This window comes from Arthrobacter sp. Soil_C_60 (genome assembly GCF_057656375.1).
This window is the reverse complement of record NZ_JBDGKM010000001.1, coordinates 224,645-280,350: the sequence shown is the minus strand read 5'-3', so window position 1 is coordinate 280,350 and position 55,706 is coordinate 224,645. Positions and strand designations below refer to the sequence as shown.

The window sequence follows — 55,706 nt, the reverse complement described above, 5'->3', positions numbered from 1 at the left end:
GCGCCCGGCCCACCCGGTTCACCGTGTCCGGAAGGTACGGATTGGTGAAGCGGGAGAGGATCTTCTGCACATAGGCCTCCTGCTCGGCCTCGACGAAATCATGCTTGGCCACCAGCAGTTGCTTGGTCTCGTCCAGCACCGCGCCCACCTTCGCCGCCACGGCTGGGTCCGCCATAGCGTCGGAAATCTTCTCGATTCCCGCCCCGTAGCCGAAGTAGGCGGCGGAGGCATGGCCGGTGTTGACGGTGAACAGCTTCCGCTCGATATACGGTCCCAGTTCGTCCACGAACGTCGCGCCCGGGATTTCCGGAGCGGCCGTGCCGAAGGGCTCACGCTCGATGACCCACTCGAAGAACGTCTCGACCGTCACGTCCAGGCCCTGCCCCTCGGCCTGGTTGGGCACAATCCGGTCCACCGCGGTGTTGGCGAACACCGCCACGGCGGACAACTCCCCCGCCGAGGCGTCCCAGACGGACTCGATCTCCCGGCGCAGAATATCCGTGGCGTTGATCGCGTTCTCGCAGGCCATGACCTGCAGCGGCGGCAGTTCCGGTCCGCGTCCCACCAGTCCGCGCGCAATGACCGGCGCCACGAATTTGAGGATGTGCGGACCGACAGCGGTGGTGACCACGTCCGCCGTCGTTATTTCCGCGACGACGTCCGTTTCCTGTTTGCCGGAGTTCAGCGCACGGAAGTTGTCCACGGTCTTGACCGAAGGGTTCTCCCCCACCTGGTGGACGTCGTAGGAGGACGCTGCGGAGAGCTGGTCGATCAGGGCGTCCGCCACGTCGGCGAACACCACTTCATATCCGGCTTCGTGGAGCAGCAGCCCCACGAAGCCGCGGCCGATATTGCCGGCTCCAAAGTGCACTGCCTTCACTATGCGTTCACCTTTCCGAAGAGTTCCATGACTTCCTCCACCGTGGTGGCCTGCTCGAGCTGTGCCACCTGCGCCTTGTTGGTGAAGATCTTGGCGATGGAGGCCAGGATCTGGAGGTGCTCGTTGTTGACGCCGGCGATGCCGACCACGAACTTGACCTGTTTGCCGTTCCAGTCGATGCCCTCGGGGTAGCGGACCAGCGATACCGCGGAGTGCATGATGTGGTCCTTGGCGGCGTTGGTGCCGTGCGGGATGGCCAGGAAGCTGCCCATGTAGGTGGAGACGGATTCCTCGCGCTCATGCATCGAGTGCACGTAGCTCATATCGACGGCGCCGCGGTCCAGCAGGAGTTGGCCTGCCTCGTCGATCGCCGAGTCGCGGTCCGTGGCGGTTCCGGTTAGAACAATGCTCTCCTCCAACAGGACTCCCCTGCCTACGGCCGGTTCCGCGGCATGTGCCCCCGAACCAACCTCGGCGGCGGGAGCTGCGGCTACAGCGGCAGGGTCGGATCCGGCCGCGGCAACGCCATCTGCGGTCAGTTCTTCGGCTGCAGCTTCGGCCGCGGGCACTCCACTGGTGCCTTCGGCGCTGTCCTTGACCAGTTCCACGATTTCGTCGTACCGCGGGCTGTTCATGAAGTTGTCCACGGAGACGTGCACTGCGCTCGAGGTGACCGGACGGGCACGCTCGGTCAGGTCCTGGTGGGTAACGACGACGTCGTACGTGTCGCTCAGGTTGGCGATGGCCGAGTTGGTAACCTTCACGTCCGGGAAGCCGGCCGCCTTGATCTTGTTGCGGAGCACCGACGCGCCCATTGCACTGGAGCCCATGCCGGCGTCGCAGGCGAACACAATGTTCCGGATGGGTCCGGCCAGGACAGCCGTACCGCCGGCCCCACCGAGGGCGGAAGCAACGGAGCTCTTCTTGCCCTTGAGCCCTTCCATCTTGGCGGTCGCCTCGCCGAGGCCGTCCACGTCCGTGGTCTTGCTGGCCTTGAGGATGACGGAGGCGATCAGGAAGGAAACAGCCGCCGCGAGCACTACGGACAGCGTCACGCCGAAGTAGCTGTCGCTCGCCGTGGCCGCGTAGACCGCGAGGATGCTGCCGGGAGCTGCGGGCGAACGCAGACCGGCACCGGTGAGCACAAGGGTGAAGATGCCCGTCATGCCGCCAGCGATCGCAGCGAGAATGATGATCGGCTTCATCAGGACGTACGGGAAGTAGATCTCGTGGATACCGCCGACAAACTGGATCAGCGCGGCGCCGGGTGCTGACGCGCGGGCCAGCCCCTTGCCGAAGACCATGTACGCGAGCAGGATGCCCACGCCCGGGCCGGGGTTGGCCTCAAGCAGGAAGAGGATGGACTTGCCTTCGGCGAGCGCCTGTTCGGTGGCGAGCGGGGTCAAGATGCCATGGTTGATGGCGTTGTTGAGGAACAGCACTTTGGCGGGCTCGATGAGGATGCTGGTCAGCGGCAGGAGGCCGTTATTGACCAGGAATTCGACGACGGCGGCAGCAGCGTTGCTGAAAACCGTCACCACCGGGCCTATCACCAGCATGCCGACAATGGCCATGATGGAGGCGAGAATGCCGGCGGAGAAGTTGTCGATCAGCATCTCGAAGCCGGGCTTGACCCGGCCTTCCCAGACCTTGTCCAGCTTCTTCATGATCCAGGCCGTCAGCGGCCCCATGATCATGGCGCCGATGAACATCGGAATATCGGTTCCCACGATGACACCCATGGTGGCTGCAGCACCCACCACGCCGCCGCGGACGCCATGGATCATGCGGCCGCCGGTGTAGCCGATGAGCAGCGGCAGCAGGAAGGAGATCATCGGCCCCACCAGTGCGGCCAGGGTCTCGTTGGGCAGGAACCCGTCGGGTATGAAGAGGGCCGTGATGATGCCCCAGGCGATGAAGGCCCCGATGTTGGGCATGATCATGCCGGAGAGGAAGGTGCCGAACTTTTGGACACCCACGCGCAAGCTTGTTTTGGGCTTCGCAGCGGTCTCTGTTGCCATGTGAATTCCTAACGTGAGTCCCGCAGCGATGCGGGATCAACCGATACCTGTCGAAGGAGTGAGCTCATGACGAGCTGCTCGATATTCTGTGGAGCCATTCGAGGAAGAGCCTCAATTCCGAGCCGGATAGTTGGTCCGAATGCGAGGCCTGGAGGGCCGCATTCAGGGCGATAGCTGCAACGACGACGGATGACTTGCCCGAGTCTTCCGCTGCAGCCGCTTTGGCCTGATCTGAGGAGATAGCGGAGATCATGGAGTCCCGGGTCATCGTGGACAGCTCCAAATTCCGTTCCTCGGCGGGCTCCGAAATGAGCATGAGGGTCACGCCCACGTTGGCAGCGAGGATGCTCCTTGCTGCCTCCCGGGGCGGCACATTGAGCTTCCCCGCGATCGCAGCCTTGTTGAGCATCTCCTCCATCAATGCTTCGGCATCGGCCACGAGGGCCGGCCGGCTCTCGGGGCGGATATTGCCGAACATCACCAGGTAGAGGTGCGGCTGGCTCAGGCCGAACTGGACGTGGTTGTCCCACATCCTCTTGATGTCCTCCAGGGAATCCCCTGTCGGCGCAAATTTTCGCTCCCGCGCCACGTACTCCTCGAAACCGCCGGCAACGACGGCGTCGAAAAGGCCTTCCTTGGTGCCGAAGTGGTGATAGAGCGTAGGCGCCGTAACGCCGGCCAGCTTGGTGATCTGGCGGGTAGAGACCGCCGAGCCCTGCGAACTCGCCAAAAGCTCGGCAGCCGCCCGAAGCAACCGGGTTTTAGCCGGCAGCGGGTCATCGACACTCATAGCCGCTACCCTAGCACCTATAGCACCGCTATATGAAGTGAATCACAACGATTTTTTGCCTCCAGTGGTTGGGTGTCACCCCGGCCGCATCATCGACACTGTCTGCCAGATGCCCATGCCAGTCAGCGACCCGCCTTCCGGCGACACCTCGTCGCCTCGTCGCCTCGACTTGAGCGGACGACGCCATCGCCGGACGCAAAGCCGCCGCCACGTCCGTGCACGACGAGCTCAGGGCCCGCGCAGACAAGCCAGCGGAGACGGTAAAGCCGTTCTGGAAGCCACGGCTCTGATGGCCAAGGACACCATGCTGCTGAAATCGGCCGCCAACATCAAGGTGGGCGCCTCGACGGAGCGCGCCATTGGGAAGCCGGTGCCGCCGTCGCCGAAATGCAGCACAATCTGGGCGGCTACAGGGCTGAGCGCATGACTCATGTCCTGGACGCCCACGCCCGGATCGTTGCCACTGCGCGGCATCCCGGCTCGAGGGATTCCGGTATAGGACACGCCCTTTATCCTGGTGGGCCGAAGAACTGGCGCCTGCCGACACGGCAACCTTGGACCCCGACGTCGTCCTCGCCCTGGTGACCTCGGGCGGAGGACCGCAGTCCCACACGGCCATCATTGCCCGTTCACTCGGGCTGCCCGCCGTGGTCGCCGCCCCCGGCGTGGAGCAGCTGACTGATGGTACGGAGGTCTTTGTGGATGGCGCGGCCGGAAACATCACCGTTGACCCGTCGGACGAGCAGCGCGCCGCCGCCAGGGCCTGGGCCGACACTGCGGCCACCCTTGCTGTCTTTGACGGCAACGGCACGACGGCGGACGGCCACCTGGTCCCGCTCCTCGCCAACGTGGGCGGAGCCAAGGACGAAGTAGCTGCCGCGGAGCTGGGAGCCCAGGGCGTGGGACTCTTCCCCACGGAATTCTGCTTCCTGGAACGCGACACCGAACCGAGCGTCGAGGAACAGGCCGCCGCTTACCAGGGTGTCTTCGACGCCTTCCCGGGCAAGAAGGTGGTGCTCCGAACGCTCGATGCCGGCGCAGACAAGCCCCTGCCCTACCTCACGGACGCCACGGAACCCAATCCCGCCCTCGGCGTCCGCGGCTACCGCACCGACTTCACCAACCCCGGCGTGCTCGAGCGTCAACTGGAAGCAATCGCCCTAGCCGCGGCCGCTTCCTCGGCAGACGTTTGGGTCATGGCCCCCATGATTTCGACGGCGGATGAGGCTGCACGGTTCGCCTCGCTGTGCACTAACGCCCGCATCCAGACGCCCGGGGTCAGTCATGATGGAAGTCCCGTCCGCGGCACTGACCGCAACCTCGGTGCTTAACCCCGTGGGCTTTGCATCCATCGGCACCAACGACCTGACCCAGTACGCTATGGCCGCAGACGGGCGGCTTGGCCCTCTGGCCCAGCTCAATTCCCCCTTGGCAGCCGGCTGTGCTGCGGCTCATTCAGCTGGCGGCGGCGGGGGCGGGGGCGGCGGAGGAAGGTAACGGCAAGCCCGCTGGTGTCTGCGGTGAGGCCGCCGCACAGCCGGCCCTCGCCGTCGTGCTTGTTGGTCTGGGCGTTTCGACGCTCTCCATGACCTCGCGGTCCCTGGCCGCCGTCGGGACCGTACTGAAGTCGGTCACGCTGGATCAGGCGCAGGAGCTTGTCCGCCTGGCACTCACCGCACCCGACTCACTCCACGCGAAGCCCTGGATCCGGACCAAACTGCCCATCCTCTAAGAACTCGGCCTCTAAAGTCCCTCACCTCAGGAGAAATTCAATGGACGATCACACCGCCACCATGCCAGCCGCCCGACTTCCACGCCGACTCAGTACCTGCTTTGGCGCCAAAAAGTGACGACATTTTGATAACGGTTTCATAACGGCTTTGAAATTGACTGGTGAAACCTTCTACTTACCCCTTACGATATTCTCGGTTGGGGGCAATCAAACAACTCCTTTCGAGACTTCCCTCTCGAAATAGTTGGGGGCAATTTATGCAAAACCTCCTGCCATTGGTATATCCACCCAATGGCCTTTATGGTCATCTGCTTTTCAGGAGTTGAATCTCATGCTCGGTCTCTACTTGAACGCCCGCAATTCCATTACCACCCGCCTTTCCCGAGAAGAAAAGGGAGCAACGGCCGTTGAATACGGAATCATGGTCGCCCTCATCGCTGTCGTCATCATTGTTGCAGTGACTGCCATGAGTGGTCAGTTGAGCACCTTGTTTTACGAAGCCAAGTGCGCGCTCGACGGCAAAGTGCTTGATACGGCGGCTACTACGGCCGGAACCTGCAAAGCCGCATAGCCGTCCATGTGTGGGTGGTTGGCGTCTTAGTACGCCGCCACCCACAGCCGGAAAGAACGGTGGGGAGGGAAAAGGTTGAGGAAATCATCCGAACGTGGAGCCGTGGCCGTAGAATTTGCCCTCCTGTTGCCGGTTCTCTTATTGGTTATTTTGGGAATAGTTGAATTTGGCCGTGCATGGAATACTCAACTGACCCTTACTCAATCCGCTCGCGAAGGAGTTCGAGTCATGGCACTGAGTGCAGATGCAGCAAAGGCTGAGGCTGCAACTCTCGATGCTGCGGGTTCGATACATCCTGCGCCGACGTCGATTGGCATTGACGCTTTTTCTCAGGATCCCAATGACGCTGCTTCGCCGCGGTCTTCGATCTGTCCGCCCGAATATCAAGCTGTCGTAAACATCGAATACGACCTAAAGTCCATCACGGGATTTCTTGCTCCCTTGAATTTAAGGGCCACAGGAGTCATGAGATGCGGGGGTTAGGGGAGCATCGTGATCATGAGCAGGGTGCTACAGCTGTCCTCATTGCTTTACTTCTCACCATCTTTCTAGGATTTGCAGCAATAGTTTGGGACCTCGGCCGGGTTTACTCCGAAAAGTCTCAGCTTCAAAACGGAGCAGATGCAGCCGCGATAGCCATAGCGCAGGTATGCGCCGATGACCATTCTGATCCTTTGTGTTCCAACAACTCTTCTTTGGCCACCGAATATGCAAGTGCCAATGCCACAGATGGCATTTCACACGTAACTACGCCCCTAGATCTCGATTCGACCGCCGGAACAGTAGAAGTGACTACAGGCGCTCAGGAGAATGGTGGCGACCCGAACACGCTTTCGTTAGGTTTGGCAGGAATACTCGGGATCGACGGACTTAATGTCCGTGCATCGTCTACCGCTGTATGGGGATCGCCTTCCAAAGCCAAAGTCCTTCTCCCTCTGGCCATCGCTGAATGCAAGTTCAATCTGGATCCAGCTAATGGTTATGGCTCCATCCAGCTCCTTGACTTGGATACCGGCGGTTGCGGCGAGATACCAGGGGGCTTCAGCTGGATCGAAAAGAGCGGCTTCACAACTGAATGCAGTATCACTCTTGCCGCTGGTGAAGCGGACGATTCAGGGGTTTGGTTTGATAGCAAGACGGGAGCAAGTATTCCCAGCGCATGCAGTTCTTCAGATCTAGAACTGTTGCGCGGCGAGAGGGCGCTATTGCCCATATTCGACAAAGCAACGGGCACAGGCAGCAACGGAATGTACTACATCAAGGGATTTGCAGCCTTTAAAGTCACCGGATACAAATTTCCTGCACAAACCTGGTGGTCGAATACTGACGGTCTCCATTGTAATAACAAGTGCATCAAAGGGTACTTCGAAGAGTACGTTTCTATTAGCGAGGCGGTCGAAGTCACCAATGAGCACAGTTATGGAGTGTCAGGTGTACGTCTCATCCTATAGAAAGATATCAACGTGAAGTCTCGTCCAATCGCTGGACTTGCAGCTGTCATTTTGGCACTGATAGGCGGTGTCCTGATCTTTGCATACGCAGGGAGGGCTGATGCTAGGGCGATGGCTAATATGACGCCAGAGGATGTTCTAGTTGTTGCAACAGCAGTTCCAGCTGGAACGGCCGCTGAGTCTCTCGGAGAGTTTGTCACGGAAAAGTCCCTCCCTCGTAATGCGGTGGCGTCGACCGCGCTACAAGACCTAGCTGGCACGGAAGGGAAAGTCGTCGCAGTCGACCTTGTACCTGGAGAGCAGTTATTGTCCGAGCGCTTAGTACTGCCCGAACATGTCCAGGCCGGCGGTTCTGTTGCCGTCCCAAAGGGATTGCAGGAGGTGTCGTTTCAACTTGAGCCGCAGCGAGTAGTTGGAGGAAGGATTAGGGCTGGAGACCATGTGGGTGTGTTCATTTCCATGGCTGAGGGCGCACTAGAGGACGATTTGACAAAACAAACAACCCAATTGGTCGTCCACAAAGCTTTGGTCACGAGCGTCCAGCGCGCGCCGGAACCTGTGGTCGAGGATCCAGAACAGGCCGCCCAGGCCCTGCCTCAAGGGTCGCTCCTGATGACTGTCGCTGTCGGCGACCTAGATGCACAAAAAATCGTCTTCGCGGCCGAATTTGCCACGATGTGGTTGAGCAAAGAGTCGGTGGATGCAAAGGAAAGCAAACCCGAAGTTGTGCAAAAGACAGAGGTCTACCGATGAGCCGCTTCATTCTCATTGGGGAGGACTCGGCCTTCGAGCAGAAACTGCTTTTGGCGCTCGCGGGCGGGCTTCCAGGCGAGGTTACAACAGTCGGACCCGAAATTCTAGCCATGCAGCCTCAGGCGATCTTATCGCTGGTGCTGGATAACAAACCGGAGGTACTGCTCCTCGGTCCGGGCCTACCTTCTGATGACGCCATGCGGCTCGCCACTGTACTTGACGTCCAGTTTCCCACGCTGAGCGTCGTGCTGGTGGCGGAATCCACCCCAGAGCTCATTCTCCAGGCAATGCGCGCAGGCGTCCGAGATGTAGTAAGCCCCCTGGCGGACATCCCGTCTATTCGAATCTTGCTGGAACGCGCGTGCCAAGTATTTGCGAGTCGCTTCCGAAGTGATCAGTCCGGGGCCATCGCCCCGCCCGAGCACGGAATGGTGATCGGCGTCTTTTCCCCTAAGGGCGGGGTGGGCAAAACGACAATCGCTACAAACGTGGCCGTTGGTCTGGGCAAAATCGCTCCAATGAACGTGGTCATTGTGGATCTGGACCTGCAATTTGGTGATGTCGCGTCAAATCTTTACCTAAGTCCTGAGCATACGATGACGGATGCCGTCTCAAACTCGGCCAGTCAGGATTCAATGGTCCTCAAAGCATTCCTGACTTTGCATACGGCAAACGTCTATGCAGTATGCTCTCCCCCAGATCCGGTGGCCGCGGATCTCATCACCGCGGATCAAGTGACCCATTTGCTGCAGCAACTGACGTCACAGTTCAAATATGTAGTCGTGGATACTGGCCCCGGATTGACTGAACACAGCCTTGCTGCCTTGGAACAATGTACTGACGCAATCTGGGTCTCCGGCATGGACGTTTCCAGCGTCAGAAGCTTGCGCACCGGTATGGACGTCCTCCGACGGTTGGATCTCATCCCGGAAACGCGGCATGTTGTACTCAATTTCGCCGACACGAAGTCGGGTTTAAGTGTTCAGGACATTGAAGCGAGTTTGGGAGCACCGATCGATATTGCACTCCCTCGGTCAAAAGCGCTCTCCTACGCGACGAATAGAGGAGTTCCAGTGCTCCAAGAGGACGTTCGAGACCCTGCTACAAAGGGCTTAAGGGCACTCGTAGATCGATTTGATCCCGAACTACGGGGCAAGCGACGTAAGCTTCATCGAAGGGCAGTTGTCCAGTGAAACTTTCCGAACGTCTGAACGCCCGTTCGCTGCCACAGGCACCAGAATTACCGACTGCGCATCTTCCAGCCGCTTTGGCCGAAGAAACAACACTTGCGCAGCCCCTCCCTCTACGTCCGACGGCCAAGCCAATCCAGGAAACGACGGCCTTACCCGTTGACGCCCTGGCCAGCCTTAAACAACGCGCTGCGACCGCTCTGTTCGACCGGATGGGCGCGCGCTTCAACGACTCAACTCAGAGCGAAGAGGATCTGCGCGCTGCTGCCCGCGATGAACTTGGTCTGATAATCGATGACGAACAGGTACCGCTCTCGGCCGAAGAGCGGCGCCGGTTGATCCGTGATGTAGCGGACGATGTTATGGGTTACGGCCCTCTACAACGTTTCCTCGACGATTCCACGGTCACCGAGATCATGGTCAACCGCATGGATCAGATCTATGTGGAACGGCAAGGGCGCGTAGTGCTTACGGATTCGCGTTTCAGCTCCGAGGAGCACCTTCGGCGTGTGATCGAGCGCATCGTGTCGAAGGTGGGGCGCCGGATCGATGAGTCCTCCCCCTTGGTTGACGCCCGGCTCGAAGACGGTTCCCGCGTCAACGCGATCATCCCCCCGCTGGCCGTCAACGGCTCCTCATTGACGATCCGTAAATTCAGCAAAGTCCCCCTGACCGTTCAGAACCTCATCGACTTCGGCACAATGACCCCCGAGATGGCCGAACTACTCGACGCCTGCGTCAAAGCCAAACTGAACATCATCGTTTCTGGCGGCACCGGCACCGGCAAGACCACCCTGCTCAACGTGCTCTCCTCCTTCCTGCCCGAAACCGACCGCATCGTCACCATCGAAGACGCCGTTGAACTCCAAATCCAGCAGCAACACGTCGTCCGGCTCGAAAGCCGCCCGCCGAACACCGAAGGCAAAGGCGCCGTCACCATCCGCGAACTGCTGCGCAATTCCCTGCGAATGCGCCCCGACCGCATCGTCGTCGGCGAGGTCCGAGGCGGCGAATCCCTCGACATGCTCCAAGCCATGAACACCGGCCATGACGGCTCACTCTCCACCGTTCACTCCAACTCACCTCGCGACGCCGTCGCCCGCCTCGAAACCCTGGTCCTAATGGCCGGTATGGACCTACCCCTGCGCGCCATCCGCGAACAGATCGCCTCCGCCGTGAACCTCATCATCCAAATCGCCCGCCTCCGCGACGGCAGCCGCCGGATTACCCATGTCACCGAAGTCCAAGGCATGGAAGGCGACGTCGTCACCCTCCAGGACGCCTTCGTCTTCGACTATTCGGCCGGCGTCGACCCCTCCGGCCGCTTCCTCGGCAAACCCATCCCCACCGGCATCCGACCCCGCTTCATCGAACGCTTTGAGGACATGGGCATCACTGTCTCCCCCGCAGTCTTCGGACGACCCCTGAGCATCTCCGGTGGGCACTAATAATGTCCTCATTCTTATTTCTCGGAATTCTGCTCCTGCTCAGCGCTGTCCTGTTAGCGTTCTTTGCAGTTCAGCCCGATAGCGCAAGCATCCCGAGAGAGCGGCGCCGTCCGTTCGAAGAAGAATCGACGTCGCAACTGACACGCTTTGCTGGATCCGCGGTCCGAATTGTGGAAGCACAACTGGCACGTCGTCCAATCCGCATTTATCGTAGGGAACTCTTGGAGCTGGCTGGTCTAAAACTTAGTCAGGCTGACGTCATCATTCTGGTCGTGTCAGGTGCCGTTGTCGCAGGTGTCCTCGGGTTGCTTCTCGGCGGATTTGGTCTCGGCCTGCTCTTTGCGCTGCTGACACCGTTCATTGGCCAACTCGTACTCGCCCGGATGATCAGCCAACGGCGGACGAAGTTCGACGCGCAGTTGGGCGACACACTCCAACTGCTCACTGGCGGCCTTCGTGCCGGTCACAGTATTCTCCGGGCGATCGATGCAGCAGCAACGGAAGCCGATAGTCCGACCGCTGAGGAAATGCGCCGGATCATAACCGAGACCAGCCTGGGCAAGGACCTGCTCCAGTCGCTGAATGATACGTCGACGCGCATGGCAAGTGAAGACTTCATGTGGATCTCCCAAGCCATCCAGATCAACCGCGAGGTCGGCGGTGACTTGGCAGAGGTCCTCGATCAAGTCAGCGGGACGATTAGAGAGCGGACCGAGATCAAGGGACAGATAAAAGCTCTCGCCGCGGAGGGAAAGTTTTCCGCTTACATCCTCATGGCGCTGCCGATCGGCATAGTGCTCATGCTCAGCGTCGTCAATCCGGAATACATCAGCGTACTCTTCACCGAACCATTGGGTTGGCTCATGATCGGGGTGTCCTTGGTCCTGATGGTCATTGGCGGCCTATGGCTCCGCAAGATCATCGACCTCAAGTTCTGATGGTGGCGGCAGCATGAACTTCCTCGTACTTGGCGGCGCGTTATTGGTCTGCGGCTCGACAGGTTTCATAGCTTGGGTTCTTCTTGCGCATGACAGGAAGGGTTTGAAGGCCGTCCGGGCCAATCTGTTGCGTGGATTCGAGGAGTCAGACACCGAGCACCGCCGGGATTTTAGTGCGCTATATCAGGTGGGCCAAAAGCTCACACCTTCCGTTTACGCCAAGAAGCTCGACCGCCTGCTGGCCTTAGCGGGCCGGCCTGCGACGATGCCGCTGCCCAGATTGCTGGCGGCGAAGCCCGGGCTTGGACTCGCTGCAGTACTTGTCGCGATCGTAATCGTCCGCTCCAATCCGACATCGACCATGGTCCTGCTCAGCGTGTTCCTTACGGTCCTCAGTTATTTCATCCCTGACCTGCTCCTCTACAGCAAGGGGCAGGAACGTCAGCAGGCGATGCAGTTGGAGTTGGCGAACACGCTTGACCAGATGCTGATCTCCGTCGAAGCGGGACTGGGGTTTGAAGCGGCGATGGCGCGGGCCGGTGCGAACGGCAAGGGGCCGTTGGCGGAGGAGTTGGTGCGGACCCTGCAAGACATGCAGGTGGGCCGTAGTAGGCGGGAAGCGTATTTGGCTCTTGCTGACCGGACAAATGTGCCGGAACTGAGGAGCTTCGTGAAAGCCATTGTGCAGGCCGACGCTTATGGAATTGCGCTCAGCGGGGTGTTGCGGACACAGGCGAAGGTGATGCGGGTTAAGCGGCGGCAACGCGCAGAGGAAAAGGCCATGAAGTTGCCAGTGAAGGTGCTTTTCCCGCTGTTGTTCTTCATCTTCCCGGTGCTATTCATCGCGATCCTCGGTCCTGCTGTGATCAATGCTATTGCCACATTCAGCGGCCAATGACCACTCGAATTAGGCTCGAATGGTGAATCTCCTCCTTCTTGCCTCCTGCGCCGCCGCTGGACTCGCGGCTAGCTGGCTGGTGTTCCCTCTGGCACAGCGCGAGGGGCGCACCTCACTGCCAGATGACTGGCGTCTGCCGCTAGCAGTACTGGCTGGGTTACTGTGCGGGCTGCTGGCACGGATTTTCGGCGCCGATTCCGTCCTGCCTGCGTTATTGTACCTTGCGGTGATGGGAGTGCTGCTCGGTGTGATCGATGCTCGGCACAAGCTGCTGCCGAACCGGCTGGTGTTGCCATTCCTACTCGGCGCGTTCGGCTTGCTCGGACTCGCCAGCTTGGTCAGCGGCGCATGGCTGGACCTGATTGGCGGCGTAGTTGGCGGGGCCGGCATGTTTGCCGTCTACCTGACCATGGCGCTGATCAGACCGGGTGGCATAGGCATGGGCGACGTGAAGCTCGCCGCCGTTGTCGGGCTTTATGCGGGTTACCTTGGGCTGAACGCTTGGCTACTGGTACTGGTTGGAGCTTTCGTCCTGAACGCACTGGCCATAGTGGTCCTCATGCTGGGACGTGTCCTAAACAGGAAGTCCGAGATTCCCTTCGGCCCTTCGATGATTGCGGCTACGCTGCTGGTACCGCTGGTTTTAGGGGTCGGGTGAACGACGGACTTCGATCCCACCGTCAGTGGCGCGCGCTTCGTAGACGGGCTGCGGATTGCTCGCGGGGCCGCGGACAATGCCGCCGTCAGACAGGCGGAAGGTGCTGCCGTGCCAGGGACAGGTGACGCAGCCGTCGCTGACAGTTCCTTCTTCCAGCGGCCCGCCCATGTGGCTGCACACGCTGTCCAACGCCTGGATCTGCCCGCCGTCGCGGTAGAGCACCACGGACACCCCGTCCAGATCCACCTTTCGCAGACTGCCCTCACCCAGCTCAGCCTCCGCAAGCACGGCTTGCCATTCGGTTGGTCCTTCGCGCCAGGCGGTGCGGTTGACGTTAACTCCCTTGGAGTAGGCCAGATGGCCGCCAAGATAGCCGCCTGCCATCAGGACGCCGAAGCCGGCCAGTCCGAGAACCTTGCCTGCTCGGCGATTGCCCTTCTTGCGGGCGATAAGTGATGCCGTATAAAGGCTCACCGCCGTCGAGTTCGACAGTGCGTGCACCAGTCCGATCCGGCGCTCCCTGCCCTGAGTATCGGACCAGTCGTTAGAACCAGATGCAGCAGTCGGAACCGCTGTGATAATCCCAGCCATAACCAACAGATCAGCTGCCGGTTCGGAAGACTCGCCGCCGACGCCATCGAGGAGGGTGGCCATACTCCACGCGCCGATGGGCAGGTCGGTTAGCAGCGGATGCAACGCGTGCCCCACGTAGGTGCCGCTGAGCACATTGCGCAGGATTTGCGGCTTCAATACCCGGTGAACGACGGCAGCATACGGTTCGGCAATCTTGTCAAGGAATTCGAGGCGTTCCACGCTGTCCACTACCTGATGCAGTATCTTCATTGCAGTCTCCTGGTGCCGTTACCTGGTGCGCGGGTTGGAACGACGCCGCCACGACAGGCATCATCCCCGGTTCACCAGAGTCTGCCATCGCGGTCGAGGGCTTGCAAGGGATAGCAAACGTTTGGCAGGTCGGCGGAGCTTCGGGGAAGGGAAGACTCATGAAAGGTTGGCGCGGTCCTGGCAGGGCTGGGAGCTCAGTCCTCAGCGGTGCGCAGGGCCCGCGTCTGCTCGGCGCGGCCGAACAGTGCGGAGTTGTCCGGGTATTTCACTTCTTCGAGGACCAGCGGATGCGGCGGGGCGAGTATCGTCTTGGAGTCCCGCACCTTGGCGACCAGCCGTTCATGCAGCCAGTCCGGGTGCTCCTCCCCCGCCCCGACTGTCAGCGAAGCGCCGATCAGGGCCCGGACCATGTTGTGGCAGAAGGCGTCGGCGCGCACAGTGGCGACCACGACGCCGTCGTTATTGCGGGTGAAGCTGAAGTCCTGGAGTTCGCGGATGGTGGTGGAGAACTGGCGCGGCTTGCAGAAGGACAGGAAGTCGTTCACGCCGAGGATACGATCCGCTGCGGAGTTCAGGGCGTCAACGTCAAGGGCGTGCTTGTGCCAGAGGGTGATGTTGCGCGTCAACGGATCCCATGACTCGGCGCGGTCAGCAATGCGGTAGCTGTAGCGGCGCCAGAGGGCGGAGAAACGGGCGTCGAACCCGATCGGGGCGAGCTCGGCGGTGTGGACTTCGATGGCGCCGGCGAGATCGCGGTAGGGCACGGGTGCGCCGACCCGACCGCCGAGCACCTTGGTAATGACGCCGCGTAACCGGCGCAGCAGGGAGGCGGAAGGATCGATCATCCTGCCGCGGGCCAGCGATTCCCACTCCCCCGGTTCCAGGTCGAAGTGCACCACCTGGCCGCGGGCGTGGACACCGGCGTCGGTGCGGCCCGCCACGGTCAGCCGGATGGGCCGGCGCAGCAGCGTGGCCAGCGCTTCTTCCAGCACCCCCTGGACGGTCAGCAATCCCGGTTGGATCGCCCACCCACTGAACGGACCGCCGTCGTACGCTAAATTCATCCGGACACGCAGAAGCCCGCTGTCCGGTTGTGGGACAGCGGGCTTCTGGGAATGCATGCTCTAAATGCTAGCCGGATTCAGACGGGAAGAATTACTTCTTCTCGTCAGCTTCCGGAGCCTCAGCAGCTTCTTCGGCGGAAGGAGCCGAGGGAGCGGAAGCCGGTGAGTCAGCGGACTCAGCGGATTCTGCGGATGCAGACGAAGCGGATTCAGCCGAAACGGCCTCTTCCTCAACCGGAGCGGGAGCGGACTTGGCGGCAGCCTTCTCAGCTTCGGCCACAACGGCCTGCTTCGGGGAAACCGGATCCAGGACCAGTTCGATGACAGCCATGGGAGCGTTGTCGCCCTTGCGGTTGCCGATCTTGGTGATGCGGGTGTAGCCACCATCACGGTTCTCGACGGCGGTAGCGATGTCGGTGAACAGCTCGTGGACGATGCCCTTGTTGCTGATCAGGGACAGCACGCGACGGCGCGAGGCCAGGTCTCCGCGCTTGGCGAAGGTGACCAGGCGCTCGGCGTAAGGACGCAGACGCTTTGCCTTGGTAACGGTGGTGGTGATGCGCTTGTGCTCGAACAGAGCAGCGGCCAGGTTGGCGAGCATCAGTCGCTCGTGCGCCGGACCGCCTCCGAGGCGCGGACCCTTAGGGGGGGTAGGCATTATGTTTTCTCCTCAAATGGTGCCGCTCTTGGCGCTACAGAGCACCATGACGGCAGAATTCTTGCGATTTAGAGTTCGTCCTCGCCGAAGGCTTCTTCGTCCTCTTCGATGGCTGCGGCACGTGCGGCAAGGTCGAATCCTGGAGGGGAATCCTTCAGGGACAGACCAAGCTCAACAAGCTTTGCCTTGACCTCATCGATGGACTTCGCACCGAAGTTGCGGATGTCCATGAGGTCAGCCTCGGAGCGGGCAACGAGCTCACCCACGGTGTGGATGCCCTCACGCTTGAGGCAGTTGTAGGACCGCACGGTCAGCTCAAGGTCCTCGATCGGCAGAGCCATGTCAGCTGCCAGCGCGGCATCTGTGGGGCTCGGGCCGATTTCGATACCTTCAGCCTGGGTGTTCAGCTCGCGTGCCAGGCCGAACAGCTCAACCAGGGTGGTTCCGGCAGAGGCGACGGCGTCGCGCGGTGCAATGGAATCCTTGGTTTCGACGTCGACGATCAGGCGGTCGAAGTCGGTGCGCTGCTCAACACGGGTTGCCTCAACCTTGAAGGTAACCTTCAGGACCGGCGAGTAGATGGAGTCAACCGGGATGCGGCCGATCTCCGAGTCGCCGGACTTGTTCTGGCTCGCCGAAACGTAGCCACGGCCGCGTTCGATGGTCAGTTCGAGCTCGAACTTGCCCTTCTCGTTCAGCGTGGCGATGTGCAGATCCGGGTTGTGGAATTCCACGCCGGCCGGCGGTGCAATATCCGCAGCGGTGACAACACCGGGTCCCTGCTTGCGCAGGTAGGCGACCACGGGTTCGTCATGCTCGGAGGAGACAGCCAGGTTCTTGATGTTCAGGATGATCTCGGTGACATCTTCCTTCACACCCTGAACGGTGGTGAACTCATGCAGCACACCGTCGATCCGGATGCTGGTTACAGCAGCACCGGGGATCGAGGACAGCAGGGTGCGGCGAAGAGAGTTTCCCAGGGTGTAGCCAAAGCCCGGCTCAAGCGGTTCGATAACGAACCGTGAGCGGTTGTCGGCCACTACTTCTTCGGTAAGGGTGGGGCGCTGTGCAATGAGCACTTAGATTTCCTTTCAGCGAGCGTCCGCTATATGACGCAGCACGAATTGGTGGAAAAGAACGGCTAGACAGCCGGGAGCGGAACCTTCAGCCGCCGTCGTAATTCCCATTTACATGGGGACCGACGGCGGCCGAAGGAACCAAAGGCGGCTGGTTAGACGCGGCGGCGCTTCGGGGGACGGCAACCGTTGTGGGCGCTGGGGGTGACATCCGAGATGGAGCCAACCTCGAGGCCAGCGGCCTGCAGCGAACGGATTGCAGTCTCGCGTCCGGAACCCGGACCCTTCACGAAAACGTCAACCTTCTTCAGGCCATGCTCCTGGGCACGCTTTGCAGCGGACTCAGCAGCCATCTGCGCTGCGAACGGGGTGGACTTACGCGAACCCTTGAAGCCAACCTCGCCGGCCGAAGCCCACGAGATGACAGCACCGTTCGGGTCCGTGATGGACACGATGGTGTTGTTGAAGGTGCTCTTGATGTGCGCCTGTCCGAGCGCGATATTCTTTTTGTCCTTGCGACGCGGCTTACGTACCGCTCCACGAGTCTTGGGGGGCATATATTTCTCCTACAAAGTTGGTTGGTAGCTAGACCGGCTGTTTAGCGGGTCTTCTTCTTACCGGCGACGGTGCGCTTCGGGCCCTTACGGGTGCGAGCGTTGGTCTTGGTGCGCTGACCGCGAACGGGCAGGCCACGACGGTGGCGAATACCTTCGTAGCTACCGATCTCAACCTTGCGGCGGATGTCTGCGGCAACCTCACGGCGGAGGTCACCTTCCACCTTGTAGTTGCCCTCGATGTAATCACGCAGCTGCACGAGCTCTGCATCGGTGAGGTCCTTGACGCGGGTGTCCGGGCTGATGCCGGTCTCCGCGACGATCTGCTCTGCACGGGTCTTACCCACGCCGTAGATGTAAGTCAGGGCGATGATTACCCGCTTTTCGCGGGGAATATCTACGCCAGCGAGACGAGCCATATGGCGGTTCTCCTTGTTGTATCCGGAGGTCTGAAGCAATGCATCCCTGTTACCAGGTCCCCGGCCTCCGAGCCCGGGGGTGTGCAGGAAATCCTGCTGCACTGCCTATTGAATTACTACGCGTGGGTAGTTCCTGCTTCGAAGCAGGAAGCTTAGCCCTGGCGCTGCTTGTGGCGCGGGTTCTCGCAGATCACAATGACGTTGCCCTTGCGACGAATCACCTGGCACTTATCACAGATCCGCTTGACGCTCGGCTGGACCTTCATGGTTATCCTTTGCGTTTGCAGTTGTCGCTTGCGTAACTACCTATTACCGCGGTGGCCCGCGGAGCTAAGTCTTTACTTGTAGCGGTAGACGATACGGCCCCGCGAGAGGTCGTACGGGCTGAGTTCCACTACAACACGATCCTCTGGGAGGATCCTGATGTAGTGCTGACGCATCTTTCCCGAGATGTGAGCAAGCACAACGTGTCCGTTAGTCAGCTCAACGCGGAACATCGCGTTGGGCAGAGCTTCCTGCACAGTGCCTTCAATCTCTATGACACCGTCTTTCTTAGCCATATCCTCCGCTAACGTCAGTAACCACCACTTGCGTGGGGCTAGTTTTTGGGTGTTGCTTGCCACTAGACTTCCGGTGGAATGCGCTCGTTGAGCGGCCCCCGGCCCGGGAACGGGCACGAAAGTAGAGACAACCAACAGATAACTGTACTCCGCGCGCCGCTTTAAGTTAAATCGGGGTGCTTTGCAAGTACGACGGCGGGAGTCTCCACAGTCTCGGCACTCGCCACCGCGTCAAGGATGGCAAGGCGGACGGCTTCCGCCGCCAAAATCTGCAGTTCCAGGACAGGGGTGACCGGGCCCTCTTGCACCAGCTGCTTCTCGCCAGTGGCCAGGCCGAAGACCACGTCCCCGTCGCCCAGCGTGTGGGACGGATTTAACGCGCGGGCCAGCCCCGCATGGGAGGCCGAGGCGGTGCGTTTGACCTGCGCGGGATCCAGCACGGCGTTGGTGGCGACGACGCAAAGCGTAGTGTTCAGCGGGGCCGGCGTGGGTGGCGGAGCCTGACCGGGAGCCTGCGTATCGGTCGATCGCTGTGTCTGGCCGGGCAGCGGCGGCAGCGCGGGGGCAGCGCGCGAAACCTGTTCGGTGCCGAGCCCAACGGGCGCGCCGGCCGCGTTGACCACCGCGATCGCACCGATGACCACTTCCGAGTTGCCTCCGCTCATCCGCAGCGAAGCACTGCCCACTCCCCCTTTATAACGCTGATAGTCCAGCGCGGCTCCGGTGCCGGCACCGGCGTTGCCCCGCTGCACCGGCGCAAAGTCTAGAGAGGCACCTGCTGCAGCGGCGGCGTCGTACCCCATCTGCTCGGTGGGGCGGGCCTTGGCATCGCCGCCGCGGCCGAGGTCGAAGATCGCTGCCGCGGGCACGATCGGCACCACCCCGGCGTCTGTCCGGAAACCCCTGTCCTGCTCCTCGAGCCAGCGCTGCGCGCCGTGGGCGGTGATCAACCCGAACGCGCTGCCGCCGGTGAGGACCACCGCGTCCACCGTGGGGACCAGGGTGGTCGGGTCGAGCGCATCGGTTTCATGGGTGGCCGGGCCTCCCCCGCCTACATGCACGGAACCGATAGTTCCCGGCGGCGGCAGCACCACCGTCACACCGGACAGCCAACCGTCGCCGATCCGCTGGACCTGGCCGACCTTTATTCCGGGAACATCGGTGATGGAGGAAGTCATGCCTTCACTCTAGAGGGCTGCCCTGATCAAATCGGCGTTGTCGCCGAGCCAGGCTTCGGCCCTGGGCATCCGGTCCTTTACGCCCTCGTTCCACCAGCGCCGGAAGACCGGGTCGGCGTCGGCGGCAGCTTTGGCGGTGAGCGAGGCGTTGCGGCCGCGTTGGATGGCGACATCAACCAGCGTGCTCCTTTGCTCGGCGTTCATGCCGTAAGCATCGGAGAACAGCCGCACCCGTGCCGGAATGTCAGCTTCCACCAAGGCCGGAGCCCGGTCTGCCGGGTGCAGGAGCGGCGCCCACCAGTAGAGCGCGTTGACGATGTCGGCGACGCGGGTGGTTGGCCTGGCCAGGTCGAAGTCGATCAGGGCCGCCGGCACGCCGTTGCGGAAGACGACATTGCCCGGGCAGTAGTCCTGGTGGGATACCAGTTCGGGTGTGGCGAACAGGGGCTTGACATCTGGCGGACGGATACCGGGAAGGCTGCCGAACACCGCACCTTCCGGCGGCGCCCATCCCTGCGCGGCGTCATGCAACCGGCGGATGAGCCGGGCCAGCGCGGTCAGTACCTCCGGGCCTGTTGCCTCTGCGGGCAGCGGCTCCACCGGAATGTCGCCCGGGACGTAGGAGAGGACTTCCCGTCCGGTGTCGTCGTAGCCGAGCGGGACCGGCGCGGCCTCGAAGCCTTGGGCGTGCAGGTGCGCCAGGTACTGCTGGACGGTGGCGGTGAACGGGCGGACCGGACGGCGGACCGTGTCCCCGATTCTGACCACCTCGGTCCAGCCGCCCTCGCCCAGCTGCTGCCCGCCGTCGTCGTTCATTGGATCCTCAGAGCTTGGTGACGTCGATGGTCCCGGGCTTCATGTCGACGGCTTCGCAGAACTGCTCAACATTCACGGGCAGCCCGTCCGGCGTGGCGAAGACGGCGTAGCGCCAGTCATCCCGGATGCAGGTCACCATGGCCGGAGGTTCGTTTCCCGGGGCCTGCTGGTCCTGTCCCTCCTGGGGCAGGGCCTCCCCCGGCGCCGCTTCCTCCGGCGAAGACTGCCCGGCTTCCAGCGGCGCCTCCCGCCAGAGTGCGCCGCAGAGTTCCTGCGGGTCGATCCGCTGCGGCACGCCGGACAGATCCACCATGACGCTGCCGTCCGGATTGGTGCCGACGATCTCGCCGCCGCTGGCAAAGCCCGCCTCCTGCTGCGGGGCGTCGGGCGTGGAGCCCATGTAGCAGATCGCGGTGAAGCGCTTCTGGTCGTCGGTGAGGTTCAGAATGGCAAAGCCCGCGGTGGCGGAACCGGCCAGCACCGGCACGGCGACCGCAGCGGTGACGACCCGCCGTCGTCGTTTGTGGCGGGAGATGTCCTGCGTAATCCGCGCATTCAACGCCGAGCGCACGCGCGCTTTACTGAGCTGGAGTTCGTCCATTCCTATTCACCTTCTTCCGCTGTGAGCACGTCCGAAAACTGGTTCTTCAGCCGGTTGCGCAGGCGCAGCACCCGGTTTTTCACGGCGGCCTTGGTCAGGCCGAGTTCCTTGGCAATGTCGCCGTGCGGGCGGCCGCCGACAAAGTGGACCAGGAAGATCCGCTGGTCTGCTTCGGGCATGGCCGACACCGCGCGGTGGACCCGGTTGAGGGTGTCCTGCGCGATGACCTTCTCTTCGGTCGAAACCTCGGCGAGGACCCGCCCGACGTCCATCCGGTCGATGTCCAGCATGTGCTGGTTGCCCTTCTTGCGCAGGTGGTTCGCCGCCAGGTATTTGGCTGTGGTGTAAAGCCACGGGAACACGGAGCCATTGACGCACTTGATCCGCTTCGCCTTCTCCCACATGAGGAAGAAGGTTTCCTGGGCAAGCTCCTCCGCTGCCCCGACATCGCCGGTGATCCTGCCCAAGTACCGCAGCACACCGTCGGCGTGGCGCTCGTAGAGCACGCCGAACGCGTCTTCGTCCCTGCGTCCGCAGCGCCGGAGCAGCGCGGACTCATCCGGCGGCCCCTTGGCCGCCGGCTCGTCATCGGCCGCCATCTAGCCGAAGAAACTGGCTGATGAAGCCCGGTCATTGAAAGCACCGATCCAGCTCGAGAACTCGTAGTCACCATAGATAGCCCCTTCGCCGTCGCGGTCCTCGTGCAGCCGCACGTTGCAGCCGTTGTAGCCGCGGAAGGACGTGACCCGGTCATTCCAGCCGACGTCGGCCAGGTTGATGAAGGCCGAGCCGCCCGCGGAGCAGCCCCCGTAGTTCAGGATCCGGTACGAGGCCCCGGAGTACCCCGCGTTCGCGTACACAATGCCCGCTGTAACCAACGACGACGGCGGCGCCTCCTCGGTCACGGGCGCCGGCTCTGCTGTTGGCTGGGCGGCTATCGCGGGCTCCGCTGTTGCCGGCGTTGCCATCGCGGGCTCTGCTGTTGCCGGCGTTGCCATAGCCGGTTCGGCGGTTCGCTGCGTGGCCACGGCCGGCTCAGCCGTCTGGGTTGTTGCGGCGGGTTCAATCGTCTGGGTGGTTGCGGCGGGTTCAGCCAACTGGTCGGTTACGGTCTGCTCAACCGTCCCCGCCAGCTGGTCCACACCCAGCTGCTCCAGTGCCGCATCCAAGGCGGCTTCAGTTCCATAGCATTCGGACGCAGTAGTAACGGCGTTGAACCAGCAATGTTCCGCGCCGGTGAACGCATTAGTCGAGGTTGTCTCCGAGGTTCCGGAGGGAGCTGGGCTGACGGCGGCGACCGCTGGAACGGCGCCTATTCCGATCAGTCCTGCCGTGATCACTGCCGCGAAGACGGCATGCTTGCGCTGTTTCAGTACTTTGCGGCCCATGTTTCCACCATATAAGAGCCCCTTCCCGGGCTCCTAAAGCCCTGTGGATTGGAAGGAAAGGTGTGGTCCGGCCTACGGAGCGGTGAGCCGTTCGCTCCCACCGCCCCGCGGCCATACCCTCGATGACCCTCTCTCCATGCAATGCATCCTGACGGGCCGAAGCCGTTCGTTCCTCAGCCGGAATCAGGTCCCTTGCGGGCCATCTACTTAGTAAATGTGCCGGGGACGCAAAAGGTCTCGCCTGGAATGAAGGTTTTTTCATCCCGGGCGAGACCCGCGGAACGCAACGTCAAAGGCCAAGCCAAGAGCCGCCGTCGTTCGCTTGAAATTAAGGGCCGGTCAGTCCAGCGGAACCGGTGTGACGCCCAGCGGCGCCAGCTTGGCAACGCCGCCATCTTCGGCGGTGAGAACCCAGATGCCCTTGTCGTGCACGGCAACCGTGTGTTCCCACTGGCACGAGCGCGAGGCGTCGGTGGTGACGACGGTCCAGTCATCGTCCAGCGTTTTGGTCTCGATGTCTCCGCGGACCAGCATGGGCTCGATGGCCAGGCACAGGCCCGGACGGATCTTCGGGCCGCGGTGGCTGGTGCGGTAGTTCAGCACGTCCGGCGCCTGATGCATGGCGGTGCCGATGCCGTGGCCCACGTAGTCCTCGAGGATGCCCAGCGGCTTGCCCTCAACGCTGCTGACATAGTCATCGATGGCGTTGCCGATGTCGCCGACGCGCGAGCCGTTGGCCAGCGCAGCGATCCCCCGCCACATGGCTTCCTCGGTCACGTCGGAGAGCCGCTGGTCTTCGGGATCGGCCGTGCCCACAATGACGCCCCGCGCGGAGTCGCCGTGCCAGCCGTCGATGCTGCAGCCGCCGTCGATGGAGAGGATGTCCCCGTCCTGGAGCACCTTGGGGCCGGGGATGCCATGGACAACTTCCTCGTTCACCGAAACGCAGACGGTGGCCGGGAAGCCGTGGTAGCCCTTGAAGTTGCTCTTGGCGCCCGCCTCGTTGAGCACGGCTTCGAAGGCAGCGTCCACGTCGCTGGTGGTGGCACCGACGACGGCGGCGGTCACCGCAGCGTCGAGGGCGCGACTGACCACCAGACCCGCTTTGCGCATTTTGCGGATCTGGTCCTTGGTCTTGTACTCGATGCTGGGCTGGCCGAATGCCATGGTTTCTGTGTTCCTTCTGTTCTGCGAAATGCCACAGGCCCTGTCCAACGATTCCGAAGGATCAGGGCCTGGGCTTAGGTTGGAGCGGCAGCTCCTGTTGCTAAGCGGTGACGCTCTTGAGCGCATCCATGATGCGGTTGGTGACGTCGTCGATGGCGCCCAGCCCGTCCACCTTGGTCACGATGCCGCGTTCCTGGTAGCGGGAGACGACTGCCTCGGTCTGCTCGTGGTACAGGTCCAGGCGGTGCCGGATGACGGTTTCGTTGTCATCGGCGCGGCCTTCCTGCTTCGCGCGGCCCAGCAGGCGCTTGACCAGTTCCTCGTCGTCGGCGGTCAGCTGCAGGACTACGTCCAGCTGATCCTCGCTCTCGGCCAGGATGCTGTCCAGCTCATCCACCTGTGCTGTGGTGCGCGGGTAGCCATCGAGCAGGAAACCCGGTTCGACGTCGTCCTTGGAAAGGCGGTCGCGCACCATGTTGTTGGTGACGCTGTCCGGTACGAAGTCCCCGTTGTCGATGTACTTCTTCGCCTCGAGGCCCAGCGGGGTCTCTTCCTTGACGTTGGCGCGGAAGATATCACCGGTGGATATGGCGACGATGCCCAGCCGTTCGGAGATACGTGAAGCCTGGGTTCCTTTGCCGGATCCGGGCGGGCCAATAATGAGCATCTTTGTCATCGCAGTAGTCCTTCATAGTGACGTTGCTGTAGCTGGGCATTAATCTGTTTCACGGTTTCCAGACCAACACCAACCATGATGAGGATCGAGACGCCGCCAAACGGGAAGTTCTGGTTCGCATTGATCAGCACCAGGGCGATCAGCGGAATCAGAGAAATCACGCCGAGGTAGAGCGCGCCCGGAAGGGTAATCCGGGACAGCACGTAGGAGAGGTATTCCTCGGTGGGGCGGCCGGCCCGGATCCCCGGGATGAAACCGCCGTACTTCTTCATGTTGTCCGCCACCTCTTCGGGGTTGAAGGTGATGGCCACATAGAAGTAGGTGAAGAAGACGATCAGGCCGAAGTACACGGCCATGTAGACCGGGTGGTCGCCGCTGACCAGGAATGTGTTGATCCAGTTGACCCATTCCGGCGGCGGAGTGGTGCCGTCCGTCGGAGTGTTGAACTGGGCTACCAGCGAGGGAAGGTAGAGCATCGACGAAGCGAAGATCACCGGGATAACACCGGCCATGTTCACCTTGATCGGAATGTAGGTGCTGGTGCCGCCGAGGGTGCGGCGGCCGATCATACGCTTGGCGTACTGGACCGGGATGCGGCGCTGGGATTGCTCCACGAAGATGACCGCGGCCACGGTGAAGAGGCCGATGATGATCACGCCGATGAAGATGTTGACGCCCTGAGCGCGCAGGATTTCACCCAGCGAGCTCGGGAAGCCCGCGGCGATGGAAACGAAGATCAGCAGGGACATGCCGTTGCCGACGCCCTTTTCCGTGACCAGTTCACCCATCCACATGATCAGGCCTGTACCGGCCGTCAGGGTCAGGATGAGCAGCACGATCACGATCAGGCTGTCGTCCGGGATGATCGGCACCGGGCAGTCGCCCAGCAGGGCACCGGAGCGGGCCAGCGAGACGAGCGTGGTGCCGTTCAGCAGGCCGAGGGCAATGGTCAGGTAGCGGGTGTACTGGGTCAGCTTCGACTGGCCCTGCGCACCTTCCTGATGCAGCTCCTGGAAGCGGGGAATGACCACCCGCAGCAACTGCACGATGATGCTCGCCGTAATGTACGGCATGATGCCGAGGGCGAAGATGGACACCTGCAGCAGGGCGCCGCCGCTGAAGAGGTTGACGAACTGGTACAGCCCGCCGCTGGTGTTGCCGAGCGCCAAGCATTGCTGCACGTTTCCGTAATCAACCCCGGGGGCAGGGATGAAGGCACCCAGGCGGTAGATGGTGATGATGCCGAGGGTGAACAACAACTTGCGCCGCAGGTCCGGCGTCCGGAAAACCCGGCCAATTGCGCTGAGCAAGCGTCCTCCTGAAAAGTCTTTTGATGCCGCCGAGCGGCGATGCACAAGAACCGAGTCTATCTGCTCGGCCGCGTCCGGAATAACTCGCGGACAAAAAGTAAACTGCCTTTAACCCAATGAAACTCTTGGTGGCCGGAATACACCGACCACCAAGAGTTTAGTCATTGGTTGTGAGAGATCACTACCGAAGCCGTTTGGCTACAGCTCCGTGATGGAACCGCCGGCGGCGGCAATCTTCTCAGCAGCACTGGCGGAGAAGGCGTGAGCCTTCACATCAACCTTGACGGTGATGTCGCCGGTGCCCAGAACCTTGACGAGCTGGTTCTTGCGAACCGCGCCCTTTTCGACCAGGTTATCCACGGTGACCTCGCCACCCTCGGGGAACAGCTCGTTGAGCTTATCCAGGTTCACAACCTGGAATTCCACCTTGTTCGGGTTCTTGAAGCCACGCAGCTTCGGCAGGCGCATGTGCAGGGGCAACTGGCCGCCCGCAAATCCTGCCTTGACCTGGTAGCGCGCCTTTGTACCCTTGGTACCACGGCCTGCAGTCTTACCCTTGGAGCCTTCACCACGACCAACACGGGTCTTGGCGGTCTTGGCGCCGGGGGCAGGACGCAGGTGGTGGACCTTCAGAGTGTTGTTCTCTTCTGCCATCTCTACTTCGCCTCCTCAACCTTTACCAGGTGAGAAACAGTGTTGAGCATGCCCACGGTCACGGCGTCCGCGTTACGGACAACGGTGTGTCCGATACGCTTCAGGCCCAATGAACGCAGCGTGTCGCGCTGATTCTGCTTGCCGCCAATGACGGACTTAATCTGGGTGATTTCCAACTGTGCATCAGACGCAACCAAGTTGTTACGAGTCGTCTGGATCATTACGCACCTGCCTTCTGCTGCTGCATTGCGCGGAGCAGGATCGGAGGAACAACCTCATCCAGCGGCAGGCCACGACGGGCTGCTACTGCCTGAGGCTCTTCGAGACGGCGCAGTGCGTCCACCGTTGCGTGCACAATGTTGATCGCGTTGGCAGAGCCGAGCGACTTCGAGAGCACATCGTGGACACCGGCGCACTCAAGTACGGCGCGGACCGGGCCACCGGCGATAACACCGGTACCGGCAGCGGCCGGACGGAGCATGACGACGCCTGCAGCGGCCTCACCCTGGACACGGTGAGGCACCGTGCCGCCGATGATCGGGACGCGGAAGAAGGACTTCTTGGCTTCTTCAACACCCTTGGCGATAGCTGCGGGAACTTCCTTCGCCTTGCCGTAACCAACGCCGACCAGGCCGTTGCCGTCGCCGACAACTACCAGAGCGGTGAAGCTGAAGCGACGACCGCCCTTGACGACCTTGGAAACACGGTTGATAGTAACGACGCGCTCGAGGTACTTGTCCTTCTCGGCATCGCGTGCGTTGTCGCGGCCACCACGGCCACCACGCTCGCCACGGCCACCGCGGTCGCCACGCTCTCCACGACGGCCGCCGCGGCGGTCATCCTGGGAAGAAGCAGCTTTATCGGCGGTACCCGCGGTTGCGGTGGTCTCAGTTGATTCAGTCACCTGAGTATCCTTTTCGTTATTCTCTGCGGTCACAGTGCCAGCCCACCTTCACGTGCGCCTTCGGCAACAGCTGCGACACGGCCGTGGTACTTGTTACCACCACGGTCGAAGACAACGGCCTCGATGCCGGCAGCCTTGGCGCGCTCGGCTACGAGCTCGCCAACGCGCTTGGACTTTGCGGTCTTGTCACCTTCGAATCCGCGCAGATCGGCTTCCATGGTGGAAGCCGAAGCCACGGTGATGCCCTTGCTGTCATCGACAACCTGAACGAATACGTGGCGTGCGGAGCGGTTGACTACCAGACGCGGACGGACCGCGCTGCCGGTGATGCGCTTACGGACGCGCAGGTGGCGGCGGCCGCGTGCAGCGGACTTGCTCTTACCCTTAATTCCGAGAGCCATGGTTACTTACCAGCCTTTCCGACCTTGCGGCGGATCTGCTCGCCTACGTAACGGATGCCCTTGCCCTTGTAGGGGTCCGGCTTCCGCAGCTTGCGGATGTTGGCAGCAACCTCGCCGACCTGCTGCTTGTTGATTCCCGATACAGAGAGCTTGGTCGGACCCTCTACTGCAAAGGTGATGCCGTCGGGGGCCTTGATGGCAACCGGGTGGCTGTAGCCCAAGGCGAACTCGAGGTCCGAGCCCTTGGCCTGTACGCGGTAACCGGTTCCAACGATCTCGAGGTTCTTCTTGTAGCCTTCGGTCACACCGATGATCATGTTGTTGATCAGGGTGCGGGTCAGGCCGTGGAGGGACCGGGATTCGCGCTCGTCGTTCGGGCGGGACACGGTCAGCGTGCTCTCGTCCAGGGCCACCTGAATCGGGGAAGCAACCGCGTGGGTCAGTTCTCCCTTGGTGCCCTTGACGGAGACAACGTTGCCGTCGACCTTAACCTCTACGCCGGCGGGAACGGTGATGGGGAGACGTCCAATACGTGACATTTTATCTCTTCCTTTCCGTTACCAGACGTAAGCGAGGACTTCGCCGCCCACGCCCTTCTTGCCGGCCTGACGATCAGTCATCAGCCCGGAAGAGGTGGACAGGATTGCGATACCCAGGCCACCCAGCACGTGCGGCAGGTTGGTGGACTTCGCGTAAACACGGAGACCGGGCTTGGAAATGCGGCGGATACCGGCGATAGAACGCTCGCGGCTCGGGCCGAACTTCAGTTCGATGGTCAGCTTCTTGCCAACCTCAGCTTCCTCTTCCTTCCAGCCGGCGATGTAGCCTTGCTCCTTCAGGATGTCGGCAACGCGTGCCTTGAGTTTGCTGTACGGCATGGACACGGATTCGTGGTAAGCCGAGTTTGCATTGCGCAGACGAGTCAGCATGTCTGCGACAGGATCTGTCATAGTCATTGTGGGCTCTTGCCCTTCCTCGTAACGGTTTCCTTGTTCCGGCAGGCTCAACCAGCGGAACGGGACCTTTTACGTAGTTGAATTAATCTTCGGTCTTGAACGGGAAGCCAAGCGCCTTGAGCAGCGCACGACCCTCGTCGTCGGTCTTTGCGGTAGTCACTACAGTGATATCCATACCGCGGACGCGATCGATCTTGTCCTGATCGATCTCGTGGAACATCGCCTGTTCGGTCAGACCGAAGGTGTAGTTACCATTGCCGTCGAACTGCTTGCCGTTGAGGCCGCGGAAGTCGCGGATACGGGGCAGAGCCAGGCTGACCAGGCGGTCAACGAATTCCCACATGCGGTCGCCACGCAGTGTTGCGTGCGCGCCGATCGGCATGCCTTCGCGCAGCTTGAACTGTGCGATGGACTTGCGGGCCTTGGTGACCTGGGGCTTCTGACCGGTGATCTGGGTCAGATCGCGCACAGCACCGTCGATGAGCTTGGAGTCCTTGGCGGCATCTCCAACACCCATGTTCACAACAACCTTGACAAGGCGGGGAACCTGGTTGACGTTGACGTAATTGAACTCGTCGCGCAGAGTCTGCTTGATCTCTTCTGCGTAACGGGTCTTCAGACGGGGGACGATCTTGGTGACGGTCTCAGTCATTAGAGATCCTTCCCGGAGCTCTTGGCAACGCGGATACGCACAGTGCGCTCACGGCCATCACGCTCGACGGTCTCGGTGCGGTAGCCAACACGGGTCGGCTTTTTGGTCTCGGGGTCAACAACGGCAACGTTGGAGATGTGCAGCGGGGCCTCTACGGTCTCGATGCCACCGGTCTTCGTGCCGCGCTGCGACTGACCGACCTTGGTGTGCTTGGTGACGGTGTTGACGCCTTCAACCAATACGCGGTTGGTCTCCGGGAAAACCTTGAGGACCTTGCCCTGCTTGCCACGGTCGCCGCCGCGTTCCTGCTTGGCACCGGTGATGACCTGAACCAGGTCACCCTTCTTGATCTTGAACTTTGCAGCCATGAACTACAGCACCTCCGGAGCAAGCGAGATGATCTTCATGAACTTCTTATCGCGAAGCTCACGGCCAACCGGGCCGAAGATACGGGTACCGCGGGGGTCACCGTCGTTCTTCAGGATCACTGCAGCGTTTTCATCGAACTTGATGTAGGAACCGTCCACACGGCGGCGTTCCTTCTTGGTACGAACGATGACAGCTTTGACGATGTCACCCTTCTTGACGTTGCCGCCGGGAATTGCATCCTTGACGGTGGCAACGATGACGTCGCCAATGCCTGCGTAGCGACGTCCAGATCCACCGAGAACGCGGATGGTCAAGATTTCCTTGGCACCCGTGTTGTCGGCGACCTTAAGCCGCGACTCCTGCTGAATCACTTATTACTCCTGTCGTCGCGCTGGTTCTCATCATGTGAGCCTTGCGGAACGGATATGGGATACCCCCACCCCGAGCTCCCCCTGCCCGCGCTCAAGCGCGGACCGAAGGCGGAAGTGGGAATTTGCCTATTCTGTCCATACGGAAAGGTGGATAGTCTTTCCAAACGGCACAGGCAAGATTACTAGTTTATTACTAAGACACCCCAGACGCGAAATTCACCGGATTTTCCCGAGAACTAAGCGGCCAGGGGCTCGTATTTTTCAAGAGGATCGCTCCCCTTCAAACCCAGTCCCGACCGGTTTGCGGCAACTGCCGGAAACCAGCTATGGGCGGGAAATCTAAGGGGTTGGGCCCGCCCGCCGAAACGGACGGGCCCAACCGTAAACCCTAGGGTCTACTTGGCCTTTTCGACGATCTCGACCAGACGCCACCGCTTGGTAGCGGACAGCGGGCGAGTCTCGGCGACGACGACCAGGTCGCCGATGCCGGCGGTGTTCTGCTCGTCATGGGCCTTGATCTTGGAATTCCGACGAAGAACCTTCCCGTAAAGGGCGTGCTTCTTGCGGTCTTCGATCTCGACGACGATGGTCTTATCCATCTTGTCCGAGACAACGTAGCCGCGGGCGGTCTTCCGGTTGCCACGAGCCTGTGCTGCTTCAGTCACAGATGCTTCCTTCTCACTCATTTGGCATCATCCTCGGCGGCCGGAGTCTCTGCTTCTTCTGCAGACTCAGCCTTCGTGGACTTCTTTGCCTTCTTCTCGGTCTTAGCTTCCTCAACGGGAGCTACGACCTCGGGGCGGATGCCCAGCTCGCGCTCACGCAGCACCGTGTAGATGCGGGCGATGTCGCGCTTGACTGCCTTGAGGCGGCCGTGGTTCTCCAGCTGACCGGTGGCGGACTGGAAACGGAGGTTGAACAGTTCCTCCTTGGCCTTGCGCAGCTCTTCTACGAGACGGTCCTTATCGAAAGTCTCGAGCTGGTCAGTTGCCAATTCTTTTGAACCAATTGCCATTTCTATTCACCACCTTCGCGACGCACAATGCGTGCCTTCAACGGGAGCTTGTGGATCGCCAGGCGCAGTGCCTCGCGAGCTACCTCTTCACTGACACCGGAGAGTTCGAACAGAACCCGGCCCGGCTTGACGTTGGCAACCCACCACTCCGGCGAACCCTTACCGGAACCCATACGGGTTTCGGCCGGCTTCTTCGTCAGGGGGCGGTCCGGATAAATGTTGATCCAGACCTTACCGCCACGCTTGATGTGGCGGGTCATAGCGATACGGGCTGCTTCGATCTGCCGGTTGGTGACGTATGCAGGCGTGAGCGCCTGAATACCCCACTCGCCGAAGCTGACCTGGGTGCCGCCCGTTGCAGCGCCGGAACGACCCGGGTGGTGCTGCTTACGGTGCTTGACTCGACGTGGGATAAGCATTTAAGCCTGTCCTCCTTCGGCAGCCGGAGCGGCAGCTGCTTCAGCAGCCGGAGCCTCGGCCTTGGGAGCTGCATCGGCCGAAGCCTGTGCAGGACGGTCATTACGACGACGGCGTTCGCCACCGCGGTCTGCCGCCGGGCCGCGGCCCGGACGGTCTCCGCCACGGCCACGGGACGGAGCTGCAGCCTGCTGCGCAGCCAGTTCCTTGGCAGTAACGTCGCCCTTGTAGATCCAGACCTTCACACCGATGCGGCCGAAGGTGGTCTTGGCTTCGAAGAAGCCGTAGTCGATGTTCGCGCGGAGGGTGTGCAGGGGCACACGGCCTTCGCGGTAGAACTCCGAACGGCTCATTTCGGCGCCACCCAGGCGGCCGGAGCACTGAACGCGGATACCCTTGGCGCCGGCCCGCTGTGCGGACTGCATGGCCTTCTTCATCGCGCGGCGGAAAGCCACGCGGGAAGTCAGCTGCTCGGCGATGCCCTGGGCAACGAGCTGTGCTTCGATCTCGGGGTTCTTGACCTCAAGGATGTTCAGCTGAACCTGCTTGCCGGTCAGCTTTTCGAGCTCGCCGCGGATGCGGTCAGCTTCTGCACCACGGCGGCCGATAACAATACCGGGCCGTGCGGTGTGGATGTCCACGCGGACACGGTCACGGGTGCGCTCGATCTCAACCTTGGCAATACCTGCCCGCTCCATGCCCGTGGACATAAGCTGGCGGATCTTGACGTCTTCGCGAACGAAGTCCTTGTAACGCTGGCCGGCCTTGTTGCTGTCAGCGAACCAGTGGGAAACGTGGTCGGTGGTGATACCGAGTCGGAATCCGTGCGGGTTTACTTTCTGTCCCACTTACTGGTCCTCCTCTTTCTCCGGGGTAGCGACAACAAGTGTGATGTGGCTGGTCCGCTTGTTGATGCGGTAAGCGCGGCCCTGGGCACGCGGCTGGAACCGCTTCATGGTCGGGCCTTCATCGACAAATGCTTCGCTGATATACAGGTCGCTCTCGTCAAAGGCGACGCCGTCACGGTCCGCGAGAACGCGGGCGTTGGCGACTGCCGATGCGAGTACCTTGCTGACCGGCTCCGAAGCTGCCTGCGGGGCAAACTTCAGAATTGCCAGAGCCTCATTCGCCTGCTTGCCACGAACAAGGTTGACGACGCGCCGGGCCTTCATAGGCGTCACGCGAATATGGCGCGCAATAGCCTTGGCTTCCATTGCTTTCCTTCTCTCGTCTTCTGCCGTACGAGCGAGCGCCTAGCGGCGCTTGCCCTTACGGTCGTCCTTCACATGGCCGCGGAAGGTCCGCGTCGGGGCGAATTCGCCGAGCTTGTGCCCGACCATCGACTCGGTGACAAACACCGGAATGTGCTTGCGTCCGTCGTGTACGGCGATCGTGTGCCCGAGCATGTCGGGGACGATCATCGAACGGCGGGACCACGTCTTAATGACGTTCTTGGTGCCCTTTTCGTTCTCTGCAGCTACCTTGACAAAGAGGTGCTGATCGACGAAGGGGCCTTTCTTCAGGCTGCGTGGCATGTCTCCAGGCTCCTATCGCTTGTTCTTGCCAGTACGACGGCGACGCACAATGAGCTTGTCGCTTTCCTTGTTGGGACGGCGGGTGCGGCCCTCAGGCTTACCGTTCGGGTTGACCGGGTGGCGTCCACCGGAGGTCTTACCTTCACCACCACCGTGCGGGTGGTCGACCGGGTTCATGGCCACACCGCGGACGGTCGGGCGAACGCCCTTCCAGCGCATGCGGCCGGCCTTGCCCCAGTTGATGTTGGACTGCTCGGCGTTGCCGACCTCACCGATGGATGCGCGGCAGCGCACGTCAACGTTGCGGATTTCGCCGGAGGGCAGACGGACCTGGCCGTACTTGCCTTCCTTGGCAACGAGCTGTACCGAGGCACCGGCGGAGCGGGCCATCTTGGCACCGCCGCCGGGACGCAGTTCAACGGCGTGGATAACAGTACCCACGGGGATGTTGCGCAGCGGCAGGTTGTTGCCGGGCTTGATGTCGGCGCTGGCGCCGGCCTCAACAACGTCGCCCTGCTTCAGCTTGGCTGGAGCAAGGATGTAACGCTTGGTGCCATCAACGTAGTGCAGCAGTGCGATACGGGCGGTGCGGTTCGGATCATATTCGATCTCGGCAACCTTGGCCGGTACGCCGTCCTTGTCGTGACGACGGAAGTCGATCAGACGGTAGGCGCGCTTGTGGCCACCACCCTTATGGCGGGTAGTGATCTTACCGGAGTTGTTACGGCCGCCCGACTTGGTCAGGGGACGAACCAACGACTTTTCCGGCGTCGATCGCGTGATTTCAGCGAAGTCGGCAACGCTAGAGCCTCGGCGGCCCGGCGTAGTCGGCTTGTGTTTACGGATTCCCATAGTTTATTTCCTCGTTAAAGTGGTCTCCGCTTAAGAAAGCGGACCGCCGAAGATGTCGATTGTGCCTTCCTTCAGGGTGACAATTGCGCGCTTGGTATTCTTGCGCTGTCCCCATCCGAAACGGGTGCGCTTGCGCTTCCCGGCACGGTTGATGGTGTTGATCGAGTCGACCTTGACGGAGAAGATTTTCTCCACGGCCAGCTTGATCTCGGTCTTGTTCGAGCGCGGGTCGACCAGGAAGGTGTACTTACCTTCGTCGATCAGGCCGTAGCTCTTCTCCGAAACGACGGGTGCAATGACGACGTCGCGGGGGTCCTTTACGGTGGTCGCGCTCACTTGGCGTCCTCCTTGTTGACGAAAGCCTCGTAGGCTGCCTTGGTGAAGACCACGTCGTCGGAAACCAGCACGTCGTAGGTGTTCAGCTGATCTACGTAGATCGTGTGAACTTCCGTGATGTTGCGCAGGCTCAGGGCCGCAACATCGTTGGCGCGCTCGATAACAACGAGCAGGTTCTTACGGTCAGAGACGGACCGCAGGGACTCGAGGGCACCCTTGGTGTTCGGCTTCTCGCCGGCAACCAGAGACTCGAGAACGTGGATGCGGCCGTTGCGTGCCCGGTCGGACAGGGCGCCGCGCAGGGCAGCAGCCTTCATCTTCTTGGGGGTGCGCTGGCTGTAATCGCGCGGGGTCGGACCGTGGACAACGCCACCGCCGGTCATGTGAGGTGCACGGATGGAACCCTGACGGGCGCGGCCGGTGCCCTTCTGCTTGAACGGCTTGCGGCCTGCACCCGAAACCTCGGCGCGGGTCTTGGTCTTATGCGTGCCCTGGCGGGCGGCAGCGAGCTGCGCGACGACAACCTGGTGCAGCAGCGGCACGTTGGTCTGTACGTCGAAGATCTCTGCAGGCAGATCGACATTTACAGTGTTAGCCATTGAACTAGGCTCCCTTCACAGCGGAACGGACGAGAACGACCGAGCCGCGGGCACCGGGAACGGCGCCCTTGATCAAGAGCAGCGACTTCTCAGTGTCCACAGCGTGAACGGTCAGGTTCAGCGTGGTGTGGCGGACGGCGCCCATGCGGCCGGCCATTTTGAGGCCCTTGAAGACGCGGCCCGGGGTGGACGCGCCACCGATGGAACCGGGCTTACGGTGGTTCTTGTGGGCACCGTGGGAGGCACCAACACCATGGAAGCCGTGACGCTTCATAACACCGGCGAAGCCCTTACCCTTGGAGGTACCGACGACGTCGACCTTCTGGCCGGCTTCGAAGGTCTCCACGGAGAGCTCCTGGCCCAGCTCGTAGGTGTCTGCATCTGAGGTGCGCAGTTCAACTACGTGGCGGCGGGGGGTGACACCGGCCTTCTCAAAGTGGCCAGCCAGCGGCTTGGACACCTTGCGGGGGTCGATCTGGCCGAAGCCGATCTGAACGGCGGTGTAACCATCAACATCTGCATTGCGCAGCTGAGTGATGACGTTGGAGTCAGCCTGGACGACAGTTACCGGCACAAGGCGGTTGTTCTCGTCCCAGACCTGGGTCATGCCGAGCTTGGTGCCCAGCAGTCCCTTTACCTGGCGTGTAGTGGTAGACATATTTATCCGCACTCCCCTACAGCTTGATTTCGATGTTCACGTCAGCAGGCAGGTCAAGACGCATGAGCGAGTCAACGGCCTTCGGCGTGGGGTCAATAATGTCGATCAGACGCTTGTGAGTACGCATTTCAAAGTGCTCACGGCTGTCCTTGTACTTGTGCGGCGAACGAATAACGCAGTACACGTTCTTCTCGGTGGGCAGCGGCACGGGGCCGACTACCGTTGCGCCTGCACGCGTGACCGTCTCAACGATCTTCCGTGCTGAAACATCAATGACCTCATGGTCATATGACTTCAGACGGATGCGGATTTTCTGTCCCGCCATGGCGTCTCCGCTCTCTTTCTCAGTGCTGCTCTGTTAATTTCCGGTCTGCGCCCCTCCGGCCGGATCAAGTCCGCACCTGGCGCTCCTCCAACAGACTGAATCCGGATATTTCCGGGTTCCTCACCCTGCCGAGGCTCCGACCCCCGCGCTCGGGCGTGTCGCGAATATTCTGCGCACGAACCCATGCAAAATTGGGGCGGGTTATATTTGGGCTTCTCCGCCTAGTGGAACCTGACCCTGGCCCCGGGCATTATCCCGGGCGGGACGCGGTTTCGCACGACGACATAAGGAAGCGCTTGAACAACTCATCTAGTGTGGCAGATATCGGCATGAAACGCCAATCTGCGCCGGGTTGCCGGGCATCTGCACCGGCCGGGTATACACTCCGGCCCGACGGGAACAACCAATGTGTTCCTTCCCAACCATAGCCATTTGGCTGCGGACGCCACAAATTGCCGTGACGCAGCCGTCGTGAAGTGAGATGCTTCTGATTATCGACGGCTCTTCCGGCCGCCGGCGGCTTGATCTAAGGACTTGATCATGGGCATGACACCGCAGAGCCTGGCAGCACTGATCCCGCCCGACTTCACGCTGGGAGTTGCCACGGCCGCCTTTCAGATTGAAGGTGCCGTGGCCGAAGACGGCCGCGGGCCCTCGGGCTGGGACGCCTTCTCCCAGCAGGAAGGCCACATCGTCAACGGTGACCGGGCCGACGTCGCCTGCGACCACTATCACCGGATGCCCCAAGACGTCGAGCTGCTGCACGCGCTCGGCGTCGACTCGTACCGTTTCTCTCTTTCCTGGCCGCGTATCCAGCCCGACGGCCGCGGTCAGGTCAACCAGGCAGGCATCGATTTCTATGACCGGCTCCTCGACCAGCTGCTCGAGCGCGGCATCTCCCCCATGTGCACGCTCTACCACTGGGACACCCCGCTGCCGCTCGAGCAGGCCGGCGGATGGCTCAACCGCGAGACCGCATATCGACTGGCTGACTTCGCCGGGCTCGCCGCGGAGGCCTTCGGTGACCGGGTCCACCGCTGGGTCACTATCAATGAACCCACCACCGTAACCCTCAACGGCTATGCCCTGGGGATCCATGCCCCGGGTTATCCGGGCCTGTTCGAAGCCTTGCCCGCGGCGCACCATATGATCCTGGCCCACGGACTGAGCGTCCAGGCACTGCGCAGCGCCAACGTCCCGGGCGAACTGGGCATTACCAATGTGTACTCACCCGTTGTCTCCGCCCGCGGCGGCTTTGCCAACGACCTGATGGTGGAACTCTTCGATATCCTGCACAACGCGATGTTCTCGGACCCAGTGCTGCTCGGCCGGTACTCGGACTTCAATCCGCTGCTGACGCCGTTCCTGCACTACCTCACGGATGTTTCCGCGGAAGACCTGGCGATCATGAGCCAGCCCTTGGACTTCTATGGCCTCAATTACTACTTCCCGACCCGAATCGCGCCCGGCCCGGGACCTAACACCGGCCCGCATGCAATCCCGGAGGGGGTTCCGGAGCATATGCTCGCAGACAGTCCGGACCTTCCCTTCCACATCACCGGTTGGCCTCAGTACGACCGCACGGCCTTCGGCTGGCCGATCGCACCGGAGTACTTGGCAGTGGCCCTGACGGAAATGGCCAACAGATATCCAGGGTTGCCCCCAGTCTTCATCACTGAGGGCGGCGCAAGCTTCCCCGATGTGGTGGTCCAGGATGCACTGACATCGGAGCCGCACGTTGCCGATGTAAACCGGATCAATTACCTCGGTGACCATCTGGCGGCTGCCTTGAATGCCACCGCACCCGGCGGGCCTGCCGAATCAATCGACCTGTGGGGCTATTACGTCTGGACGCTGATGGACAACTTCGAGTGGGCCGCCGGCTACAGCCAGCGTTTCGGGCTGGTTTACGTGGATTTCGAAACCCAGCAGCGCATTCCGAAATCCTCCTATAACTGGCTGCAGGAAATCACGTCGCTACGGGCAGCTGACACCAGCAGCCTCCGGCGCTGAGGTGCCGGCGACGGCAGCCTGCAGCCTCCAGCTCGGCACCGACCCGCGCTTTGCGTCTTGAACCCGTGCGCGCCTAACGTTCGCCGTCCTGGTTGGCGCGACGGATCCGCTTGGCCCGGTCGATTTCATGCCGAAAGTACTTGCGGCCCCACATGGCGGCGCCGGCCACGGCCACCACAATGCCGATTACGATCCAAAAGACTATCCACTCCATGGTTCGATCCTACTGCCGCTCCGTGTCCTGCTTACCGTGCCGCATCAATTTCCAGATGGCGAAGGCCAGCAGGGCCAATGCGGCGACGGCCAGCAGCAGGAAGGTAAAGCCGCGCATAAACCACAGCAGAGCCAGGGCAATACCCACCGCTCCCCACACGGTGAACAGTTTGCGCGACAGCATGACTCCCGCGACGAGCAGCCCGCCATGGCCCAGCAATGCCCAGACCTGCTTGCCGGCGTCGCTCAGAATGATCGTTCCGAAGCCGGACAGCGACAGCCCGCCGGCTGCGACGGCCAGCACAACCGTGCCGCGTTGATCCCGACCGCGGACGAACTCGTAGGCAGCCACCAGAGCGCCGGCAACCACCCACCATTGCAACGCCCAGAACGGATCGATCCAGCCCGCGGCAACCGCATAGAGACGTTGCACAGCGAGGACGAACACAAAGAAGGCCCCCTCAGCCGCCGCCTCGCGCACCCGCTCCGGAGTTTCGATCACGGCCAGAGCGGCCGCCACGATGATGGATAAGGACGCCGCAATAGCAGTGGGTCCGGGGAAAATGGCAAGCAATGAAACCAAGCCGAGCACACCAAGAGCCACACCGGTCAGGATGACAGCCCGCACCGGATCCGCATCTTCCCGTTCACGCAGCGTGAGCCGGAAGCCGTATAGCAGCACAGCCGCGAGCCAGGCTGCGGCCAGCCATTGTGCAGGCCCGCTGGCAAAGTCCAGCAATGCTGATTCCTGCAGTCGCTGCATCAATGCAAGCGCGGCTGCGAGGACTGAAACGGCACCACCAGCGTAAAGCCAAGGCAGCTGCTCGCGGTGCGAAAGTACGAAGAACAGCACCGCTGCCCCGAGCAAGGCCACCGGCGTCATCCAGGCATCTTCCACCAGCGACAACGCCAATGCCTCCAAAGTGAAAACAGCCGTGGCGGCAAGGAGTAGATAGCGCAGCCGCTGCCCCGGCCTGAACACGCGCAGAACTGCAGCAACGGTCCCGAACAGCAGTGCTGCCACCGAGCCGCCGTCCGCCGACAGCAGGGCCGGCAGCCATCCCGTTTCTGCCAGCGGAGCCGCATCGGTGACGGCGGCAACGAGCGCAGCCAGGCCGTACACGCTGACGTACCCGCTGGATCCGGCGCCCTGCCGCTGCCCGAACCGGGCGGCGGCAACGGCGATCAACAGGAGCAGCTGCAGTACGACGACGTCGCGCTGCGGCGCAGCAACTGCCGCGGCATATAGCCATGGCAGAACCGCCAGCAGGGCAAGCCCCAGCCACGCAGAAACTCTTTGCAGCCCGTACTCCCCCAGCCGCCGCCGGATGAGCAGCCGCGCGGTTTCCTGGAGTGCAGTTGTGCAGGCGACGAGGACGAAGAGCACATGGATGCTAACGTCCAGATCCTGCCCGATCAGTGCCACCAGTCCGGTCAGCGACAGCTGGGCTGCGAGCAGATACACGCCCTTACGCCCACGGTTGCGCAAGACGGCGGCCATGGCCGCGGCGTAAACCAAATCAACGCCGACCAGGATCTCGTATCCCCGGATGCCGAGGAATGATGTTCCAAGTAACGCCCCTGCGGCCAGGACGACGGGGGCCAGCGGCTCCATCAGTCCGACTGGCGCATCCAGCGTGGTCTCTGCCCGTCTTTCGGACTTGGCGGGATCGTGCCGAACCCGCGGCGTCAGCATAAAGGAAGACGCCACACCGGCGGCAGTCCAGGCCCAGAAGGCCGCGTACCCCAACTGGACGCCGCTGTCTTGAAGGCCCGGGTCTGCGGAGAGTTCCGCAGCTACGAGCCCGCAGGTGGGCCCGAAGCCTAGTGCCGCGGAGACGAGCACGGTCAGCCGGGGTGCCGCACTGCCGACGCCGCGGTCCAGCAGCACGGTGCTTGCGACCTGGTTCGTCACGAAGCCCAGCGCCAGGACGAGCAGGGCCGCTCGTCCTGTCAGATCCTGCTCCATGCCCAGCTGGGGCAGATGGGTCAGGGCCATGATCGGCAAGAGCAGCGTCGCCGCGGCACGTGCCGCAGACACGGCCCAAAGCCGTTCCTGCCCGGCCGATGCCCGGATGCGGGCCAAGAGATAGGCCAGGGCCAGACCCAGTAGCAGTTCCTGCCGCCACGGGTTATGCCACTCCAGCAGTACCACGGCTGAAAGGACAGGCAGCACTATCAACGGCTCAGTCCAGCCACGGAATTTCCACGCGATCGTGAAGGCGGAAGCGGCGAGGACCAGCAGCATGAGCACCGGCTCCGGCCCCGGCCTGCCTGCCGCGCCGATGCCATCAAGGATCTGGAGCAAGGTCAGCAGCATCTGGAGGACGACGACCGTTCCCAAATCAATACGGAAGATCGATTCGGCCGGGCCGGAACCGTCCGACGTCCGGTGCCGCACCCACGGTTGGTCCTTGAGGAACCGAAGCCAGACCGGGCCGAAAACCGCCATCGCCGCAGCCTGAAGCGCCAGCGCCGTGGCCACAGTGAACAACGCCCAGGGCCAGCTGCCGCCGGCGGCCACAACTAGATACATGGCAGCCAAAGTCACCGCGATGCGGAGCCCGTAGGTATTGGCCAGTTTGTCCTGCCCGCCGCCTGTGAACAGCATGGTCCCGTAGTATCCCGTCGCCATGGCGAGCAGCAGCGCGTAGTCTCCCGCCTGCAACTGGTCCCCCACGAAGAACGCGGCAAGCACGGCTAGAGGTGTGAGGTAACGGTGCACCTCTACCAGGGCCGCGGAATACACGCCGGGCATCCACCGGGGGCGGAAGTAGGAGACGAGGCTGGTCCCGACCGCCAGGGCAATGGAAAAGGTGAAGTACCAGACCAGCGCACCGCCCAGCACGGCCACAGCTGACCAAGCGATGGAGATAAAGAATGGCAAGCTCAGGTACGCAACCACCCGGCTTTGCATCCGCACGGCGGCGTAGGCGTAGGCCGCTGTGCCCACCAGTGCCGTAATCAGCCAGCTGCTGGCGGCATCGGCGAGGACGAAGTTGTACAGCGCCAGGCCTGCCACTGGCAGCAGTGCCAGTCCGGTACCGGTGAAGGCCATGCCGGCCGGGCGCAGCCGTGGTGCTCGCGAATAAACGCCCAAGCCGGCAGTGTAAAACAGCAGGGTCACGGCAAAAATCGTGACCGCCCGGGCACCGGCAGGCACCGCGGAGCCGATGAACAGCGCCGCCGCGGCCACGAGCAGCAGGCTCGCCGAGTAGAGGGTGATGTTGATATTGCGCAGGTCCCGTCGCTGCTTAGCCCGCACCCGCTTTCGTTCCTCCTCTTCGCGGTGACGCGCGGCCACTGCAGGATCGAGGACTGGAGTCTGCTCCGCCCTTCCGGGCGGAGCGATATCCGGCCCCAGAGCGTTCGGCACGGGGTGTTGCCCTGGCAGGGGCCCATATCCGGGCAGAGGTTGTCCCCGATGAACGCCGGGCTGCTGCCCGTCCAGAGGCACCTGCGGCATGTCCTGCGAAGGCGGGCTAAAAGCGGGACTGGGCTGCGCCGTCGTAGTCTGCGATGACGGCGCCAGTTGCGTGGGAACCGGTGGCGGCGGTGCTTCCCCAGCGGATGCAGCTGGAACGCCGGCCGGCTCCATTGCTGCCTGTGCATCAAGGAATCCCTGGCGGTAGCCCTCCTCATACACCTGGGCCGGCGGAGGCAGCTTGGCCGCCCAATTTCCCGGGGTTTCTCTGGCACCGGCATTGCGAAGGCTGATGAACCATCCCGCAACAAACGCCACGCCGGCCAGCACGATGACCGCAAATAGCTCCATATCCCCCGGACCTCTTCATTTTTTTGAGACTGTTCCGCCAGTATATGTAGCCGCTTGGCGGGGCAACGCAGCTGCATTCCATGGCTGTGGATATCCAGCAGCACGTCCGCCGGCAGGGCCGTTTCAAGCAGTCCGGTGCATGCTGAAATTTGTCGCTGTTGGGCCGGTCCGAAGAGCGCCGGAAAGACTATTCTGTAGGTGTCCGCACGCCGATTGCACGAAGGGAGTTGGACGCAGTGCTCAGCACTACCAAAATGACCGCGGTCCTGCCCGTGAAAGATCTGGACCGCGCACGCGATTTCTACGAGAAGTCCCTAGGTCTCGAACCCCAGGGCCTCATGGATGACGACACCTTCATTTTCTCCACCGACGGAGCTACCGCGCTCGAACTGCTGCGGCGGCCGGATGCCACTCCGTCGCAGAACACTGCCGTGAGTTTCGAGGTAGCCGATCTGGAAGCAGAGATGAAGGATCTTGAGGGCCGTGGCATCAAGTTCGAAGACTACGACCTGCCGGGTCTGAAGACCATCAACCACATCGCAACCAGCGACAATCTCCGCTGCGCGTGGTTTGCGGATCCGGAAGGCAACGTTCTCTGCCTCCACCAGCCCGTCTGAGAGGAGTCCTGCCAGCACGCACCACTCCGACCAGCCGGAAATATTCCGGATCAGCCGGGGCCCGCCAACGGGTGTTAAGACAGAAAACCCCCGCTGCATGAACAGCGGGGGTTTTCCTGGTCTCATTCCGGTGCAGTTGCACCGGGCCGATTATCCAAGAACCAAGTAATTACTTGATGATCTTGGTAACGCGACCGGATCCAACGGTGCGGCCACCCTCACGGATAGCGAAGCCGAGGCCCTCTTCCATAGCGATCGGCTGGATGAGCTCAACGGTCATCTCAGTGTTGTCGCCGGGCATAACCATTTCCGTGCCTTCCGGCAGGGTGATAACGCCGGTTACGTCCGTGGTACGGAAGTAGAACTGCGGGCGGTAGTTCGAGTAGAACGGGTTGTGGCGGCCGCCTTCATCCTTGGACAGGATGTAGACGTTGGCCTCGAAGTCGGTGTGCGGGGTGATGGAACCCGGCTTCACAACAACCTGGCCACGCTCTACGTCTTCGCGCTTGATACCGCGGAGCAGCAGACCACAGTTCTCGCCGGCCCATGCCTCGTCGAGCTGCTTGTGGAACATCTCGATACCGGTAACCGTGGTCTTCTGGATCGGACGGATACCGACGATCTCGACCTCGGAGTTGATGGCGAGGGTACCACGCTCGGCGCGGCCGGTAACAACGGTACCGCGGCCGGTGATGGTGAAGACGTCCTCGATCGGCATCAGGAACGGCTTGTCCTTGTCGCGGACCGGGTCCGGAACGTTTTCGTCGACGGCTTCCATCAGGTCCTCAACGGACTTGACCCACTGCGGGTCGCCTTCCAGAGCCTTCAGGCCCGAAACGCGGACTACCGGAGCGTTGTCGCCGTCGAATTCCTGCGAGCTGAGCAGTTCGCGAACTTCCATTTCGACGAGGTCGAGGAGCTCTTCGTCTTCAACCATGTCGGACTTGTTCAGCGCGACCAGCAGGTAGGGAACACCAACCTGGCGGGCCAGCAGAACGTGCTCGCGGGTCTGAGCCATCGGGCCATCGGTAGCGGCAACCACGAGGATTGCGCCGTCCATCTGAGCTGCACCAGTGATCATGTTCTTGATGTAGTCAGCGTGACCGGGGGCGTCTACGTGTGCGTAGTGGCGCTTCTCGGTCTGGTATTCGATGTGCGAGATGTTGATGGTGATACCGCGCTGGCGCTCTTCCGGGGCAGAGTCGATAGCTGCGAAGTCACGCTGCTCATTGAGATCGGGGTACTTGTCATGAAGCACCTTGGAAATAGCAGCGGTCAACGTGGTCTTACCGTGGTCAACGTGACCGATGGTGCCAATGTTGACGTGCGGCTTAGTCCGCTCGAACTTTGCCTTCGCCACGGGTTCCTCCTAGAACGTTTTGAGAAGAATTGCTCTTCGGTAACGCTTTTCGTTACCGAAACCTGAACAAGTCTACTTCGGGCTTTTGTATTTGGTGAAATTACAGATTTCTTCAGGTACCGGCAACTTGCCGTTACCCTCGGCCTGCGGTGCAGCGGGCCGTCCACCGGGGTGACCGGCCCACTGCGTTTGGTTTTGCCCCGGCGAACCGGGACGCTACCGAAATTTACTCGCCGCGCGTCTTCTGGATGATCTCGTCGGCAACTGCCTTCGGGACCTCAGAGTAGCTCTCGAACTGCATCGAGTACACAGCACGGCCCTGCGTCTTGGAACGCAGGTCGCCGATGTAGCCGAACATTTCGGACAGCGGCACGTTGGCGCGGACAACCTTCACACCCGAGGCATCTTCCATGGACTGGATCATGCCACGGCGGGAGTTCAGGTCACCGATGACGTCGCCCATGTATTCCTCAGGGGTACGTACTTCAACGGCCATCAGCGGTTCGAGCAGGACCGGGTTGGCGCGCTTGACGCCTTCCTTCAGCACCTGGGAACCGGCGATCTTGAACGCCATTTCCGAAGAGTCGACGTCGTGGTAGGCGCCGTCAAGCAGAGTGGCCTTCACGCCGACCAGCGGGTAGCCGGCCAGCACACCGAGCTGCAGGGCACTCTGGATACCTTGGTCCACCGAGGGAATGTACTCGCGGGGGATACGGCCACCAGTGACCTTGTTCTCGAATTCGTAGAAGACGCCTTCGGAAGTATCCAACGGCTCGAAGGCCACCTGGACCTTTGCGAACTGGCCGGATCCACCCGTCTGCTTCTTGTGGGTGTAGTCGACCTTGTCGACGGCCTTCTTGATCGTTTCGCGGTATGCAACCTGCGGCTTACCGACGTTGGCCTCAACCTTGAACTCGCGGCGCATGCGGTCCACCAAGATATCCAGGTGGAGCTCGCCCATGCCGCCGATTTCGGTCTGGCCGGTGTCTTCGTTCAGGCTGACGGTGAACGTCGGGTCCTCAGCGGAGAGCTTCTGGATAGCCGTGGACAGCTTCTCCTGGTCGCCCTTGGTCTTCGGCTCGATGGCCACGAAGATCACCGGCTCCGGGAAGGACATCGATTCGAGGACGATCGGGGCATCGGGAGCACACAGGGTGTCGCCGGTGGTGGTGTCCTTGAGGCCGATGACGGCGTAGATGTGGCCGGCATGCAGCTCGTCGACCGGCATTTCCTTGTTGGCGTGCATCTGGAACAGCTTGCCCAGGCGCTCCTTCTTGCCCTTGGTGGAGTTCAGCAGCTGCTGACCCGCCACGGCCTTACCGGAGTAGACGCGGATGAAGTTCAGCTGACCGAAGAACGGGTGCGCGGCGATCTTGAACGCAAGCGCGGAGAACGGCTCGTCCTCGCTCGGCTTACGCGTCAGTTCCTTTTCCTCGTTCTGCGGGTCGTGGCCGATCATCGACGCAACGTCCAGCGGGGAAGGCAGGTAATCGATGACAGCGTCCAGCATCGGCTGCACGCCGCGGTTCTTGAACGCGGAACCACAGAAGACCGGGTAGATCTCCGAGTTCACGACCATCTTGCGGATGCCGGCCTTCAGCTCTTCGATGGTGGGCTCTTCGCCCTCGAGGAACTTGTTCATCAGCTCATCGGAAGATTCTGCAACATCCTCGACCAGCTTGGCGCGGTATTCCTCGGCCTTGGCCTGCAGCTCCGCCGGAATCGGGCCGGTCTCGTAGGCAGCACCCATGGTGACGTCACCCTTGGCATCGCCGGGCCAGGTCAGGGCCTTCATGGTCAGCAGGTCCACGACACCGACGAACTCGCTCTCGGAGCCGATCGGCAGCTGCATAACCAGCGGCTTGGCACCCAGGCGGTTGATGATGGTGTCAACGGTGTAGTAGAAGTCCGCACCGAGCTTGTCCATCTTGTTGACGAAGCAGATACGCGGAACTTCGTACTTGTCGGCCTGGCGCCACACAGTCTCGGACTGCGGCTCGACGCCTTCCTTGCCGTCGAACACTGCAACGGCGCCGTCGAGGACCCGCAGGGAGCGCTCGACCTCAACCGTGAAGTCCACGTGGCCCGGAGTGTCGATGATGTTGATCTGGTTCTGGTCCCAGAAGCAGGTCACCGCGGCAGAGGTGATGGTGATGCCGCGTTCCTTTTCCTGCTCCATCCAGTCGGTCGTCGAAGCACCGTCGTGCGTTTCGCCGATCTTGTGGCTCACACCCGTGTAGAACAGGATGCGCTCCGTAGTGGTGGTCTTGCCGGCATCGATGTGGGCCATGATGCCGATATTGCGGACCTTATTAAGGTCGGTAAGCACGTCGAGTGCCACAGTTTCTCCCTTTTTAGGTGAGCCCCAACCAACGACGGCGGTGGGCAGCTGAGCCAGCCAGCCACCGTCGTCGGTAGAGGTTTTTTACCAGCGGTAGTGAGCGAAGGCCTTGTTGGACTCGGCCATCTTGTGGGTGTCTTCGCGACGCTTCACAGCGGCACCCAGACCGTTCGAGGCGTCCAGAATCTCGTTCATGAGACGCTCGGTCATGGTCTTCTCGCGGCGGGCCTTGGAGTAGCCAACCAGCCAGCGCAGGGCCAGAGCCGTGGCACGGCCCGGCTTGACCTCAACGGGAACCTGGTACGTGGCGCCACCGACACGGCGGGAGCGGACCTCGAGGGTGGGCCGGACGTTGTCCATGGCCTTCTTCAGAGCGGCAACGGGATCGCCGCCGGTCTTGGTCTGGACACCTTCAAGGGCACCGTAAACGATGCGCTCTGCGGTGGACTTCTTGCCGTCGACCAGAACCTTGTTGATCAGCTGGGTGACCAGGGGGGAACCGTGGACGGGATCTACAACTAGCGGCCGCTTGGGGGCCGGACCCTTGCGGGGCATATTACTTCTTCTCCATCTTCGCGCCGTAGCGGCTACGAGCCTGCTTGCGGTTCTTCACGCCCTGGGTATCGAGTGCACCACGGACGATCTTGTAGCGGACACCCGGCAGGTCCTTAACACGGCCGCCGCGAACGAGCACGATGGAGTGTTCCTGCAGGTTGTGGCCTACACCGGGGATGTAGGCGGTAACTTCGATGCCACCGTTGAGGCGGACACGGGCTACCTTACGAAGAGCGGAGTTCGGCTTCTTCGGGGTGGTGGTGTAAACGCGGGTGCAGACGCCGCGCTTCATGGGGCTGCCCTTAAGCGCGGGCGCCTTGGTCTTATTGACCTTGGGTGTGCGGCCCTTGCGGACCAGCTGGTTAATCGTAGGCACTTACGTGATCTCCGTTTATCTAGGCTTTGCCCCGCCACTTTTGCGAGGCCAGGCACTTTCCAGTCGTCTCCACGCCTACTGCGGATTGAAACGACCGTAGGCATGCAAAGGTGTGGCATTCACCGCGCAAGAACCCCGCGGACCGGAAACAGGCTCCATCCCAAAATTCCCAACCTGCGGAAACTTCGGAACGGCCTTCATCCACTGCCACACAAAACAATCGGGTAATAGTCTATCAGAGATTAACGAAGCATCTGACAGCAGGTTCACTGCGCCTCTTCAATGGCTGCCAGCAGCTCTTCCTCAAGCCGGGGCGCCAGCGTCTTCATGTAGGTCCTGGTGATGTGGTTCTTGTCGGCGTAGAGCAGCACGTTGCCGATCACCGCGGGGCAGGAATCCTCCCCGCAGAAGGCGTCCGAGAGATCCAGCACCCGCGCTCGGGGTGCCAGTTCCGCGGCTTCCCGCGTAAGGTCCTGGTCGTCGAACCCTTCGCTGCGCGGCTGGTTGCACTCCTGCGGTTCCTCATAGGACTGCGCGACACAGTCCGGGGCTATGGCCCCTTCGCGCGGCCGGGGAGTATCAATCAGGGGATAGACCTCGATCCCGGCGTCGGCCAGCGCGTTCCAGTTCTCGGCAAAGCCGGCAGCTCCCGGGCGGTGTCCGGTACCGGAATCCACGAAGTTCACGTTGGCATAGTAGGAGGTCACGACGGCGTCCACGTCTCCCCTGTCGATGATCCGGTCCAGGGTTTCGCGGTTCGGCTCGGTGCACTGCAGGTCCTCGTCCCGTTCGGCCACCCGCATTTCCGTGGTGAAGGGGCACGAGTTGTGCAGGTACGTCACCACCCGCCAGTCCTGTTTTTCGGCAACCGGCTCCAGCGCGGCAAACCATTGCGCGGCGTGCGAGTCCCCGACCAGCGCCACGGTCTTCGCCGCGTCCTCGTCCCCGAATTCGCATTCCTTCGTCTCCGGATCCGATGCCAGCGAGGCGCAGTCGCCGACGTCGAAATTATCTTCCTTCGCCAGACTGGGGTCCGGCACGATCACCTCGGAGTCAGCGGCGAACGCACGGTCCGCGGCCGGCGACATTGCCTCGGCGCCGAAGTCCTCCGGAGGCGCGGCCAGCAGTGCCGATGTCTGGACTGCGCGTTCCGCCAGGATCCGCTCCTGCTGGTTGCCCGGAACGAAGGCCAGCGTACCCACCAGCGCGGTGGCCGCTGCTCCCGCGGCCAGCGGGCGCCAGGCCTGGGTATTGAGCCAACCGAACCGGCGCACCGGGGTTTCCACATAGTAGTAGCTCAGCGCGGCCAGGCCGAAGGATCCCGCCAGGAGCACCAGGCTGGCCACCGGCCCGGGCTCGCCGCCGGCCACCGTCTTGTAGAAGACGATCAGCGGCCAGTGCCACAGGTAGAGGGAGTAGGAGATGTTGCCGGTCCACTGCACCGGCTTCAGGTCCACCAACCGGTGCAGCGACAGCTCTCCGCCGGTGCGTCCGGCGGCAATAATCGCCATGGTGCCCAGGACCGGGAGCAGCGCGGCTGTGCCGGGAAAGGGCGTCGAACCGTCCAGCAGGAAGGCCGCTGCCAGGATCATGGCCAGGCCCGCGGCCGCCAGGACGCTGCGCAGATGCGGCAGGCGGTCCGTGTAGGTCAGGGTGAGTGCCAGCAGCCCGCCAAGCCCGAGCTCCCAGATCCGGGTAGGCGTAATGAAGTAGGCAGCCGGGCTGCCGCCTGCGGTGTACCAGATCCCGAAGACCAGCGAGGCCGCGGTGACCATCGCGAAGAGCAGGCCCACACAGCGGGTGACCGAGTAACTCGCACGGCGCAATTGCCCGCCGGCCTGCAGTCGCGCGTTGGACTTGCGGACCAGGTAGGCCGCCAGCAGGACCAGCAGCGGCCAGAACACATAGAACTGTTCCTCCACAGCAAGCGACCAGAAGTGCTGGAGCGCGGTGGCGGATTCTGTGGCGGCCAGATAGTCCACCGAGTTGGAGGCCAAGGCCCAGTTCTGCACGTAGAAGGTGGAGGCCAGCGCCTGGATGCCGATCTGCGGCCACTGCGTCATCGGAGCGATCATCAGTGTGACCACCAGGACAACGACGACGGTGAGCAGCGCCGCGGGCAGGATGCGCCGGATGCGGGCGCCCCAGAAGTGGCGCAGCGAGACGGTACCCGTTCGGGCCACCTCGCGCAGCATGTGTCCGGTGATCAGGAAACCGGAAATGACGAAGAAAACGTCGACGCCGACAAACCCGCCCGGCAGCCACCGCGGCTCAAGGTGGTAGACCACCACCATCAGCACCGCCAGCGCCCGCAGGGCCTGGATTTCGGGCAGGAACTTGCGTACTTTTCCTTCCGCCTGTTTGGTCTCCATGAGTGCTAAGTCAGTCATGCCCAGGTAAACAAACGGTGCACTCGACATGAACGCGGCATACTTCTGCTAGTTTCACTCCGCCTTGGCGGCCTCGAGCTCCTCCCCCAGCCGGTCGACCAGGGTCAGCATGTAGGTCCGGGTGACGTGGTTGAAGTCGCGGTAGAGCATGACGTTACCGATGACCATCGGGCAGGAATCCGCGCCGCAGAACTTGTCCGAGAGGTCGACCACCCGGGCCCGTGGCGCCAGGGCGGCTGCCTCGCGGGTAATGTCCTTGCCGTCGAAGCCCTCCGCCCGCGGCTGGCTGCAGCGCTCGGGCTCGCCATAGTGCAGGTCCACGCAGTCCCGCGGGTCCGCTCCCGGCCGCGGTGCCGGCGTGTCCACGATCGGATAGACATCGATTCCGGCATCGGCCAGCGTGTTCCAGTATCCGGCCATGCCCGCAACTCCAGGCCGGTGGCCGGTAGCCGTGTCCTCGAAGACCGAGGAGGAGAAGTAGGACGTGAGGACCGCATCCACATCGCCCCGGTCGGCCAGCCGCTGAAGGGTCTGCGCGTTGGGTTCGGTGCAGACGGATTTGCCCTCGGCCTCGAGCACCCGCCGCTCCGGCGTGAACGGGCATGAGTTGTGGATGTAGGTGACCAGGTTCCAGCCACGCTCCTTAGCCAGGACGTCCAGGGCGGGCGCCCATTGCCCCGCATGGGAGTCTCCCACCAGCGCAACGGTGGGTCCGCCGTCGTTCTTGCGGTAGTCGTATTCGCACTCCGGCGTCTCGGCGTCGCGCTGCTGCGCCACGCAGTCGCCGAAGTCGAACTCGTCCTCCACCGCCTTGTTCGGATCCGGCACGATGGCTTCGTTTGCGCCGGCGAAGCTTTTATCGGCGCCGGCGTCCATCGCCTTCGCGCCGAATTGCGACGGCGGGGCCTCCAGCAACTGCTGCGTCTGCACTGCGCGCTCGGCCACCAGCTGCTCGCGCTGCTGCCCGGGGGCCAGCGCGAGCGTCCCGATCAGGCCCATGGCCACAACGCCGGCGCCGATGGGACGCCACGGATGCGCCGACAGCCAGCCAGCCTTGCGGACCGGGGTCTCGATGAAGTAGTAGCTCGCCGCCGCCAGTCCCAGTGAGGCCGCCAGCAGGAGCAGGCTCTCCCACGGGCCCGGCGGCCGGTCCGCGAGGGTGCGGTAGTACACCACCAGCGGCCAGTGCCAGAGGTAGAGGGAGTAGGAAACGTTCCCCAGCCACTGCACGGGCCTGCGGTCGATGACGGTGTGCAGCGACGCGGCGCCGGTGGTGCGGCCGGCGGCGATGACGGCCATGGTCCCGAGCACGGGCAGCAGCGCGGCAGCACCGGGGAAGGGGGTGGCGCCGCTGAAGGCCAGGCCAGCGGCAAGAATGGCGGCAGCTCCGGCCAGCGCCAGGACCTTGCGGGTGCGCAGCCAGCGGTCTGTGTAGGTCAGGGTCGCCGCGAGCAGCCCGCCGAGGGCGAGTTCCCAGATCCGGGTGGGGGTGATGAAGTACGCAGCCGGACTACCCGTGGCCGTAAACCAGATACTGAAGACCAGCGACGCCGCTGCAACCACGGCGAAGACCGGCACCACGGCACGCAGTTGTCGCCCGTGTTTTCCGCGCCAGCGCCGGCCGAGCGCCACGGCAAGCAGCATCAGCAGCGGCCAGAACAGGTAGAACTGTTCCTCCACGGCCAGCGACCAGAAGTGCTGCAGCGGCGTGGCGCTGTTGCCGGCTGCCATGTAGTCGGTGGAGTCGGCGGCGAGCACCCAGTTCTGCGTGTAGAACGTGGAGGCCAGCGCCTGCGAACCGATCCTGCCCCATTGGGTCGCCGGGCTCAGCAGGAAGGTGGCCAGGCAGACCGCTGCGATGGTCACCAGGGCCGCGGGCAGGATGCGCCGGGCCCGCGCCGCCCAGAATGCGGACAGCGAGAGTCTGCCCGTCCGCCGGACCTCGCGCAGCATGTGCCCGGTGATCAGGAACCCGGAGATGACGAAGAAGACATCGACGCCGACAAATCCGCCGGGCAGCCAGCCGGGCTGCAGGTGGTAGATCACCACGAGGAGCACGGCAAGGGCGCGCAGGGCCTGGACTTCGGGCAGGAATTTCCGCCGCTGCGGCTTGGCAGCGGGCTGCTCTCCCCCGGTTTCGGCGGCTTGTCTGGTCAATTCAGGCATAGACAGCCAATATAACAAAAAGATAACAGGCAGGAGCCGGGCGAGGTCCGGATCGCCGGCGGAACGGCATTGGATTCCGCCGGCGGCAGAAAACCGCCGGTAAAAATCCGGCGGCAGAAAGTTAGTGCTGGGCGCGCAGGGCGTCGGTGATCTTGGCGGAGACTGCCTGGAGTTTGGGCAGCGCCTCGAAGACGGCCTGGTCCAGGTCCGTGCCGTCGGCCAGCGAGGCCTGCATGGACATGTTCAGTGCGGCGACCACCGTGCCGTCCGGCTGGAGGATCGGGACGGCCACGGAACGCAGCCCGTTTTCGAGCTCCTGGTCCACCAGCGCCCAGCCCTGCGTGCGGACTTTGTCCAGTTCGGTGCGGAGCCTCCCGGGGTCGCTGATGGTCCGCGGGGTGAGTGGCTTGAGCTCTGCCCGGGACAGGTACTCGTCCAGCTGGTCGGCCGGCAGCCCGGCGAGCAGCACCCGTCCCATCGAGGTGGCGTAGGCCGGGAACCGGGTGCCCACCGTAATGCCGACCGTCATGATCCGCCTGGTATGGATGCGTGCGATGTAGACGATGTCGTCGCCGTCGAGAATCGAAGCCGAGCTGGATTCGTGCAGTTCCTCGGAGAGCTCTTCGAGCAGCGGCTGCACCAATTGGGGAAGGGACTGCCCGGCCAGGTAGGAGTATCCGAGCTGCAGCACCAGAGCCGTCAGCTCGAACACCCGCCCGTCCGTCCGCACGTACCCCAGGTCAACCAGGGTGTGCAGGAAACGGCGGGCCGTGGCGCGGGTCAGTCCCGTTCGTTTGGAGACCTCGCTGAGGGTCATGCTGATGTGATCGGCGTCGAAGGCACGGATCACGGCAAGGCCGCGGGCGAGCGACTGGACGAACTGGTCGCCCGGCAGTTTGGTCTCGGTCATCATTCCCTACTGCGCGGTGCGCAGGTCAGTTGCGGTTATTCGGCCGGAAGCAGCTTCACTTCCATCTTGGCCTGCAGTTTCTCAATGGTGGTTCCGAAGGTTTCGCGCACGCGGACGCCATCCTTCGTAATCAGGAATACAGCCTCATTAGTGTATATCCGGGTCACGCAGTTCACGCCCGTCACCGGGTACGTGCATTCCGGAACCAGCTTGGACTGGCCGTCCTTGGTGAACAGGGACATCATCACGTAGACGTCCTTGGCACCCGTGGCCAGGTCCATGGCCCCGCCCACGGCCGGAATGGCGTCCGGGGCGCCGGTGTGCCAGTTGGCCAGGTCGCCGGTGGCGGAGACCTGGAAGGCCCCGAGCACACAGACATCCAGGTGGCCGCCGCGCATGATGGCGAACGAGTCAGCGTGGTGGAAGTAGGACGCCCCGGGCAGTTCCGTGACCGGAATCTTGCCCGCGTTGATCAGGTCTTCGTCGATCTCGTCGCCCTGGGCTACCGGACCCATGCCCAGCATGCCGTTCTCGGTGTGCAGGGTGATGTCCTGCTCCGGGGTCAGGTAGTTCGAGACCAGCGTCGGCTGGCCGATGCCCAGGTTCACAAAGGATCCGGGCTTGATGTCCTTGGCTACAAGTTGGGCCAGCTCGTCGCGGCCGATTTTCTCGCTCACTTGCTTACCTTCTGTTCTGCCGCGGCGGTTGCAGGCGCCGCAATCTTGACGACGGTGTCCACGTAGATGCCCGGGGTGACAACCACCTCGGGATCCAGCTGCCCGGTTTCCACGATCTCGGAAACCTGCACAATGGACTTCTTGGCGGCGGCTGCCATGATCGGGCCGAAGTTGCGGGCGGTCTTGCGGTAGACCAGATTGCCCGTCTTGTCCGACTTCAGGGCCTTGATCAGCGCGAAGTCGGCGTGGATCGGCGTCTCGTAGACGTAGCCCCGGCCGTCGATCTCGCGGGTTTCCTTGCCCTCGGCGAGCATGGTGCCGTAGCCGGTGGGCGTGAAGAAACCGCCGATGCCGGCCCAGGCGGCACGGATGCGCTCCGCCAGGTTGCCCTGCGGCACCAGTTCCAGCTCGATTTCGCCGGCCCGGTAGGCCGCGTCGAAGTGCCAGGAATCGGACTGCCGCGGGAAGGAGCAGATGATCTTCTTGACCCGGCGTTCCTTGATCAGCAGCGCCAGGCCGGCGTCGGCCTGGCCCGCGTTGTTGTTGACCACGGTCAGGTCCTTCGCGCCGCATTCGAGCAGCGCGTCGATCAGCTCCATCGGCTGGCCGGCGTTACCGAAGCCGCCGATCAGCACGGTGGCGCCGTCATAAACGCCCGCCACCGCTTCCTGGGCTGTTTGTGCAATGTTGAGCATGCTCAAGCCTCTCTTGATTACTTACTTGGCGTTGACGTTTTCAAGCACGACGGCGAGGCCCTGGCCCACACCGATGCAGATTGCGGCCACGCCCCAGCGCTGGCCGCTGGCCTGCAGACGGCGGGCCAGGGTGCCGAGAATGCGGATGCCGGAGGCGCCCAGCGGGTGGCCGATGGCCACGGCGCCGCCCCAGGCATTGACGATCGCCGGGTCGATGTCCCAGGCGTCGATGCACGCCAGCGACTGCGCGGCGAAGGCCTCATTGAGTTCGACGGCGGCAACGTCGCCCCAGCTGATGCCGGCGCGCTTGAGGGCCTGGTTGGCGGCCTCGACCGGCGCGAACCCGAAGAACTGCGGTTCCAGTGCGGCGGCGCCGCGGCCGGCGATGCGGGCCAGCGGTTCCATGCCGAGCACCTCGGCGCCGGCTTCGCTGCCCAGCAGGGCCGCGGAGGCGCCGTCGTTAAGCGGTGAGGCGTTGCCGGCGGTCACGGTGCCGCCCTCGGGGCCGTCGCCGACCGGGCGGAACACGGTCTTCAGGCCAGCCAGGACGTCCGATGTACTGGTGGGGCGGATGCTCTCGTCCCGCGTGAGGTCGGTGCCGGGAACGGGAACCACGAGGTTCCCGTACTTGCCCTCGTTCCAGGCGGCGTCGGCCAGCTTGTGCGAGGCGGCGGCGAATTCGTCCTGGCGTTCGCGGCTGATGCCATGGCGTTCGCGCATCTGCTCGGTGGCCTCGCCCAGCGAGACAGTCCATTCCTTGGGCATGTTCTTGTTCACCAGGCGCCAGCCGAGCGTGGTGGAAGCCAGCGTCATGTCGCCGGCCGGGTAAGGCTTGGCGGTCTTGGGCAGCACCCAGGGGGCGCGGCTCATGGACTCGACGCCGCCGATGAGCGTGACGTCGGCTTCACCGGCATTGATCTGGCGGGAGGCGATGATGGCTGCGTCCAGGCTGGAGCCGCAGAGGCGGTTCACCGTGGTCCCCGGGATGGAGGTGGGCAGGCCCGCCAGCAGGGTGGCCATGCGGGCCACGTTGCGGTTTTCTTCGCCGGCACCGTTGGCGTTGCCGAAGATGACTTCGTCGATGCGCTCCGGGTCCAGGCCGGGCGCCCGCGCTACGGAGGCCTTGACTACCTCGGCGGCCAGATCGTCAGGCCTGACGCCTGCCAATCCACCGCCGAATTTACCGAAGGGGGTGCGGATAGCGTCATAGAGGTACGCCTGGTTCACTACGGGCTCCTTAGACCGCGGCCCTTCGCTCGGGGCGCGGATTCAGTCCCGGCCCCGGCCGCGCAGCCTTACTCAGGATGTGCGGCCGGGCCGGATGAAGTGCTGAAAAAGTTCTCGCCTCTGTCCGCCGGCTGGCCACCGGAACGGTGTTCGCTTCACGAACAGATGTACGTGATATGAACTATAGCTACTTCGCGTGATCCTCGTCAAGGGTGGCGAACACGCCCTGGGCCACCTTGAAGGCGACATTGGCAGCGGGAACACTGCAGTAAATGGCGGACTGGAGGATGACTTCCTTGATCTCGTCCCGGGTCATGCCGTTGGTCAGCGCCGCCCGCACATGCATGGCCAACTCCTCCCAGTAGCCGTTGGCGATCATGGCGGTCAGCGTGATGGCGCTGCGGGTGGTCCGCGGCAGCCCTTCGCGGGTCCAGATGGTCCCCCAGGCGTAGCGCGTGATCAGTTCCTGGAACTCCTGGGTGAATTCGTCGATCGAGCTGTTGGCCCGGTCCACGTGCGCATCGCCGAGCACTTCGCGGCGTACCTTCATGCCGCCGTCGTACACGTCCTGCTGGGTCTGGGCCGGATCGAATGTCGGGGTTGTTTCGCTCACCGGTGGTGCTCCTTGTTGGCTTGGTGGTGGTGGTTCTCTTCAGGTGGCTTGGCTTTGGTGCTAGCCGGCGAGGAAGAATTCGCGCAGCAGCTTG

Annotated in this window: 64 protein-coding genes and 1 pseudogene (2 of these 65 running past the window's edge); 12 read left to right on the top strand and 53 right to left on the bottom strand. The window is 62.5% G+C overall.

What is annotated here, in order from left to right:
- From AC3A4M_RS01425 to AC3A4M_RS01415, 3 genes are all read right to left on the bottom strand, one after another.
- Positions 1-880 carry the 5' portion of a mannitol-1-phosphate 5-dehydrogenase gene (locus AC3A4M_RS01425; RefSeq protein WP_498733387.1) on the bottom strand. The gene continues 269 nt to the left of window position 1, outside the view, so the window shows 880 of its 1,149 coding nt (coding positions 1-880); its start codon is at positions 878-880; its stop codon lies beyond the left edge, outside the window.
- Positions 880-2,901: a PTS mannitol transporter subunit IICBA gene (locus tag AC3A4M_RS01420; protein ID WP_498733385.1), complete on the bottom strand. Its 2,022-nt coding sequence runs from the start codon at positions 2,899-2,901 to the stop codon at positions 880-882. Before AC3A4M_RS01420 ends, AC3A4M_RS01425 begins: the two co-directional genes overlap by 1 nt.
- 64 nt (positions 2,902-2,965) lie before the next feature.
- Positions 2,966-3,691: a TetR/AcrR family transcriptional regulator gene (locus AC3A4M_RS01415; protein ID WP_498733383.1), complete on the bottom strand. Its 726-nt coding sequence runs from the start codon at positions 3,689-3,691 to the stop codon at positions 2,966-2,968.
- A 109-nt stretch (positions 3,692-3,800) separates the two neighbouring features.
- On the opposite strand from AC3A4M_RS01415, the pseudogene AC3A4M_RS01410 reads away from it, so the two are divergent.
- The 10 genes and pseudogenes from AC3A4M_RS01410 to AC3A4M_RS01365 all read left to right on the top strand — a co-directional run bounded on the left by AC3A4M_RS01410 (position 3,801) and on the right by AC3A4M_RS01365 (position 13,330).
- Positions 3,801-5,423: pseudogene (locus AC3A4M_RS01410) on the top strand (putative PEP-binding protein).
- A gap of 331 nt (positions 5,424-5,754) precedes the next feature.
- Positions 5,755-5,994: a Flp family type IVb pilin gene (locus AC3A4M_RS01405; protein ID WP_498733381.1), complete on the top strand. Its 240-nt coding sequence runs from the start codon at positions 5,755-5,757 to the stop codon at positions 5,992-5,994.
- Between the two features lie 102 nt (positions 5,995-6,096).
- Positions 6,097-6,477, top strand: a complete 381-nt coding sequence (locus tag AC3A4M_RS01400; RefSeq protein WP_498733379.1) for a TadE family protein — start codon at positions 6,097-6,099, stop codon at positions 6,475-6,477.
- On the top strand, positions 6,465-7,445 hold the full coding sequence (locus AC3A4M_RS01395; RefSeq protein ID WP_498733377.1) for a TadE/TadG family type IV pilus assembly protein: 981 nt from the start codon (positions 6,465-6,467) through the stop codon (positions 7,443-7,445). The genes AC3A4M_RS01400 and AC3A4M_RS01395 overlap by 13 nt, the downstream gene beginning before the upstream one ends.
- A gap of 12 nt (positions 7,446-7,457) precedes the next feature.
- On the top strand, positions 7,458-8,198 hold the full coding sequence (gene cpaB / locus AC3A4M_RS01390; RefSeq protein WP_498733375.1) for a Flp pilus assembly protein CpaB: 741 nt from the start codon (positions 7,458-7,460) through the stop codon (positions 8,196-8,198).
- On the top strand, positions 8,195-9,391 hold the full coding sequence (locus tag AC3A4M_RS01385) for a CpaE/TadZ family protein (RefSeq protein WP_498733373.1): 1,197 nt from the start codon (positions 8,195-8,197) through the stop codon (positions 9,389-9,391). Before cpaB ends, AC3A4M_RS01385 begins: the two co-directional genes overlap by 4 nt.
- Positions 9,392-9,522: 131 nt before the next feature.
- Positions 9,523-10,836 (top strand): TadA family conjugal transfer-associated ATPase, encoded by a 1,314-nt coding sequence (locus AC3A4M_RS01380; protein ID WP_498734074.1) that lies wholly within the window; start codon positions 9,523-9,525, stop codon positions 10,834-10,836.
- Positions 10,837-10,838: 2 nt separating this feature from the next.
- Complete coding sequence (locus AC3A4M_RS01375; RefSeq protein ID WP_498733371.1) at positions 10,839-11,774, top strand: type II secretion system F family protein; 936 nt, start codon at positions 10,839-10,841, stop codon at positions 11,772-11,774.
- Positions 11,775-11,787: 13 nt separating this feature from the next.
- On the top strand, positions 11,788-12,672 hold the full coding sequence (locus AC3A4M_RS01370; RefSeq protein ID WP_498733369.1) for a type II secretion system F family protein: 885 nt from the start codon (positions 11,788-11,790) through the stop codon (positions 12,670-12,672).
- A gap of 22 nt (positions 12,673-12,694) precedes the next feature.
- The gene (locus AC3A4M_RS01365; protein WP_498733367.1) at positions 12,695-13,330 is read left to right on the top strand and encodes a prepilin peptidase; all 636 of its coding nucleotides are present in this window, start codon (positions 12,695-12,697) and stop codon (positions 13,328-13,330) included.
- On the opposite strand, the gene AC3A4M_RS01360 is transcribed toward AC3A4M_RS01365, so the two are convergent.
- From AC3A4M_RS01360 to rpsJ, 36 genes are all read right to left on the bottom strand, one after another.
- Positions 13,316-14,173, bottom strand: a complete 858-nt coding sequence (locus AC3A4M_RS01360) for a Rieske (2Fe-2S) protein (RefSeq protein ID WP_498733365.1) — start codon at positions 14,171-14,173, stop codon at positions 13,316-13,318. The genes AC3A4M_RS01365 and AC3A4M_RS01360 overlap by 15 nt on opposite strands.
- A gap of 194 nt (positions 14,174-14,367) precedes the next feature.
- Positions 14,368-15,294, bottom strand: coding sequence for a tRNA pseudouridine synthase A (locus AC3A4M_RS01355; protein WP_498733363.1), 927 nt, complete (start codon positions 15,292-15,294; stop codon positions 14,368-14,370).
- A gap of 34 nt (positions 15,295-15,328) precedes the next feature.
- Positions 15,329-15,895 carry a 50S ribosomal protein L17 gene (gene rplQ / locus AC3A4M_RS01350; RefSeq protein ID WP_498733361.1) on the bottom strand — a complete coding sequence of 189 codons (567 nt, stop codon included), beginning with the start codon at positions 15,893-15,895 and terminating at the stop codon, positions 15,329-15,331.
- Positions 15,896-15,963: 68 nt separating this feature from the next.
- Positions 15,964-16,974 (bottom strand): DNA-directed RNA polymerase subunit alpha, encoded by a 1,011-nt coding sequence (locus AC3A4M_RS01345; RefSeq protein ID WP_074701316.1) that lies wholly within the window; start codon positions 16,972-16,974, stop codon positions 15,964-15,966.
- Positions 16,975-17,126: 152 nt separating this feature from the next.
- Positions 17,127-17,528, bottom strand: a complete 402-nt coding sequence (gene rpsK / locus AC3A4M_RS01340; RefSeq protein ID WP_074701315.1) for a 30S ribosomal protein S11 — start codon at positions 17,526-17,528, stop codon at positions 17,127-17,129.
- A 41-nt stretch (positions 17,529-17,569) separates the two neighbouring features.
- Complete coding sequence (gene rpsM / locus AC3A4M_RS01335; RefSeq protein ID WP_074701314.1) at positions 17,570-17,944, bottom strand: 30S ribosomal protein S13; 375 nt, start codon at positions 17,942-17,944, stop codon at positions 17,570-17,572.
- A gap of 152 nt (positions 17,945-18,096) precedes the next feature.
- The gene (gene rpmJ, locus AC3A4M_RS01330) at positions 18,097-18,210 is read right to left on the bottom strand and encodes a 50S ribosomal protein L36 (protein ID WP_005267758.1); all 114 of its coding nucleotides are present in this window, start codon (positions 18,208-18,210) and stop codon (positions 18,097-18,099) included.
- A 72-nt stretch (positions 18,211-18,282) separates the two neighbouring features.
- On the bottom strand, positions 18,283-18,504 hold the full coding sequence (gene infA, locus AC3A4M_RS01325; protein WP_005267757.1) for a translation initiation factor IF-1: 222 nt from the start codon (positions 18,502-18,504) through the stop codon (positions 18,283-18,285).
- Between the two features lie 161 nt (positions 18,505-18,665).
- Entirely contained in the window at positions 18,666-19,682 is a 1,017-nt protein-coding gene (locus AC3A4M_RS01320; protein WP_498733357.1) for a P1 family peptidase, read from the bottom strand.
- Between the two features lie 9 nt (positions 19,683-19,691).
- Complete coding sequence (locus AC3A4M_RS01315) at positions 19,692-20,498, bottom strand: phosphotransferase enzyme family protein (RefSeq protein WP_498733355.1); 807 nt, start codon at positions 20,496-20,498, stop codon at positions 19,692-19,694.
- Between the two features lie 7 nt (positions 20,499-20,505).
- Entirely contained in the window at positions 20,506-21,099 is a 594-nt protein-coding gene (locus AC3A4M_RS01310; RefSeq protein ID WP_498733353.1) for a hypothetical protein, read from the bottom strand.
- A 2-nt stretch (positions 21,100-21,101) separates the two neighbouring features.
- Positions 21,102-21,698: an RNA polymerase sigma factor gene (locus AC3A4M_RS01305; protein WP_498733351.1), complete on the bottom strand. Its 597-nt coding sequence runs from the start codon at positions 21,696-21,698 to the stop codon at positions 21,102-21,104.
- On the bottom strand, positions 21,699-22,487 hold the full coding sequence (locus tag AC3A4M_RS01300; protein WP_498733349.1) for a beta/gamma crystallin family protein: 789 nt from the start codon (positions 22,485-22,487) through the stop codon (positions 21,699-21,701).
- A 339-nt stretch (positions 22,488-22,826) separates the two neighbouring features.
- A complete protein-coding gene (gene map, locus AC3A4M_RS01295; RefSeq protein WP_498733347.1) occupies positions 22,827-23,654 on the bottom strand; it encodes a type I methionyl aminopeptidase in 828 nt (275 codons plus the stop codon).
- Between the two features lie 100 nt (positions 23,655-23,754).
- Complete coding sequence (locus tag AC3A4M_RS01290) at positions 23,755-24,330, bottom strand: adenylate kinase (RefSeq protein ID WP_498731110.1); 576 nt, start codon at positions 24,328-24,330, stop codon at positions 23,755-23,757.
- Positions 24,327-25,640, bottom strand: a complete 1,314-nt coding sequence (secY, locus tag AC3A4M_RS01285; protein ID WP_498635766.1) for a preprotein translocase subunit SecY — start codon at positions 25,638-25,640, stop codon at positions 24,327-24,329. The genes AC3A4M_RS01290 and secY overlap by 4 nt, the downstream gene beginning before the upstream one ends.
- A gap of 198 nt (positions 25,641-25,838) precedes the next feature.
- Positions 25,839-26,294, bottom strand: a complete 456-nt coding sequence (rplO, locus tag AC3A4M_RS01280; protein ID WP_498731109.1) for a 50S ribosomal protein L15 — start codon at positions 26,292-26,294, stop codon at positions 25,839-25,841.
- A 2-nt stretch (positions 26,295-26,296) separates the two neighbouring features.
- Entirely contained in the window at positions 26,297-26,515 is a 219-nt protein-coding gene (gene rpmD / locus AC3A4M_RS01275) for a 50S ribosomal protein L30 (protein ID WP_139005753.1), read from the bottom strand.
- Complete coding sequence (gene rpsE / locus AC3A4M_RS01270; protein ID WP_498733344.1) at positions 26,515-27,231, bottom strand: 30S ribosomal protein S5; 717 nt, start codon at positions 27,229-27,231, stop codon at positions 26,515-26,517. The genes rpmD and rpsE overlap by 1 nt, the downstream gene beginning before the upstream one ends.
- Positions 27,228-27,599 (bottom strand): 50S ribosomal protein L18, encoded by a 372-nt coding sequence (gene rplR / locus AC3A4M_RS01265; protein WP_074701300.1) that lies wholly within the window; start codon positions 27,597-27,599, stop codon positions 27,228-27,230. Before rplR ends, rpsE begins: the two co-directional genes overlap by 4 nt.
- Before the next feature lie 2 nt (positions 27,600-27,601).
- Positions 27,602-28,138, bottom strand: a complete 537-nt coding sequence (gene rplF / locus AC3A4M_RS01260) for a 50S ribosomal protein L6 (RefSeq protein WP_074701299.1) — start codon at positions 28,136-28,138, stop codon at positions 27,602-27,604.
- An 18-nt stretch (positions 28,139-28,156) separates the two neighbouring features.
- Complete coding sequence (gene rpsH / locus AC3A4M_RS01255) at positions 28,157-28,555, bottom strand: 30S ribosomal protein S8 (protein WP_074701298.1); 399 nt, start codon at positions 28,553-28,555, stop codon at positions 28,157-28,159.
- A gap of 82 nt (positions 28,556-28,637) precedes the next feature.
- Positions 28,638-29,207, bottom strand: a complete 570-nt coding sequence (rplE, locus tag AC3A4M_RS01250) for a 50S ribosomal protein L5 (RefSeq protein ID WP_074701297.1) — start codon at positions 29,205-29,207, stop codon at positions 28,638-28,640.
- The gene (gene rplX / locus AC3A4M_RS01245) at positions 29,207-29,575 is read right to left on the bottom strand and encodes a 50S ribosomal protein L24 (protein ID WP_074701296.1); all 369 of its coding nucleotides are present in this window, start codon (positions 29,573-29,575) and stop codon (positions 29,207-29,209) included. The genes rplE and rplX overlap by 1 nt, the downstream gene beginning before the upstream one ends.
- Before the next feature lie 3 nt (positions 29,576-29,578).
- Positions 29,579-29,947, bottom strand: a complete 369-nt coding sequence (gene rplN / locus AC3A4M_RS01240; RefSeq protein WP_074701295.1) for a 50S ribosomal protein L14 — start codon at positions 29,945-29,947, stop codon at positions 29,579-29,581.
- 395 nt (positions 29,948-30,342) lie between these two features.
- Complete coding sequence (gene rpsQ, locus AC3A4M_RS01235; RefSeq protein WP_074701294.1) at positions 30,343-30,633, bottom strand: 30S ribosomal protein S17; 291 nt, start codon at positions 30,631-30,633, stop codon at positions 30,343-30,345.
- Complete coding sequence (gene rpmC / locus AC3A4M_RS01230) at positions 30,630-30,962, bottom strand: 50S ribosomal protein L29 (RefSeq protein ID WP_498733340.1); 333 nt, start codon at positions 30,960-30,962, stop codon at positions 30,630-30,632. The genes rpsQ and rpmC overlap by 4 nt, the downstream gene beginning before the upstream one ends.
- A 2-nt stretch (positions 30,963-30,964) precedes the next feature.
- On the bottom strand, positions 30,965-31,381 hold the full coding sequence (gene rplP / locus AC3A4M_RS01225) for a 50S ribosomal protein L16 (RefSeq protein WP_074701292.1): 417 nt from the start codon (positions 31,379-31,381) through the stop codon (positions 30,965-30,967).
- Entirely contained in the window at positions 31,382-32,227 is an 846-nt protein-coding gene (gene rpsC, locus AC3A4M_RS01220) for a 30S ribosomal protein S3 (RefSeq protein WP_498733338.1), read from the bottom strand. It abuts the gene before it with no gap.
- Positions 32,228-32,593 (bottom strand): 50S ribosomal protein L22, encoded by a 366-nt coding sequence (rplV, locus tag AC3A4M_RS01215; protein ID WP_074701290.1) that lies wholly within the window; start codon positions 32,591-32,593, stop codon positions 32,228-32,230.
- A gap of 39 nt (positions 32,594-32,632) precedes the next feature.
- Positions 32,633-32,914, bottom strand: coding sequence for a 30S ribosomal protein S19 (gene rpsS, locus AC3A4M_RS01210; protein WP_074701289.1), 282 nt, complete (start codon positions 32,912-32,914; stop codon positions 32,633-32,635).
- Between the two features lie 12 nt (positions 32,915-32,926).
- Positions 32,927-33,766: a 50S ribosomal protein L2 gene (rplB, locus tag AC3A4M_RS01205; RefSeq protein ID WP_074701288.1), complete on the bottom strand. Its 840-nt coding sequence runs from the start codon at positions 33,764-33,766 to the stop codon at positions 32,927-32,929.
- 30 nt (positions 33,767-33,796) lie between these two features.
- Positions 33,797-34,102 carry a 50S ribosomal protein L23 gene (gene rplW / locus AC3A4M_RS01200; protein WP_074701287.1) on the bottom strand — a complete coding sequence of 102 codons (306 nt, stop codon included), beginning with the start codon at positions 34,100-34,102 and terminating at the stop codon, positions 33,797-33,799.
- On the bottom strand, positions 34,099-34,701 hold the full coding sequence (gene rplD / locus AC3A4M_RS01195) for a 50S ribosomal protein L4 (RefSeq protein ID WP_074701286.1): 603 nt from the start codon (positions 34,699-34,701) through the stop codon (positions 34,099-34,101). The genes rplW and rplD overlap by 4 nt, the downstream gene beginning before the upstream one ends.
- A 4-nt stretch (positions 34,702-34,705) precedes the next feature.
- Entirely contained in the window at positions 34,706-35,359 is a 654-nt protein-coding gene (gene rplC / locus AC3A4M_RS01190) for a 50S ribosomal protein L3 (protein WP_139005742.1), read from the bottom strand.
- Between the two features lie 16 nt (positions 35,360-35,375).
- Entirely contained in the window at positions 35,376-35,684 is a 309-nt protein-coding gene (gene rpsJ, locus AC3A4M_RS01185; protein ID WP_003803825.1) for a 30S ribosomal protein S10, read from the bottom strand.
- A gap of 540 nt (positions 35,685-36,224) precedes the next feature.
- On the opposite strand from rpsJ, the gene AC3A4M_RS01180 reads away from it, so the two are divergent.
- A complete protein-coding gene (locus tag AC3A4M_RS01180; RefSeq protein ID WP_498733334.1) occupies positions 36,225-37,697 on the top strand; it encodes a glycoside hydrolase family 1 protein in 1,473 nt (490 codons plus the stop codon).
- A gap of 73 nt (positions 37,698-37,770) precedes the next feature.
- Here AC3A4M_RS01180 and AC3A4M_RS01175 read toward each other — a convergent pair whose 3' ends face one another.
- Both AC3A4M_RS01175 and AC3A4M_RS01170 read right to left on the bottom strand, forming a co-directional pair.
- Positions 37,771-37,911, bottom strand: coding sequence for a hypothetical protein (locus AC3A4M_RS01175; protein WP_498733332.1), 141 nt, complete (start codon positions 37,909-37,911; stop codon positions 37,771-37,773).
- A gap of 9 nt (positions 37,912-37,920) precedes the next feature.
- Positions 37,921-41,685, bottom strand: a complete 3,765-nt coding sequence (locus AC3A4M_RS01170; RefSeq protein WP_498733330.1) for a hypothetical protein — start codon at positions 41,683-41,685, stop codon at positions 37,921-37,923.
- A 236-nt stretch (positions 41,686-41,921) separates the two neighbouring features.
- Here AC3A4M_RS01170 and AC3A4M_RS01165 point away from each other — a divergent pair, with 236 nt between their 5' ends.
- Entirely contained in the window at positions 41,922-42,302 is a 381-nt protein-coding gene (locus AC3A4M_RS01165) for a VOC family protein (protein ID WP_498731103.1), read from the top strand.
- Between the two features lie 169 nt (positions 42,303-42,471).
- On the opposite strand, the gene tuf is transcribed toward AC3A4M_RS01165, so the two are convergent.
- The 12 genes from tuf to AC3A4M_RS01105 form a co-directional block, all read right to left on the bottom strand.
- Positions 42,472-43,662 carry an elongation factor Tu gene (gene tuf, locus AC3A4M_RS01160; RefSeq protein ID WP_139005740.1) on the bottom strand — a complete coding sequence of 397 codons (1,191 nt, stop codon included), beginning with the start codon at positions 43,660-43,662 and terminating at the stop codon, positions 42,472-42,474.
- A gap of 226 nt (positions 43,663-43,888) precedes the next feature.
- Positions 43,889-46,003, bottom strand: coding sequence for an elongation factor G (gene fusA / locus AC3A4M_RS01155; protein ID WP_498733327.1), 2,115 nt, complete (start codon positions 46,001-46,003; stop codon positions 43,889-43,891).
- 84 nt (positions 46,004-46,087) lie between these two features.
- Complete coding sequence (rpsG, locus tag AC3A4M_RS01150) at positions 46,088-46,558, bottom strand: 30S ribosomal protein S7 (RefSeq protein WP_139005738.1); 471 nt, start codon at positions 46,556-46,558, stop codon at positions 46,088-46,090.
- Position 46,559: 1 nt separating this feature from the next.
- A complete protein-coding gene (rpsL, locus tag AC3A4M_RS01145; RefSeq protein ID WP_264668642.1) occupies positions 46,560-46,934 on the bottom strand; it encodes a 30S ribosomal protein S12 in 375 nt (124 codons plus the stop codon).
- A gap of 266 nt (positions 46,935-47,200) precedes the next feature.
- Positions 47,201-49,324 carry an acyltransferase family protein gene (locus AC3A4M_RS01140; RefSeq protein WP_498733325.1) on the bottom strand — a complete coding sequence of 708 codons (2,124 nt, stop codon included), beginning with the start codon at positions 49,322-49,324 and terminating at the stop codon, positions 47,201-47,203.
- A 54-nt stretch (positions 49,325-49,378) separates the two neighbouring features.
- A complete protein-coding gene (locus AC3A4M_RS01135; RefSeq protein ID WP_498733323.1) occupies positions 49,379-51,490 on the bottom strand; it encodes an acyltransferase family protein in 2,112 nt (703 codons plus the stop codon).
- 121 nt (positions 51,491-51,611) lie between these two features.
- The gene (locus AC3A4M_RS01130) at positions 51,612-52,400 is read right to left on the bottom strand and encodes an IclR family transcriptional regulator domain-containing protein (RefSeq protein WP_498733321.1); all 789 of its coding nucleotides are present in this window, start codon (positions 52,398-52,400) and stop codon (positions 51,612-51,614) included.
- Positions 52,401-52,435: 35 nt separating this feature from the next.
- Positions 52,436-53,077: a 3-oxoacid CoA-transferase subunit B gene (locus AC3A4M_RS01125; protein WP_498733319.1), complete on the bottom strand. Its 642-nt coding sequence runs from the start codon at positions 53,075-53,077 to the stop codon at positions 52,436-52,438.
- The gene (locus AC3A4M_RS01120; RefSeq protein WP_498733317.1) at positions 53,074-53,772 is read right to left on the bottom strand and encodes a 3-oxoacid CoA-transferase subunit A; all 699 of its coding nucleotides are present in this window, start codon (positions 53,770-53,772) and stop codon (positions 53,074-53,076) included. The genes AC3A4M_RS01125 and AC3A4M_RS01120 overlap by 4 nt, the downstream gene beginning before the upstream one ends.
- A 21-nt stretch (positions 53,773-53,793) precedes the next feature.
- Positions 53,794-54,999 (bottom strand): thiolase family protein, encoded by a 1,206-nt coding sequence (locus tag AC3A4M_RS01115; protein WP_498733315.1) that lies wholly within the window; start codon positions 54,997-54,999, stop codon positions 53,794-53,796.
- 187 nt (positions 55,000-55,186) lie between these two features.
- Positions 55,187-55,612, bottom strand: coding sequence for a 4-carboxymuconolactone decarboxylase (gene pcaC, locus AC3A4M_RS01110; protein ID WP_498733313.1), 426 nt, complete (start codon positions 55,610-55,612; stop codon positions 55,187-55,189).
- A gap of 60 nt (positions 55,613-55,672) precedes the next feature.
- Positions 55,673-55,706: the 3' end of an alpha/beta fold hydrolase gene (locus tag AC3A4M_RS01105; protein WP_498733311.1), read on the bottom strand. 761 nt of this gene lie beyond the right edge of the window; 34 of the gene's 795 nt are visible here — the last part of the coding sequence; its start codon lies off the right edge, out of view — the gene reads right to left on this strand; its stop codon occupies positions 55,673-55,675.

Coding starts and splice junctions, on each gene's coding strand:
- AC3A4M_RS01420 (WP_498733385.1), bottom strand. CDS start 2,901: ATGGCAACAGAGACCGCTGCGAAGCCCAAAACAAGCTTGCGCGTGGGT.
- AC3A4M_RS01415 (WP_498733383.1), bottom strand. CDS start 3,691: ATGAGTGTCGATGACCCGCTGCCGGCTAAAACCCGGTTGCTTCGGGCG.
- AC3A4M_RS01405 (WP_498733381.1), top strand. CDS start 5,755: ATGCTCGGTCTCTACTTGAACGCCCGCAATTCCATTACCACCCGCCTT.
- AC3A4M_RS01395 (WP_498733377.1), top strand. CDS start 6,465: ATGCGGGGGTTAGGGGAGCATCGTGATCATGAGCAGGGTGCTACAGCT.
- AC3A4M_RS01385 (WP_498733373.1), top strand. CDS start 8,195: ATGAGCCGCTTCATTCTCATTGGGGAGGACTCGGCCTTCGAGCAGAAA.
- AC3A4M_RS01375 (WP_498733371.1), top strand. CDS start 10,839: ATGTCCTCATTCTTATTTCTCGGAATTCTGCTCCTGCTCAGCGCTGTC.
- AC3A4M_RS01370 (WP_498733369.1), top strand. CDS start 11,788: ATGAACTTCCTCGTACTTGGCGGCGCGTTATTGGTCTGCGGCTCGACA.
- AC3A4M_RS01360 (WP_498733365.1), bottom strand. CDS start 14,173: ATGAAGATACTGCATCAGGTAGTGGACAGCGTGGAACGCCTCGAATTC.
- AC3A4M_RS01355 (WP_498733363.1), bottom strand. CDS start 15,294: ATGCATTCCCAGAAGCCCGCTGTCCCACAACCGGACAGCGGGCTTCTG.
- rplQ (WP_498733361.1), bottom strand. CDS start 15,895: ATGCCTACCCCCCCTAAGGGTCCGCGCCTCGGAGGCGGTCCGGCGCAC.
- rpsK (WP_074701315.1), bottom strand. CDS start 17,528: ATGCCCCCCAAGACTCGTGGAGCGGTACGTAAGCCGCGTCGCAAGGAC.
- rpsM (WP_074701314.1), bottom strand. CDS start 17,944: ATGGCTCGTCTCGCTGGCGTAGATATTCCCCGCGAAAAGCGGGTAATC.
- rpmJ (WP_005267758.1), bottom strand. CDS start 18,210: ATGAAGGTCCAGCCGAGCGTCAAGCGGATCTGTGATAAGTGCCAGGTG.
- infA (WP_005267757.1), bottom strand. CDS start 18,504: ATGGCTAAGAAAGACGGTGTCATAGAGATTGAAGGCACTGTGCAGGAA.
- AC3A4M_RS01320 (WP_498733357.1), bottom strand. CDS start 19,682: ATGACTTCCTCCATCACCGATGTTCCCGGAATAAAGGTCGGCCAGGTC.
- AC3A4M_RS01315 (WP_498733355.1), bottom strand. CDS start 20,498: ATGAACGACGACGGCGGGCAGCAGCTGGGCGAGGGCGGCTGGACCGAG.
- AC3A4M_RS01310 (WP_498733353.1), bottom strand. CDS start 21,099: ATGGACGAACTCCAGCTCAGTAAAGCGCGCGTGCGCTCGGCGTTGAAT.
- AC3A4M_RS01305 (WP_498733351.1), bottom strand. CDS start 21,698: ATGGCGGCCGATGACGAGCCGGCGGCCAAGGGGCCGCCGGATGAGTCC.
- AC3A4M_RS01300 (WP_498733349.1), bottom strand. CDS start 22,487: ATGGGCCGCAAAGTACTGAAACAGCGCAAGCATGCCGTCTTCGCGGCA.
- map (WP_498733347.1), bottom strand. CDS start 23,654: ATGGCATTCGGCCAGCCCAGCATCGAGTACAAGACCAAGGACCAGATC.
- AC3A4M_RS01290 (WP_498731110.1), bottom strand. CDS start 24,330: ATGACAAAGATGCTCATTATTGGCCCGCCCGGATCCGGCAAAGGAACC.
- rplO (WP_498731109.1), bottom strand. CDS start 26,294: ATGGCAGAAGAGAACAACACTCTGAAGGTCCACCACCTGCGTCCTGCC.
- rpmD (WP_139005753.1), bottom strand. CDS start 26,515: ATGATCCAGACGACTCGTAACAACTTGGTTGCGTCTGATGCACAGTTG.
- rplR (WP_074701300.1), bottom strand. CDS start 27,599: ATGGCTCTCGGAATTAAGGGTAAGAGCAAGTCCGCTGCACGCGGCCGC.
- rplF (WP_074701299.1), bottom strand. CDS start 28,138: ATGTCACGTATTGGACGTCTCCCCATCACCGTTCCCGCCGGCGTAGAG.
- rpsH (WP_074701298.1), bottom strand. CDS start 28,555: ATGACTATGACAGATCCTGTCGCAGACATGCTGACTCGTCTGCGCAAT.
- rplE (WP_074701297.1), bottom strand. CDS start 29,207: ATGACTGAGACCGTCACCAAGATCGTCCCCCGTCTGAAGACCCGTTAC.
- rplX (WP_074701296.1), bottom strand. CDS start 29,575: ATGGCTGCAAAGTTCAAGATCAAGAAGGGTGACCTGGTTCAGGTCATC.
- rpsQ (WP_074701294.1), bottom strand. CDS start 30,633: ATGAGTGAGAAGGAAGCATCTGTGACTGAAGCAGCACAGGCTCGTGGC.
- rpmC (WP_498733340.1), bottom strand. CDS start 30,962: ATGGCAATTGGTTCAAAAGAATTGGCAACTGACCAGCTCGAGACTTTC.
- rplP (WP_074701292.1), bottom strand. CDS start 31,381: ATGCTTATCCCACGTCGAGTCAAGCACCGTAAGCAGCACCACCCGGGT.
- rplV (WP_074701290.1), bottom strand. CDS start 32,593: ATGGAAGCCAAGGCTATTGCGCGCCATATTCGCGTGACGCCTATGAAG.
- rpsS (WP_074701289.1), bottom strand. CDS start 32,914: ATGCCACGCAGCCTGAAGAAAGGCCCCTTCGTCGATCAGCACCTCTTT.
- rplB (WP_074701288.1), bottom strand. CDS start 33,766: ATGGGAATCCGTAAACACAAGCCGACTACGCCGGGCCGCCGAGGCTCT.
- rplD (WP_074701286.1), bottom strand. CDS start 34,701: ATGGCTAACACTGTAAATGTCGATCTGCCTGCAGAGATCTTCGACGTA.
- rplC (WP_139005742.1), bottom strand. CDS start 35,359: ATGTCTACCACTACACGCCAGGTAAAGGGACTGCTGGGCACCAAGCTC.
- rpsJ (WP_003803825.1), bottom strand. CDS start 35,684: ATGGCGGGACAGAAAATCCGCATCCGTCTGAAGTCATATGACCATGAG.
- AC3A4M_RS01180 (WP_498733334.1), top strand. CDS start 36,225: ATGGGCATGACACCGCAGAGCCTGGCAGCACTGATCCCGCCCGACTTC.
- AC3A4M_RS01175 (WP_498733332.1), bottom strand. CDS start 37,911: ATGGAGTGGATAGTCTTTTGGATCGTAATCGGCATTGTGGTGGCCGTG.
- AC3A4M_RS01170 (WP_498733330.1), bottom strand. CDS start 41,685: ATGGAGCTATTTGCGGTCATCGTGCTGGCCGGCGTGGCGTTTGTTGCG.
- rpsG (WP_139005738.1), bottom strand. CDS start 46,558: ATGCCCCGCAAGGGTCCGGCCCCCAAGCGGCCGCTAGTTGTAGATCCC.
- AC3A4M_RS01140 (WP_498733325.1), bottom strand. CDS start 49,324: ATGACTGACTTAGCACTCATGGAGACCAAACAGGCGGAAGGAAAAGTA.
- AC3A4M_RS01135 (WP_498733323.1), bottom strand. CDS start 51,490: ATGCCTGAATTGACCAGACAAGCCGCCGAAACCGGGGGAGAGCAGCCC.
- AC3A4M_RS01130 (WP_498733321.1), bottom strand. CDS start 52,400: ATGACCGAGACCAAACTGCCGGGCGACCAGTTCGTCCAGTCGCTCGCC.
- AC3A4M_RS01120 (WP_498733317.1), bottom strand. CDS start 53,772: ATGCTCAACATTGCACAAACAGCCCAGGAAGCGGTGGCGGGCGTTTAT.